A 51,474-nucleotide genomic window follows, 5' to 3' on the forward strand; every position below is an offset into this window, starting at 1 on the left:
AAGTGGAAACCGAATTTTGGAAGCAGAACCCGCCGCAAGCAATAATAGAAATCAAGGCAAATGCCTAGGAACAAAACTTGGGGCACTTCATTCATTTATTTATCCTTTCTTGCCCCAAAGGCTAAATCCACCTTTGTGAGGTGTTCTGTGTGCGCCTTTTTCAACTAGCTGCATTCTTCCAGTCTCCTGATGGTGGTGCCAGGTCAACCCGTTAGCAGAGCGATACTCTTGCGAGGCTTAGTTTGCCGGCCGCAGCGCTTTAGTTTTAAGCAGCCGGATCACCATCCACGTACCAGCCGTGGCGAAGATTCCTATCAGCACCGTCGCAAGAATATAGCGGGCAGGGGAATCCGCGTTCATGGGCCATGCGGGGAAGGCGATCAACCACAGCGGGGTTCTAGCGAGGACGTCTCCGCCCAAGGTCACGGAGACGATAGTGCAGACGATGCACAGTGCCAGGCCACTCATGATGCCCAGACGAATCACGATGAGAAGAGAGAATACCGAAATCACATATCCCACCCCAATGGCTAGGGGCAGTTGGACGGCCGTCGTCGAAGCTGAGCTGCCAGAAGCACTAAGTGCGAGCGAAGCGCCCACGCATACTGTGGATACTATCCCGAAAAGCCACCAGAGGAGCGCGCTGGAACAATGGCGGGATTCAATGTGGCTGAGTGGCCATACCGGCGCGAGTAATGGCCACACCACAACCGGTAACACACCCGCTCCTACAGGGAGAAGCAGAAAAATAAAGAAGCCCTGGACATAAGTCGGAGGGTAGAAAAGGACAAGAAATAGCAGTGCCAAGGCACTTAACGCCAAGCAGGCGATAACCGCTGGGCTGCACGCCGCTCGGTGGAGACCAACCAGCGCGCCTACCAAGCGGGGGCGGGCGGTGGCACGCGGTGCTGTGGCTGGGCGCCATGTGGCAGTGGTGCCGCTGGAGGCAGCGGTCGTCTGGCCGCGGCGAGGTAAAGCGAGACGGCGCAGGCGGCGCGGAGTGACGATGGCCGCATAGACGCCCACTGCTGCGAGAAGTAGCGTCAGAGCGAGGGCCGGCAGCGGACTTTCTTGCAGGAGTGGATCGCCTGGATCCAAGGGCACGGAATTTTGATGAATGTGCAATGAATGAAGCATTAGCCGCATGGGCCAAGCTGGTGGAAAAGCCCACCACGTAGGGCCTTCGACGACCTTGGAGGTCACGCTTGAAACCTGCCAGATAACGCTGAGTATTAGTGTCGCGCCAAGGCCATAGCGCCGCGAGCAGGCAGAAGCAAGACCAGCAATGCCAATAGCACCGAGGACGGAATACAGCCCGGCGAGTGCCACAAGGTGGTGCTGTTCGCGGCCTTGTGCGAACACTACTGCCCAGGACACCCCAAAGTTGAGGAGATGGAACGCGCCCAGGCTGGCGAGCACTACAACTAAGCGGGCAATGTGTTCGTAACGAGTAGTGAGGCGGCGCCACAAGGTGCCGCCGCCACGGGCAAGAACCTCACGGCGCTCTGTAACCGCGGCAAATACCGCAACGAGCGGCGCGTACATGCCGGTGACAAACATAGATTGCCAGCCGAGAACACCGGTAGCATCCTTAGCCGGGGAAGCGATAGCAGAAAAGACTATGGTCATTAGCGCAAGCGGTAAGGCGAGAAGAGGTAGCCACTGCACAGCGCTGCCACGGCTGCGCAGCAACTCTGCCGAAAGGTAGCGCTTAAACATCGGCCTCACCACCCAGGGAGGTGAGGCGGAAGAACTCGGACTCCAATTGGCCGCTGGGGGCAAGCTCCTGCAAGGACCCGGAATAGCGAATGGTGCCCTGAGACAAAATGGTGATGTCGTCGGCCAAATGAAGGACCTCGCCAAGCTGATGAGAGCTGACCACAACAGTGTGGCCGGCTGCTGCCAAGTCTCGCAGCAAAGTACGCAGCTCCACTATGCCCTGTGGATCAAGACCATTTTGAGGTTCATCCAGCAGCAAAATTTCCGGATCCCCTAATAAAGCCTGCGCCAATGCCAAGCGGGCCTTCATACCGGTGGAAAAGGATTTGGCTTTCTTAGAACCGACCTCGGCGAGTCCCGCAATGGCTAAAACACGCTCTACCTCAGACTCCGGCAGGCCTAGCAAGCGGGTATGTACGCGCAGGTTGGCAGCGGCGGAAAGATGCCCGTAGAAGGCGGGCCCGTTCACGGATGCCCCCACGTGGTCGAGTACTTCACGTGACCAAGGAGCACCAGCCACGCGTACTATTCCGGAATCTGCCGGCAGCAGGCCAAGGAAGATGGAAAAGAGGGTGGATTTTCCGGCCCCGTTGCGTCCAAGAAGGGCGTGGACTCGGCCAGGGGTGATACGAAAATCCACATCCCGCAGTACCGCGTGGGAGCCAAAGGATTTGCTGACGCGTTCAAAGGAGATCTCAAAACTCATACCGCCTAGTCTCGCGGCACAGCGCCGCAATCACCTCCGCCTAGGCTATGGACCTTAGCGCGAAGTTCTCCTACCACGGTAGGAGGCTTAGGCGATGCCAGCCTTTTGCGCCAAGAGCACTAGAGCTACGCGGTCGCGTGCAGCCAGTTTGGAAAGCAGAGAGGAAATATGTGTCTTGACAGTCGTATCCGCGATGACCATTTCACGGGCAATTTCCGCGTTGGTGGCACCGCGGGCGATGAGGGCTAGGACTTCTCGCTCGCGACGGGTGACAAGGCTTAAGCCCTGGCGCTCTTGCGCGCTCAGCTGCCCGCGCGCAATTGCGGCGCGGTAGGTCTGCAAGACTGGGCCGGTTACCTTAGCGGCTAGGACCGATTCGCCCTTGGCGACGTCGCGCACCGCTCCCACCAGTACATCCGGGTCGGCGTCTTTGAGGAGAAACCCATGCGCGCCAGCGGCGATAGATTGAGCCACCAAATCATCTTCATTAAACGTAGTGAGCATGATGATTCGGCAGTCAGGCACCCGAGAAAGGATGGCTTGAGCCGCGGCAATGCCGTCCATTCCGGGCATTCGGATATCTAGGATGGCGACGTCAATGCGGTGGCTTATCGCGGCGGTAACGGCTTCGTTGCCGGTGTGCGCGGTGGTAACGACCTCAATATCATCCTGAGCATTGAGGATCGTGGACAAAGCGGCGGCGAGCAGCGCTTGGTCATCGGCAAGCAGTACACGAATCTTAGACACGGTTTTCCCTCTGCAACGGAAGTTCGGCGAGCAGGGTGAATTTTGTGGCATCGCCCCAGCTCTCTAGCTTTCCACCCAATGCGTTGGCACGTTCTTCCACACCGATCAGGCCCACGCCGCTACCTGGGACTTCGCTGGGAGTCGGGGAGGGAGTGGAAGAAATTAGGGTGAGTCGGGCGACGTCGGCAAGCGCAAGCTCCACATCCACCTGGGTTCCTGGGCCCTGGTGGCGCAACGCGTTGGTCAAACCCTCAGAAATGATGCGCACCAACGCCAATTGCGTAAGTGCTGGAGCCTCGTAGGCCTCAGGTATATGCGCGTTAATGTCCAAGCCTGCCGCCCGGAAGCCATCGATAATGCCCTCGATGTGTTCTAGCTGCGTGGTGGGCTCCAGAGAGGTTGGTCCGGTGCTTCGCAGTGCAGTGACGATGCCGCGGACCTCTTCCAAAGCAGAATCCGCGCCATCACGAATACTGGCCAGCGCATCGTGGGCAGCCTCAGTGTTTGCACGAGCGGCAATGATCCCGGCGTTTGCCTGAACCTTGATCAACGTGAGGGAATGAGCGAGTACATCATGCAGCTCCCGTGCGATGAGCAGGCGTTCTTCTTCTTGGGCTTGGCGAAACCGCTCATGCGCTAGCCGCTCGCGCTGGCGTGCTAAATCGAAGTAGCGCGCAGCTATAAAATATGTGCTGCCTAGAACCGCCCAGTGCACGACCAACATGGCCAAGTAGCGGCGGTCCAGTTGGTAATGCAAAAAGAAAGACTCCGGATCTATGCGCCACATGAATGGCGAAATGAAGGAGCCAAGAATAGTGAGAGCCAGTACCGTGCGGGGAATGGCGCGGCGTGTGACATAGCGGGAGGTGGCATACACCGCCATGGGTGCAGTAAGCGCCCACGGGGTAATTCCCAGGTTAGTGGGAAGCTGGCTCATCCAAGCCATCGCCCAAGCTGCGAGAAGCACGATAAAGCCCGTGGCGCTGAGCACGGGACGGCTCCGCCAGACCCACATAAATGGCAGGAATAGCAACGATAGACCTGCCTGAATAATCTCAATTATGCTGGGATTCTTCGCGGCAGAAATGACATAAAATAGCGCAATGAGCACCGCCACCGCAGTGAGGATTTTATTTCCTAAACGCGCTTCCGCGACGGTGTCAGTGCTCATGATTGAAGATAGTAATACGGCCGGTGCTGCTACTTCTTCTTATCCTTCTTCTTGCCCTTCTTTGAGGTTTTCTTCGCCGTCTTCTGCTCGGACTTGCGCTCCAGCTTGGCTGCTACATCAGGCACATAGCGGAACTCTTCGCGGGCGGGGCGCTCGTAGGTCTCGCCATCAGATTCAGGGCGCTGCGGGATTTCAGGCATCTTGCGCTCGATCTTCTCGTAGGGAATGGTGCTGAGAAGGTGCGAGATGACATTGATACGCGAGCGCTTCTTGTCTTCCGATTCCACGGTGTACCACGGGGCGGTTGGGGTATCGGTGTGAATGAACATGGCATCCTTCGCGCGGGAATAGTCCTCCCAGCGGGTAATGGATTGCAGGTCCATAGGGGAGAGCTTCCAGCGGCGTAGCGGATCATTGCGGCGGGACTCAAAGCGCTTAATCTGCTCCTCATCGGAGACAGAGAACCAGTACTTGCGCAGCATGATGCCGTCTTCTACCAGCATCTGCTCAAAGGTAGGTGCCTGGTGGAGGAAGCGGACGTATTCCTGATCGGTGCAAAAGCCCATGACGCGTTCGACGCCGGCGCGGTTGTACCAGGAGCGGTCAAAGATGACAATTTCGCCCTTCGTTGGCAGCTTTTCCACATAGCGCTGGAAGTACCACTGGCCCTGCTCACGGGAGTTCGGGGCGGGCAGCGCCTCGACGCGGCACGTACGTGGGTTGAGGTACTGGGTGATGCGCTTGATAGCAGAGCCTTTGCCGGCGGCGTCGCGGCCTTCCATGATGATGACGACGCGGGCCCCGGTTTCAACGACCCACTGCTGCATGTCCACGAGTTCTGCCTGAAGGCGCTCGAGTTCCTTCTCGTAGGCCTTCTTGTTGAGTTTCTTAGGGGCTTTACTGCTCTTTGTGCTCATTGTCTCAGCTTAACCGCCGTTGATAGCAGGGGAGAAAACTGCACCGCCCTCGTTGGAGTGAGAATCTGGGCACAGTCTAAGAGCAGGTACAGCCTGGACCGCAGCCTGGTTCGCCGAAAAAAGTTGTATTGGAAATATGCCCCAAGCCCTCAATAGCAATGGTGACATTTTGACCATCTTGAATAAACTGCTGCGGCTCCCGTGCAAATCCAACGCCCTCTGGGGTACCGGTAACGATGACGTCTCCCGGATTGAGCGGGTAAAGCTGCGAGCAAAACTCGATCAGCTCAGCAACTGAAAAGATAAGGTCATCGGTGTTATCGCGCTGCCTTTCTTCGCCGCCCACGGTAGTAGTAAGTAAAGCACCAGAACCAGGTGCCCATTCCTCCGCGGTGGTGAGCCACGGGCCGAAGCCTGCGGTGCGATAGAAGGACTTACCGGCATGGAACTGGCTCGTCTGACGCTGGAAATCGCGCAGCGTGTAGTCATTCATGATGGCATAGCCGGCGACATAGTCGAGCGCCTCATTCCGGTTCACGCGGTGGGCGCGCTCGCCGATAATGACCGCCAGCTCGCCTTCATAATCCAGCTTCTGTGTGGCATATTCTGGAATGAGGACATCATCATAGGGGCCGGTGAGGGCATCGGCGAACTTGATGAACAAGGTGGGGTGTTCGGGGAATTCGCGTCCCATTTCGCGGATGTGTTTGGCGTAGTTAAGCCCGACGCAGATAATCTTGCCGGGATTCGGGACTACGGCCTCCAAGTCGGCGTGGTCGAAGACCACGGGTTCGCCGGAAAACTGTGCGGCTTTTCGCCAGTCCTCGCTGCGTAGCAGCTGGCCCACATCCTCATAATCCAATTCGACACCCACGTTATCGCCGTCGATGCGGATAGCGGAAGTGCCAAAGCCGGTGCGGAGGGTAGCCAGTTGCATGGCGACTATCCTACGCGCAGGATCTCATCCACCGCGTTCGCGCAGATAATGGGGATCTCCACCTTTTCCTGCTTTGCCCAAGGCTTGAGCACAAACGACGCCGGATCCATACGGCCTGGTGGGCGCCCAATGCCAATCGAAAGGCGCTTATAGTCCTTTGTCCCCAAGGACTTGGTGGTGGAGCGCAAACCATTATGGCCGTGGTCGCCGCCACCGTCACGGAGTTTAATGGTGCCAAAATCGAGTTCCAGTTCATCGTGGACGACGATGATATTGGCGGCGGAGAGATGAAAATATTGTGCTAGGGCTTTGATCGGCCCGCCGGAAAGGTTCATAAAAGACCGCGGCTTCGCACAAATAATTTTACGGCCACCTGTCATGCCCTCGGCGACCTCGGTATTGGTCTTCTTGTGCACCGAAAAGCTGCTCATGAGCTCGCCAGCGAGTTCTTCAGCTACAGCGAAGCCGATATTGTGGCGGGTTCCTGCGTACCTGGGGCCAGGGTTACCAAGGCCTACTACGAGAAGTGGAGTCACGCGCTCAATTGTCTCATACAGCGAAAGGAAAACGGCGAAACCGCCGCGAGGTGTATTTCTCACGGCGGTTTACGTACAGGAAGGGGAAGGGATTACTCCTCTTCAGAGTCAGAGGACTTTTCGTCCTCATCTGCGGACTCGGCACCAGCGTCAGCGCCGCCTTCCTCAGCAGCCTCGGCTGCTTCCTCGAGCTCCTCATCAACCTCAGGCAGGGAGATGGATACGATGACGGTGTCTTCTTCTGCCACCAAGGTGGTGTCTTCCGGCATGGTGACATCGGCAGCGGTGATAACCGCGCCGTCCTCGAGGCCCTCGATGGAAACCTCGAGCTCCTCCGGAATGTTCAGTACGTCTGCCTCAACCAGCAGTACGTCAGCATCCTGGATGTGCATAGTGCCTGGGGCCGGCTCGCCGGTCAAGGTAACCGGAACCTCAACCTCAACCTTCTCGCCACGCTTAATAGCAAGCAGGTCAACGTGGTCGATATCGAAGGTCAGGACGTTCTGATCAACGTGCTTAACCATGGTCAGGTACTGCTCACCGTCGATCTCCAGCTCCAAAACGGCGTTGACACCGTTGTTGCGGACGAGGGACTGGATGTCCAGCAGCGGAACTGCGAAGTGAACCGGCTCCTGGTGGGCACCGTAGATGACGCCTGGGACCTTCCAGTCGCGGCGCAGGCGGCGTGCGACACCCTTGCCAAACTCGGTACGTGCTTCAGCCTTGATTACTGGGCGCTGTGCCATGCTTCATTCTCCTTAGTCAAAGTAGTGCGGCGCGGCCAACGCGATAAAACGACGAAAGCCTGCCGATGGACGTCTTGGACGAGTCATCGCAGGCGTATATAAAAGCAACGTGCTCTAACTTCAATCGCGTCGATAACGGCTTCCTCATCCTGAGGTCGCCCTCGCCGAGACTGGGTTAGATTAGCACGCGTACCGTTAGCAAATCAAAAGCCGCCGAAGTAAATTCTCGGCGGCTAGTGATAGTAGATCATGTTTAGGCGCGGTCAAACAAGGTGGTGACAGAACCATTCTCGAAGATCTCGTGGATGGTCTGTGCCAAAAGCGGTGCGATGGACAGCACCGTGAGGTTAGACCAGCCCTCGGTGGACTGCGGCAGGGTATCGGTGGTGATAACTTCCTCCGCACCGCATTCAGACAGACGCTCGCGGGCGGGATCAGAAAAGACGCCGTGGGTGCAGGCAATGATGACCTTCTTGGCGCCGGCGTCCTTCAGCACGCGCACGGCGCCAGCAATGGTGCCGCCGGTATCAATCATGTCGTCGAGAAGCACGCAGTCCTTGCCCTCAACATCGCCTACTACGCGGTTGGATACCGTCTTATTGGCCTCGGTATTGGAGCGGGTCTTGTGCACGAAGGCCAGCGGGGCATCGCCCAAGTCATGGGCCCACTTTTCCGCAACCTTTACGCGGCCGGCATCCGGGGAGACAACCGTGATGTTATCGGTGGCGTACTTGGACTTGATGTAATCGGTCAGGATGGGCTGAGCATGCATGTGATCAACCGGGCCATCGAAGAAGCCCTGAATCTGATCGGTGTGCAGGTCCACGGAGACGATGCGGTCCGCGCCGGCTGCCTGCAGTAGGTCTGCCACTAGGCGAGCGGAAATCGGCTCGCGGCCCAAGTGCTTCTTATCCTGGCGTGCATATGGGTAGAAGGGCAGGATGGCAGTGATGCGCTTCGCGGAGCCGCGCTTGAGAGCGTCAATCATGATGAGCTGCTCCACCAGCCACTTATTGAGCGGCTGAGTGTGCGACTGCATTACGAAACAGTCTGCACCACGCACGGACTCTTCAAAGCGGATGAAGATTTCGCCGTTAGCGAAATCGCGGGCGGTAGTAGGAACCAGATCCGTCTTCAGCTCCTTAGCCACAGCCTCCGCCAGCTCTGGGTGTGCACGCCCAGAGAAGAGCTTCATGTTTTTGCTGCTACCAGTTACCTTGCCAGTCATGGGAGAATATGCCCCTTACTTTTCGTTGTCCTGCGCACGGGCTGCGGCCTCAGCCGCGGGAGTACCCGGACGCTTCTTTTGAACCCAGCCCTCGATGTTGCGCTGTTTGCCACCGGAGACTGCGAGTGCTCCCGCAGGAACATCGTCCTTAATTACTGTACCCGCACCGGAGTACGCGCCATCACCGACATTGACCGGAGCGATAAACATTGTGTCAGAACCGGTGCGCACGTGGCTGCCGATGGTGGTGTGGTGCTTGTTTACTCCGTCGTAGTTTACAAAGACGGAAGAGGCGCCAATATTGGACTGCTCGCCCACGGTGGCATCGCCGATATAGGTCAGGTGCGGCACCTTGGAGCCGCGACCAATTTGCGCATTCTTTGCCTCTACGAAGCCGCCGAGCTTTCCGTCCTCGCCCACCACGGTCTTCGGGCGGATATAGGTAAACGGGCCGACCTTAGCGTTGGTGCCGATGACAGAATCGCTGCCATGAGTGCGCACGACGGAAGCACCTTCGCCCACTTGCATATTGGTCAGGGTGGTATCGGGGCCAATCTCGGCATTATCGGCGATGCTGGTCGCTCCCCACAGCTGGGTGCCGGGGTGAATGATGACATCGGAGCCCACGGTGACATTGACACCAATCCAGGTGGTCTCCGGATCTACGATGGTGGCTCCGCCGCGCATCGCCTTTTCCACCATGCGTCGGTTGAGCTCGCGGCCGGCAGCGGCGAGCTGCACGCGGTCATTGACGCCCGCCAGTTCGGCCGGATCCGCTGCCACATGCGCGCCGACGCCGTGTCCAGCGGTGCGGGCGATCTCGAGCACATCGGTGATGTATAGCTCGCCTTGGGCGTTATTGGAGTCGAGCTTCTGGAGGGCGTCGGCAAGCACGCGGCCGTCAAAAGCGAAGACGCCGGAGTTGACCTCATCGACTCGGCGCTGCTCTTCGGAGGCGTCCTTTTGCTCGACAATGGCGGACACGCTGCCGTCCTCAGCGCGGATGATACGGCCGTAGCCGGTGGGATCCTCTAAGCGCATGGATAGCACCGTTACCGCATTGCCCTGCTCGGTGTGGGTAGCGCGCAGGCCCTCGATGGTCTCTGGGGTAAGTAGCGGTACGTCGCCATTAGTGACGATGATGGTGCCCTCAAACTCCGGAATCGGCTCCAAGCCGCAGGCCACTGCGTGGCCGGTGCCCAGCTGTTCTTCCTGTACTGCCTGCAGCACCTCGCAGTCCAGCTCCTGGGAGATGGCATCCACAGCGGGGGAGACCTGGTCGCGTTGGTGGCCTACCACCGTGACAATGCGTTCCGGATTAATCCCGGCCGCGGCATGCAGAGCGTGGCCGAGCAAGCTGCGCCCGCCAATCTCGTGCAAGGTCTTTTGCTTGGTGGATTTCATGCGGGTGCCGGCACCAGCCGCAAGGACGACTACGGCACACGGGGTTGTTGCTACCACGGGTTTTTGAGCTCCTGGGGGTCGAGTCTGATTCTTCTCCGGACTACATCCTATAGCCCGAGTGCGATTTATGTGTGAGAAACCTCTTTCAGGCTGCGGGCGCGCCACACCCCGAGAAAGCCGATGAGGGCGAGGAATAGCAGGGCCGCCTCTGGCCCGGCCAGCGCCACCACGGAGGAAATGCCACCGACGATGAGCAAGATGATGCCCATCATCGTATTAGCCGCACCTACGTACTGGGTGCGCTTATCGCCACCGGCCATATCCACCACGTAGGTCTTTCGCGCCACTCGAATGGCCGTGTGCGCCAGATTCACGGCGAAAAAGCCAATGGGCATGACCCAGGCATTGACCCCATCTGGGGCCCAATGTGAGCTGGCGACCAAGAGCACCAGCACGATGGAAGCCACGGCCGCTCCCACCGCCATGGTGTTTTTGGAGGACTTATCGGAATACACCCCGGAGATTCGCCCGCCCACCAGCGAGGCTAGCCCCGAGGCAAGCACGAATCCGTACAGCCCGGACAGGTTGGTGCTAAGCAGCACGATAAAAGAAGTTGAAAGCGCCGATACCAACAGCAGCGCGCGGACGATGACAAAGTTGCGAAATTGTCCGTCGCTAGTAAAAAGCTGCCAGGTATCTTTCCACCACTGCTTATCGATGCCCCCTTCGGTTTCCTCTGGCACCGGCTCATCCACGCCCGAAAATACCCACGCGGCGATGGCCCACGTGGCCGCGCCAACACCGAGGACCGTGCCCATCATGGGGATACTGAGCTCGCCCAAAAAGTAAAGGATAACGCCGGTCAGCAGGGTAGCGCCGCCTCCGAGTGCTGCCGCGCTGCCGGTTACTCGGCCACGCGCGCCTTTGGAAATCGTGCGCGCCTGTACGTCCTTGCCCGCAATCGAGCACAGTGCGCGGAAAAGCGAAAGCGCCGCTAGGGCCACCAGTGTTACTACTCCCAGTGCCGTCCCACGAAGGAAGAATGCTGCTAGCGCAATGACCGCGGCGGATATCGCTTGGCCCAGCGAACCGATAATCCACAGGCGCTTACGGGCCCTATGCGTAGTCACCCACGGGGTCAGCGCCGCCTGCGGCAGCATAGAACCAGATTCGCGAATAGGGGTGAGCAAACCGGTAAAGAACGCAGGCACGCCGGCTGCACTAAAAAGCGCTGGCAGCACCGTCTTGGCCGCCACAATCTGATCACCCAAATTTTGCAGGCCATTGGACCAGATGAAATACCGGGCATTGGATTGAGACATGAGAAATTCGATCTTTCAGAGAAACGAGTTGGTTAAATTAAAGCCATGTTGACACGCCGGAGACTAAAACACGGCCGCAGTCACGCCGAAATTCTACCCGTGGGGCAGGAGGCCTAAGAATCATGCATGATGTTGATCCCCTCATCAATTCCCTCTATCAAGCCTTTGACCTCCTTGGCGTGGTGCTAAACGGCATCATTGGTGGCACCATTGCCCGCCGCCGCGAATTCGACATCGTGGGTTTTGTATTCCTCGCCCTCTTTTCTGGGCTGGCCGGTGGCATGATTCGTGACATGCTCATCGCAGATGGGGCAGCGGCTGCGATTTCAGATCCGTGGTACCTCGGACTCGCCTGTGGAGGAGCCCTCGTTGCGTTTCTTATCGATCTTAAGGGCAAGGCATGGGAGCTTTTCCGCGAACATGGTGATGCCATCATCCTCGGCGTGTGGTCCACTACCGGTTGCGTCAAAGCACTCACGCACGGCATGCCACTTATTCCCTGCGTTTTCCTTGGCGTGCTTACCGCGGTGGGCGGCGGAATGGTTCGCGACGTAGCTTCTGGGCAAATCCCCTCTATCTTCGGCGGCAGCCCTCTTTATGCCGTGCCGTCCATCCTGACCGGCATCGTTATGGTGACCTTCGCCCACAACGGGCAATTTGCCCTCGGCATGATCATTTCCCCCATCGTCGGAAGCGGCATGGCCATCTTGTCTTATTGGCGCGGCTGGGTGTTGCCCCGCGCTGGTGTAGCCCCCGTTAATTACACCGCGGCCCAGGTGGCTGCGATTGCGAAGAAAGCCGAGCTCAAAGGCTTTCGACGCGGCAGGAAGAAAAACTAAAAAAGCTTCCCCACCAGGACTCGAACCTAGAATGACGGTACCAAAAACCGTAGTGTTGCCGATTACACCATGGGGAAACACAGCAAATTGCTGTAGGCATAGCGTACCTGACGCACCCGGGTAAATCACAAATTGCGGGGCGGGGGATAGGGTAGAAGGTATGGCTCGACAAAGGATGACCGGCCGAGAACGGCGCGAACAACTCATTTCCATCGGACGCACCGCATTTGCGGAACTAGGGTTTGAAGGGGCCAGTGTCGAAGAGATCGCGGCTCGCGCCGGGGTATCCAAGCCCGTTGTCTATGAGCACTTTGGGGGTAAGGAAGGCCTCTATGCAGTCGTCGTTGACCGCGAGATGTTGGCACTGGAAAAGGTCATTACTGATTCTTTGGAAAATGGCAGCTGGCGCGAGCGCATCGAGCAGGCCGTGATGGCCATCTTGACCTATGTTGAGGAAGAAACCGATGGATTCCTCATTCTGGTGCGCGATGCCAAGCCAGGCGATGAACGCAGTTTCTCCACGCTGTTAAATTCCGCGGTAGGCCAGGTGTCTTATATTTTGCGAGAAGCGTTTGAACACCGTGGTATCCAGCCGGATTTGGCGGATATTTATGGCCAAGCGCTGGTAGGAATGGTATCTACCACGGCGCAATGGTGGTTAGATGAGCGCAACCCGGGCAAGGAAGTCGTCGCCACGCATATTGTCAATCTATGCTGGAATGGTTTGTCCGGTATGGAACTAAAGCCCAAGCTAGGAGGCAAATAGATGGCGACCCCAATGCTGGCCGGCTTGCTCAAGGTAGCAGCCTCGGACCCCAAGCTTAAGGGCATGATTTCTCATGTGGGGGAAGACCTCCACATCACAGGTTTGGATCAGTCTCGGCCGTGGGCCTTGGGAACTTTGGCCCATCACGCCCCGGTGCTGGTGGTGACCGCCACCAGCCGCGAGGCGGAAGACCTTAGCGCAGAGCTTACGGCGATGCTGGGGGAAAAGGTGGCCATGTTTCCGGCATGGGAGACACTGCCGCACGAGCGTTTGAGCCCTGGCGTCGACATCATCGGCCGCCGCGCCCAGGTTTTGCACAACTTGGACAATGTGCAGGTCATCGTCACCGCTGCCCGCGGGCTGTCCCAGCCTATCCTCAAGGAAGTGGAAGGTCGTGCTCCCATTCACATCGAAGAAGACCATGAGTATGACTTCGATGAGGTGGTCCGTGAGCTTGAGTTCCGCGCCTATAAACACGTAGACATGGTGGCCAAGCGCGGCGAGTACGCCACTCGAGGTGGCATTATCGATATTTTCCCCACCACGCTGGACTATCCGGTCCGCGTTGAGTTCTGGGGCGATGAGATTACCGATATTCGCCAATTTTCCGTAGCTGACCAGCGCACCATCCCGGAAATCGAGGTCGGCCGCGTAGATATTTTCCCTGCCCGCGAGCTTCCTATTACGGATGCTATTGCTCAGCGTGCGGCCGACCTTGCCGTCAAGCACCCCGGTAATCCCGCCTTGGTGGAGCTTTTGACCAAGGTGAGCGAGCACATTCCGGCCGAAGGCATGGAGGCGCTTTTGCCCGTGCTTTCCGACGCCCCCATGATCACCCTCCCCGAATTCCTCCGCCCCACCACTCACGTGGTGATGGTTGGCCCGGAGAAGATTCGCCGCCGCGTCGCGGATTTAGAAAAGACCGATGCTGAATTCCTGGCCGCTGGCTGGGAAGCCGCGGCCATGGGTGCTGATGGCCCATTGGCCACCGAAGGACTCGATACCGAGGCCTCGAGCTACCGCTCCTATGAATCGCTCGAGGTTTCCATCGGCGAGTCCGACCTGCCGCTGTGGACTTTCTCCCCACCGGGAATGCTTGCCGCCCCAGAAGAGGAGACCCTCCCACTCGAATTCGAGCCAGGGCCCACCCCGCGCGGCAATATCGAAGAAATCGATGCCATGATGGCCCAACTCCTCGCGCATACCAACGCCGGGGGCCGTGCGGCCTTCATCGCTCCGGCACAGGGCGCTATCAAGCGCATGGTGGATCGCTTCGCGGAAAAGGGCATCCGCACTAAGGTTGCTACCCCTGGCTGGGAGCCCACCGCCGGAGAAGTCACCCTCTATCAGGCGCTAAGCCATGCTGGATTGGTGTTCCCCAAGGTGAAAAAGCCCAAGGACGCCGAGGCCCTCCCGTTGGTCGTTGTCACCGAAACCGATCTGACCGGCAACCGCGTAGGCGATATCGCCGAAGCGAAGCGGCGCCCCGCCAAGCGCCGCAATAAGGTCGATCCGCTTGCCCTAAAACAGGGCGATTTTGTGGTGCACGAAACCCACGGCATTGGCAAATTCTTAAAGATGGCCGAACGCACCATCCAGTCCGGCGAGGAGACCAGCCGCCGCGAATATATCGTGCTCGAATACGCACCCTCGAAACGTGGCCAGCCCGCCGACCAGCTCTGGGTCCCCATGGACTCTCTGGATTTGCTGAGCAAGTACACCGGCGGCGAATCGCCCCACCTGTCTAAGATGGGCGGCTCCGATTGGAAGAACACCAAGAAGAAGGCGCGCGCCGCAGTACGCGAAATTGCGGGCGAACTCGTTGAGCTTTATGCCAAGCGACAAGCAGCACCCGGCCACCAATTCGCCCCTGACAATCCGTGGCAGGCGGAGATGGAGGATAATTTCCCCTTCGTCGAAACCGAAGACCAGATGCTTGCAATCGACGCCGTCAAACAAGACATGGAATCTACGGTGCCGATGGACCGCGTCGTCGTCGGCGATGTGGGCTATGGCAAGACCGAGGTGGCCATCCGCGCTGCTTTCAAGGCCGTACAAGACGGCATGCAGGTGGCCGTTTTGGTGCCTACCACGCTGTTGGCGCAGCAGCACTTTGATACTTTCAGCGAGCGCATGACCGGCTTCCCTGTCAAGATCGAGGTGCTCTCGCGCTTTACCTCGAAGAAAGAAGCCAAAGACATCTTTAAGGGATTGGCCGATGGCAGCGTCGATATCGTCGTTGGCACGCATCGCCTCCTGCAGACCGGTGTGCACTGGAAGAACCTTGGTCTCATCGTCGTAGACGAGGAGCAGCGCTTTGGTGTGGAGCACAAGGAACATATCAAGGCTCTTAAAGCCAGCGTGGACGTGCTCACCATGTCCGCTACACCTATTCCGCGCACCTTGGAGATGTCCATGGCGGGCATTCGCGAGATGTCTACCATCCTTACCCCGCCGGAAGACCGCCACCCCGTGCTGACCTACGTCGGTGCCTATGAAGACAAGCAGGTCGCCGCGGCCATCCGCCGCGAGCTGCTGCGCGATGGTCAAACCTTCTTCATCCACAATAAGGTCTCTGATATTGAAAAGAAGGCCCGCGAGCTGCGTGACTTGGTACCTGAGGCTCGCGTCGTCGTCGCGCACGGCCAGATGAACGAGGAAGTGCTGGAGCAGACCGTCCAAGGCTTCTGGGACCGCGAATATGATGTCCTTGTGTGTACCACCATCGTGGAAACCGGCCTGGACATTGCTAATGCCAATACCCTCATTGTGGAAAACGCCCACCATATGGGCCTGTCCCAGCTACACCAGTTGCGTGGGCGCGTGGGTCGTTCCCGTGAGCGCGGCTATGCCTACTTCCTGTATCCGAAGGGCGCTACGCTTACGGAAACCTCTTATGACCGCCTAGCCACCATCGCCCAGAACAACGACCTTGGTGCAGGCATGGCAGTAGCCATGAAGGATTTGGAGATGCGTGGTGCCGGTAACGTGCTCGGTGCCCAGCAGTCCGGCCACATTGCCGGCGTTGGCTTCGACCTTTACGTCCGCCTTGTTGGCGAGGCGGTAGAAACCTTCAAATCTCTCGCTCGCGGCGAAGCTCCTACCGTGACGGATGAGGGGCCAAAAGAAATCCGTATCGATCTCCCCGTGGACGCGCATATCCCGGAGGCTTATATCGATTCCGAGCGCCTGCGCCTAGAGGTCTACCGCAAGCTTGCAGCCTCGCAAGATGACGATGATCTCAAGGCCGTTATTGAGGAAATGGAAGACCGCTTTGGCCCGCTGCCACAGGAGGTCTTACGCTTACTGTCCGTCGCCCGCCTGCGTCACCAAGCGCGCCGCGCCGGGGTATCGGATATTACTGTGCAGGGCACTCGTATCAAGTTCCACCCAGTGGAGCTGCCGGATTCCAAGCAGGTGCGCCTCAAGCGTTTGTATCCAGGATCCAGCTTCCGCGCGGCGGCGAAGGCCATCAACGTGCCATTCCCCAAGGCGGGGCGCAATGTCACCTCGCCCAAGCTGCGCGACACGGAGCTTATTCAGTGGGCGGCGGACTTTTTGAGCGCGCTTTTCGATGTCGAATCGATCACCGTCACCGGCGAGAAATCCGCCGCAGGTAGCGTCATCAGCGTAGGGGAATAGCCACTACACCGTCGACTAGGAGCGCGCCGACGAGGACGTCGGCGCCCTTGTCGGCGCGCTTAGGAAAAATCGAGCCCGATGTCTAGCACGCGTACCGAGTGGGTAAGCGCGCCCACCGCAATATAGTCCACGCCGGAGGTTCCGTACTCGTCGGCTTGGTCGAGGGTTAATCCGCCGGAGGCCTCCAGGGCCGTGGATGGGCTGCGCGCGTCGCGGCGGTGGACGGCGGTGAGGACATCGGCAAGCGCGAAGTTATCCAGCAGCACCATATCCGGGTGCAGCGGGAGCACCTCTTCGAGCTGGTCCAAGGTATCGACCTCGACCTCGCAGGCAATGTCAGGGGTATGCTCGCGCACGCGGCGCAGGGCCGTTGCCACGCTGCCACCCACGGCGAGCACATGATTGTCCTTAATCATGGCGGCGTCGCCCAAGCCCATGCGGTGGTTCGCCCCGCCGCCGGCGCGCACGGCGTATTTCTGCAGCGCGCGCAGGCCAGGCAGGGTCTTGCGGGTATCGCGCACCTGGGCTTGCTTAACGCTATTCGGGGTCCCTGTGTCCGCTGCTGCTGCGATGGCATCGACCCAACGCCGGGTCTGCGTAGCGATGCCGCTTACGTGCGAGACCATATTGAGCATGGTGCGCTCAGCGGCCAGCACGAGGAGGGTAGGCGCCTGCACCGTGGCGATGACCTGGCCTGGGGCAACGCGGTCGCCGTCGGTGGAGTGGAGGGTGATGGTAGCGGCTGGGGCATCGGCAAGCGCGGAGCCCGCGGTATCCACGCCCCACTGGGCTAAGCGCTGGGCGGTGGCCTCAAGGACCTCTTCGATAAGGCCCAAGCCTGCGATGGTGCCGGCCTCGCGCGCGGTGAACTCCGCCGTGCAGCGGGCTTCACCCGGCACCGTGGCAAGCGAGGTGTAATCCGGCCCAAAGGCGAAATCCTCCTCCAGGGCCGTGGCAATGAGCGCGGAGCAGTCCGGCAGCAGCAGGCGCTCCATCTACTCGCCCCCGCCGGGGTTGCCAATGGAAATCATGGCCTCGAGGGACTTGCGTGCCGCATTCGCGATATCTTCAGGCACAGTGACCTCATCGGTCTCTTCTACCAGGCAGCGCTCAAGGGCCGCTGGGGTGATCATCTTCATGTACTTGCACTCGGCGTGGTCATTGACGGCCTGAAAATCGATGTCCGGCGCGGCCTGGCGCAGCTGGTGGAGCATGCCGGTCTCGGTAGCAACAAGCACCTTATTCTGCGGCTGCTTCTGGGACTGGGTGATCATCTGCCCGGTAGAAAGCATGTGCACGCGATCTTGTGCCACCAAGCCTTCGTTGGCCAGGTACAACGCGGAATTGGAGCACCCGCACTCCGGGTGGATATACAGGTCCGCGTCCGGGTTATTTTGGGTCTGTTGGGTTAGCTGCTGGGCGCTAATGCCGGCGTGTACGTGGCATTCGCCGGCCCAAATGCGGATATTTTCCCGGCCGGTCTTGCGTTTTACGTAGGCACCCAAGAACTGGTCGGGGCAGAAGAGGATTTCTTTATCCGCCGGCAGTGAGTTGACCACATCGACGGCATTGGAGGACGTACAGCAGACATCGGTGAGCGCCTTGACCTCTGCGGTGGTGTTGACGTAGCTGACTACCAGGGCATCGGGGTGCTCGGCCTTCCACTCGCGCAGCTCCTCGGCCGTGATGGAATCCGCCAGGGAACACCCCGCGCGCTCATCGGGGATGAGGACCTTCTTATGTGGCGACAGGATCTTGGCGGATTCCGCCATGAAGTGCACGCCGCAAAAGACGTTGATATCTGCATCGGTTTCCGCCGCCTTGCGGGACAGCGCCAGGGAATCGCCGGTGTGGTGGGCAACGTCTTGAATCTCCGGGATCTGGTAATTATGCGCCAGAATCACCGCATTGCGTTGCTCCGCTAACTCTTTGATCCGCTCCGCCCAGGCCTTTCCTGCCGCGGGGTCCGAACCGGTATGAGTAGCAGATGGCATGACGCTAGCATTGGTTTGAGTCACAAGTGCTCCAAAGAAGTGATAGTCACAGGAATTAGTGGGGTGTTATAACCGTACTAAACTGTCTGTGCGCAAGACCACTTGCGATGGCGGGGTGAGGGTATCGACCTGGCCCGGCTGGCGGGGCAGGTGATTAGAGCTCCAGCGATCCTTGGGCGAGGCCGACCGCGGCGACGGTGGCGGCCACCAGCACCACGATGACGATTGACCACTCAAATCCATTAAAAAGCTTCTCGCGGCGCGATAGGCGGGTGAGCACGTACGGGATAATTCCCGGCACGACGGCGAGGGCGCCAAAGAGAATATAAACCGGGTCGGCGGCATAAATGAGCCACAGCGAGTACACGAAGGCCACCAGCGCGATGCCAAAGTGGCGCCGGTTTTCGCGTCTGGGAATATCCGGCCCAGAGAGATCGAACCGCGTTCCGGCGTGCGGGTGGGTCACACCCTTGCCCCGTATCGCTAGCAGCAGCAGATACAGCGAAGAGAAGATATAGGGCAGGAGGTACATGATGGTGGCGAGCTGCACCATCGCGGCATAAGAAGCCTCGTTGACGTAGAAGACGACGATGAAGATCTGGATGGCAGAGGTGGAAATCAGCTGGGCTACCCACGGGGCGCCGGCCACATTGATGGTGCCGATACGGCGGGGGATAAGGCCATCGATGGCCATCATGACGATGGGCTCAGCGCACAGCATTTGCCAGGAAACGTAGGCGCCGAGGACCGAGAGGCACAGGCCGATGGAAATCAGCGCGCCGCCCCAAGGGCCGACGACCTCTGTGAGCACCGAGGCCATGGAATTATCCGGCAGCGCGGCCAACTCCTCCTTCGTCATTACGCCAAAGCTCAACGTGGAAACCGAGACCAAGAGCGCCAGCACGGAGACGAAGCCAATGACGGTGGCGCGGCCAACATCGGTGCGCTTAGCGGCCTGCTTGGAATAGACGGAGGCGCCCTCAACACCGATAAAGACCCAGACTGTAAAGAGCATGATGCCTTGGACCTGCTCAAAGACGCTGGCCTCGGAAGCGCGTCCCCAGAAATCCACGGTGAATTTATCCCAGCTGAACCCGAGGAAAGCAATGAGCACCACGAAGGCCAGGATGGGCACGATCTTGGCAATCGTGGTGATGAGGTTCATGAAGGCGGCCTGCTTGATGCCGCGGGCGAGTACCGCGAAAATTCCCCACGACAAAAGGGAGACGGCGATGGCGGAGGACCAGTAATGGTCGGCGTCGAAAAGCGGCAGGTAATGGCCCAGCGTATTGAAAAAGAGGGTGGCATACCCCACCTGCGCCATAACGGAGCCCAGCCAGTAACCCCAGCCCGAGGTAAAACCAATAAAATCGCCGAGGCCGGCGCGCACATAGGAATAGACGCCAGAATCAAGGTGCGGCTTGCGGCGGGCCAAAATCTGGAACACAAAAGCCACGGAGAGCATGCCGACGCCCGCTACCAGCCAGCCAATGAGCATCGCGCCTGGGCCGGCAACGGAGGCAATGTTTTGCGGCAGCGAGAAAATACCCGCGCCAACGGTGGAACCGATAATGAGCGCGACGAGGGTCCACAACGTCACGGAGTGGGATTTATTCTGGCTGGAGGTCATTGGCCTAAAATACCTTGAATAGCCCCATAATGGGAACTCGGGCTAGACTTTGTGCACATGACTGTGCTGTTGCTCGATGAACGTTGGCCCACGATGATCCCCATGCAAGCACACGGGAAGCTACGCGGCCCCGTTTACTTCACCGGTGAAGTTCCCGTTTCCGTGCGGTGGAATTTTTCCGATCTCCTCGTAGGGGAAGATTCCATCGGAACCTTAGTCAGCACCGACGAATGTGATCCTGAAACCCGCGCTCGCATAGCTACTGGGGAGTCGGTCATTCGGGCCGAATCCCTCGCGGATCCTGTCATGCAGGCGCGCCAGACTATGGCCACTGCGCGGCGCATTGGTGAATGGGAGCGTGAACAAACCCATGCCTCCCTTTTGCCCTACCTTGAGGAAGAGTCCGCCGAATTCGCCGCGGCCGTGCGCAATCGTGAGCCGGAAAGCGAGATTCTCAAGGAGCTGGGCGATATCTTCCTGCAGATACTTTTCCATGCGGAAATCTCTGCCTTTTCGCTTGACGACGTCGCCCAGAGCTTCGTCACCAAAATGCGCGCCCGCGCCCCTTACCTTTTTGATGGCACGGCTGAGATAGTCGATGTTGACACGCAAGAGCGGCTGTGGCGCGCCGGCAAGGAGATGTAGGATAGCTTCCCATGAAGAGGCTGCTGCAGATATTCGGGGGCTGCGGGGTAGCCGTAGTCGTGATCATCGCGCTAGTAGCATGGCTATTGACTGGGCACGGTACTTCTCAGCAGCCCGTACCTGAAAACATCCCGCCCGTTGAAGGTAAAGAGGTCGCGCACATTGACGTCAATGCGCCCGGACGCACCGCAGATAAACTCACCTACTGGGCCTCTGACTTAGCTGATCGCACTGGCATCCCGCCGGCCGCCCTGCGTGCCTATGGCAATGCTGAGCTCATTGCTCAGCAAAAGTGGCCCAATTGCCACCTGCGTTGGAATACCCTTGCCGGCTTGGGCTATGTAGAAACACGCCACGGTACCTATAACGGCAATTGGTTTAAGCACTCCAAGCTTGACGACGCCGGCTACCCCCAACCCCCCATCAACGGCATCGCCCTCGATGGCCTGAACAACACGGCCCACACCCCAGACACCGATAACGGCGAAATCGATGGAGACTCCGAATACGATCGCGCCGTAGGCCCAATGCAATTTATCCCCACCACGTGGGAAGCGGTGGGCGCTGATGCCAATGGTGATGGGAAGGCTGATCCCAACCAAATCGATGACGCCGCTGTTGGGGCGGCCGGACTTTTGTGCTTCGGTGACAGAGATCTCTCTAATCCAGATCAATGGAAGGAAGCAATCCTAAATTACAATCAGTCCAGCGACTATTTACATAAGGTTGCGCACGCCGCCAATGCTTACTCAGTTCCACAAAGTGCCAAGTAGTGTCACACGGCAACGTTTTCTGCAACAATTGAGAACGTGGCTGGGCCGGCTGGTCCAGAGCGAACATTTTGATGAGGAGTGAAGAACAGCATGGCTGATATCATCCACACTTTCGCCCGCGAGATTCTCGATTCCCGTGGCAACCCAACCGTTGAGGCAGAGGTATTCCTTGACGATGGCGCCCGCGGCGTAGCAGGCGTTCCTTCCGGTGCCTCTACCGGCGTGCACGAGGCCCATGAGCTGCGCGACGGCGGCGAGCGCTACCTGGGCAAGGGTGTTTTGAAGGCTGTTGAGAATATCAATGAGAAGATTTCCGATGAGATTGCTGGCTTCGAAGCTGACGATCAGCGCCTCATTGACCAAGCATTGATTAGGCTGGACGGTACCGATAACAAGTCTGAGCTGGGCGCTAACGCTATCCTGGGCGTTTCCATCGCCGTAGCCAAGGCCGCCGCAGAGTCCGCTGCACTGCCGCTGTACCGCTACATCGGTGGCCCCAATGCTCACGTACTGCCAGTGCCGATGATGAATATCCTCAACGGTGGCGCACACGCTGACTCCGGCGTTGACGTCCAGGAATTCATGATCGCCCCGATTGGTGCTGAGTCCTTCGCTGAAGCTCTGCGCATGGGTGCCGAGGTCTACCACGCACTGAAGGCAGTGCTGAAGGACAAGGGCCTATCTACTGGTCTGGGTGATGAGGGTGGCTTCGCTCCTTCCGTTGATTCCACCAAGGCTGCTCTGGACGTCATCGTTGACGCCATTAAGAAGGCTGGCTACGAGCCGGGCAAGGACGTAGCCCTCGCGCTCGATGTTGCTTCCTCCGAGTTCTTCAAGGATGGTAACTACCACTTTGAAGGCGGCGAGCATACCGCCGAAGAAATGTCCAAGGTTTATGAGGAACTCATCGATGAGTACCCGATTGTCTCCATCGAGGATCCGCTGCAAGAAGACGATTGGGACGGCTACACCGCTCTTACCGCCGCTATTGGCGAAAAGGTACAGATTGTTGGCGATGACTTCTTCGTTACTAACCCTGCCCGTCTGCAGGAAGGTATTGAGAAGAAGGCTGCCAACGCACTGCTGGTGAAGGTAAACCAGATCGGTACCCTGACCGAGACCTTCGATGCTGTCGAGCTGGCTCACCGCAATGGTTACCGCACCATGATGTCCCACCGCTCCGGTGAAACCGAGGACACCACCATCGCTGATCTGGCTGTCGCACTGAATTGTGGTCAGATCAAGACCGGTGCTCCAGCCCGCTCCGAGCGCGTAGCTAAGTACAACCAGCTGCTGCGCATCGAGCAGGAGCTGGGCGACGGCGCAGTCTACGCTGGCCGCTCCGCATTCCCACGCTTTAAGGCTTAATCGCCTCCTTGTGTAGCGCCCTCGTATTACCGCGGGGGCGCTTTCGCATGTCCAGATATTGTTGCCAAGTTTGCTTCCAGTTCACGGTGCGCGGTGCCAAAGGTCCTTGGGCGCGGTCAACCTCGAAGGTGCCGTCCGAAAAGAGCCAGACGATGTCCCCAGTGATCGGATCCATGATGTACTGCGCTCTTCCATCGGTCTTCACGTTGTGGTGGTGCTGACACAGCGTTGCCAAATTATCGACGCTCGTCGGTCCGCCGTCGGCATACTCCACTCGATGATCGAGCTGGCAATAATGCGCTGGCATTGAGCACCCCGGCCAGCGACATGTGGCATCGCGACCGTGGACCCATGTTCTGATTTGTTCGGTGGGAACGTAAGAAGAAGTTTCTTGCGGGCACAGCTCACGAGTCATGGAGTAACTATTTAATTGCTCCGTAAGCACGCACCACCCCGCCGAAGGGATATACACCCGAGATGCATCATCGCCAGATGCATAAGTATTAATTACTACCTTTGTCTGGGTTCGGTTAAAGATTAACGCCTCCAAAGCCTCTGGTTTGGTGATGTTTTTCTTTCGCGCTGCTTTGTCGATATGGCGGGATATAGCGCTGGCGGTGGCTTTATCCGTTTTTAATGTGATGGTGGCTTGGCCTTTGGAATAGGAGATGGAAACGGATCGCTCGATTTCCTTTTCAATATCTGGCATGAGTATCCCGTCGATATAGTCACGCAAGAACCTCCGGATTTCGGATTCTGTGGGGACATGCTGAGCAGGTTCCTTTGGGGTAAGGAAGTCCGCGAGGGCGGCATCGACTAGTTGGATGCTTTCTGCGTCGTCGCCAAGCGGGGCAAGTTCGGCATCAATTACGTGCAGCCGCGGGAGGTCTAGGATCCAATGTTCGGTTTGCACCGCTGTGGTCAATGGCAATTCCTGCATGCGTAGGTGGGAGCGGAGCGCGGATAGAACTCGCCAGTAACTCAGACCCACACGCTTAGATAGAGCGGCGGTGGTGCATTCGACATCGTCCTCTAATCGTGGAAGCACAGATTGGTACAACTGCCAAGATTGAATGCGCTGGAGCAAGGCCAGGAGGCAGACGGTGTCGTCGAGGTTATTGGTGGAAAAATAGGCCTTCTTTGACGGTGTGTCGGTAGCTGTCACAAAATAGTCCCCCTGAAATAAATCGCACACCTAATCGAATTTACGTCCCTTAGTCTAAAACACTCATTCGAGTCCTGCAAGGCCAAAAGCGAAATTGTGTGCGAAATTGCAGGGGAGGGCTAGAGGCTGAAGATAGCGTCAGCGACTGCTTCGAGTTCTTTATCGGTGTATTTATCACCGCATGTTGCCAGAGAGCCAACACTGGCCATGTATAGGCTGAATAGCCTGTCTTCAGGAGGGGCATCGGCTGATATATCAAGCGCTTCGTAGGCGGGGGCGTATTTCTGATCAAACTCTTCGGGCTTGGCGGCAAGCTCCGCAAGTGCGCCTTCGCCATGGGTTAGCAAATACTTGGCGTCGTCCAGGATCTGATCATTGTTGCAAGCAACAGCACCCGCCTTCTTCAGGGTCGTGGCATTGACCTCGTAGCTGGTGGGGCCTTCTTCGGCCTCGGAAGCTCCGGAGGCGAACACATTCAAATAGTAGTCCGGAATCGTCCCATGCTCTTTGATGTGGTAGATGAAGCCGCTCTTGGTATTGAGATCGTAGCTTCTGCTTGTGGTGGTGGGAACCTCGCTGCTGGTAGTGCTGTTGGGCGTGGAGGATTTAGTCTGGGCGGTAGATTCTTCCTCTTGGTCGGAAATGCTGCAGGCGCTCAGTAGAGTGCCGACGGCTACTAGTAGAAGAAGGCGCTTGAGGGGCATGACTATTCCTTAAGTGAGGGGAATATGATTCGAGCCTTTAGCTCGTGTGCATGGACGCCGCGACCTTTTCCAGTTCTTCATCGCTGAACTCATCGCCACAGGACATAACAGCCCCCAGCGGGGTCATCGCTGCGGCCATATACTTGTCATTATCAGGTGCGTCATCGGGGATGTCGAGGGCCTCAAAAACGTCACCATATTTTTCATCGGGTCCGCCTGCTGACGTTACAGCTTTACCTAGCTTGTCCGTATCGCCTTGGAAGAAGTCCTTTGCGATTTGCAGCAGTTCGTCATTCTTACAGGTAACTTCGCCGGCCTTCTTGACGGACGCTGCGTTGGCTTCAAAGCTCTCCGGCTTATCGTTCCCGTCTAGCTCCTTAGCATCGTGGTCGATGTAATCATCTGGCAGGGTCTTATATTCCTTAAGGTAGTCGGCCATGCCGTCTTGGGTGCTTAGATCGTAACCGTCGCCGTAGACGGGATATTCACCATCTTGGGCGGAGGGGCTGCAGCTGGCGAGGAATAGGCTTGCGGTAAGGACAGGTAAGAGGCGCTTGAGGGACATAAAAATTCCTTACTGGGAGGGAGAATTTCTTTTAGTGTACCCAAAATGCGCGTGCCAAGTCTCTGTTACAGGAGTGACGACGCTAGGATTGGAAACCTATGGCACGCGAAAGAAAGATGCAGCGAAACCGGAGCCGCACTAGGGTTCCGGTAGCCTCGCGTGCTGCAGATGTCCGTAAAGCTCAACGCGCACAACTAAAGCAGAAGCAAAAACCAGACCGGATGAGTATTGCCGGAGTAGGCGTGATCGTGGCTATCGTGCTGGTTGTATTGCTGGTTATCGCTGTTCCCCTGCGCAATTACTATCATGGCCGGTCCGAAATTGCCCGCTTGAATGAGTCAATCGCTGCCAAGCAAGATGAAAAAGCTGCTTTGCTGGAAAAGATTGATAAATTTAAATCCGATGAGTACATCAAGCAGGAGGCGCGGCGCCGATTCGGGGTTGTTGATGAGGGCGAAACTGCCTATCGCATCATTGACCCGCAGATTAAGCCGGAAGACCAGCTCACCACAGACGGTCAGAAGGAAGAAGATTCCCGCGACTGGTATGAGGTCTTGTGGGATTCCGTGGCTGAACCCCCTAAAGAAGAAGCGCCATCCGAGCAGGTAAATCATCTTCCGATTGAGCCGGCACCGGAAGAGAAAGCGGATGTGCGATAATTGTCCGCATGACCGTCACTGATGCAGACATCGCTGTAGTAACTGAGCAATTGGGCCGCACTCCGCGCGGAGTGCTGGAGGTTTCTTATCGCACGCCAGATGGCCAGCCTGCGGTGATTAAGACAGCACCCAAGCTTGCCGACGGCACTCCATTCCCCACCCTCTATTACCTCACTGACCCACGGCTTACGGCCGAAGCTTCGCGCTTGGAAGTTGCCCACGTCATGAAGTGGATGGAATCCCGACTGCGTGAGGATGAGGACTTGGCTGCTGATTACCAGCGTGCACATGAATACTTTTTGTCCAAGCGCAATGACATCGAAGATCTCGGCACCGATTTCTCCGGTGGAGGTATGCCGGATCGCGTGAAGTGCCTGCACGTGCTCATTGCCTACGCCCTGGCTGAGGGGCCGCAGCATTTCCGGTTGGGAACTGAAGCGGTAGCTATGGCCGCCGACCATGGCAAGCTTCGAGGAAGTGCCATCCCCCAGGATTGGCCCACGGTAGAAGATTTGGGAATTGACCTAGCGCAGTTCGATTTTTCTAACGCGGAATAGGAGGAATGCTATGACTCGCGTTGCTGCGATTGATTGCGGAACAAATTCGATTCGTCTGCTCATCTCTGAAGTTCAAGATGATGGCAAAGTCCGCGATATTACTCGTACGATGGAAATCATCCGTCTGGGAGAGGGCGTGGATGCCACAGGTGAAATCGCCCCTGCGGCTCTTGACCGTGCACGCGTGGCACTGGAGGGCTACGTTCGCCAAATGAAGTTTGAAAAGGTCTCCCGGGTGCGGATGGTCGCTACCTCTGCTACTCGCGATGCCAAGAATCAGCAGGAATTCTTCGATATGACCGCTGATCTGCTCGGCCAAATCCAGCCAGGTGCTCAGGCAGAAGTTGTTTCGGGTGAGGAAGAGGCCCTGTTGTCCTTTAATGGCGCTGTGGCCGATTTAGAGCCGGACCGCGGTCCATTTTGCGTGATTGATCTGGGCGGCGGCTCGACTGAGTTCGTTGTAGGAACGGCGGATGGCGAAATCTTGGGCACTCATTCGGCGCGCATGGGGTGCGTCAGGCTGACCGAGCGCATCATGCGCACCGATCCACCTACCGAATCGGAGATCGAGATCGCTTCGGAGTACGTCGGTGAGCGAACAGCCGAGGTCGAGGACATAGTACCTATTTCTAAGGCTCGTACCATCGTCGGCTGTGCGGGCACTTTCACCACACTGTCCGCACTGGCGCAAGGCCTCGAGCGTTACGATGCCGATGCCATTCACGGCTCTGAGCTCCGTTTCGGTGCCCTGCGCGTGCTCTTGCAGCAGCTTATTGCCCTGCCTTCCGACGTCCGCGCCCTCAACCCCGTCATTCACCCCGGCCGTGCCGATGTCATCGGCGGTGGGGCAGTAGCCGTGGAAGGTATCATGCAACTAATCGAGCGAAATTGCGCTGCGCGTAGTTTCTTCATTAGTGAAAAGGACATTCTCGACGGCATTATTGCAGGTCTCGCTGCAGAGGGTACCCCTCGTTAACTCTTGCGGGGGAAGGTAGCCTAAAATATTCCTTGCCTTGCCCCCATAGCCCAATCGGCAGAGGCAGTCGACTTAAAATCGATTCAGTGTGGGTTCGAGTCCCACTGGGGGCACCGTGTGAAGTCTCGAGACATCGTTCCTATGGTGTCTCGAGATTTTGTTTTGGTAAGTCTCCACAGCCTTTATGCGGAAACTGTTCGCAAAACTTTTAGCTACATGGAAAGACTGCGGAACTTTATAGGGCGGTATCTCGTTGAACAGGATGAGATAGCTAAATTGCACCTCTCTTAGAAAGGACAACCGTGCGTTCAAGCAATCCGGTAATGAGTTCTCTGACCGAAAATAGTACCCGCCAAAATTCTGGATACGGGGACGAAGCTGCTCGTCCAATGACCGTGGATGACGTCGTCACCAAGACAGGCATCACCCTCGGCGTCATCATCGTCGCCGCAGCCATCAATTTTGGGCTGGGAATGGTAAATCCAGGTATTGCCATGGCTTTGACTCTGGTCGGTGGCATCGGTGGCTTCATTACTGTGCTGGTTGCTTCTTTTGGCAAGAAGTGGGGTTCTGCTGCGGTCACACTGATTTACGCCGTATTTGAGGGACTATTCGTTGGTGGCTTCTCCTTCATGTTTGCCAATGTGAACTTCCAAGGTGAAGGCGGAATGGCAATCATCGGCCAGGCAATAGTTGGAACCATTGGTGTATTCATCGGCATGTTGATCGTGTACAAGACCGGTGCAGTTAAGGTGACCCCGAAATTCACCAAGATCCTCTTCGGCTTGGTCGCCGGAGTTGCTGTCATGGCGTTGGTTAACTTCTTGGGCGCAATCTTCTTCGACTTCAACCCTTTGCGTGATGGCGGCCCGATTGCCATTATCTTTTCACTTGTTTGCATCGTTCTTGGTGCGCTGTCCTTCCTGACTGACTTTGATCAGGCTGACCGTATGATCCGTGCCGGCGCTCCCGCTAGCAATGCTTGGGGCGTAGCTCTCGGCCTCGCTGTGACCTTGGTCTGGCTCTACACTGAGATTCTTCGTCTCTTGAGCTATTTCCAGCGAGACTAATCAGCTTTTCACGTAGGCCCGCACTGAGATGCGGGCCTTTTTGCTGCCATAAAACGCTTACAAGCGTGTAATTAGTGGGGTAGTTCGGGGGATAAAGTGAGGGTTTAGGCTTTATTTGGTCTAGAAGGGTGGTCTCAGGAGTAGTACAGCTAATAAGCAGGAAACTTCGCCTTTTAGGCGTTATGGATGTGACATATGGGGCGAATAATTTTTTTAAATCGCCGTTAACCTTCTTGGTTGCGTAGAAAATTCGTGGAGTTCCGTGCATGCTGTGTACCGGAACAGGAAAACGAAGTGAAGAGTTCTCTTCTTCACTATCTTGTTCCTCTCGTCAGAAAGTGAGTGCGCGAAGGATTGTTGTGAAGCGTCAGGTAACCGTAGCAACGTTGATGGTCAGTAGCTCCGTTGTGCTGGGTAGCTGCGTTGCGGACATCGGTACGAGGAGCGCGTCAGAGGAAACCACGAATGTGGACGAAACTGGCGGCATTAGTTCGGCCGACGGTGCAGGGGGAACCAACGGGGACCTGGGGGATGACGCGGACAGCAATCGGGGGGAATCGGCACGCACCGACGGTGAGAAAAATGTGAAAGGCGCCGGCCAATCGGGGGAGGCCGGCGCCACGGGGTCGGGGGAATCTTCCGGCGTCCTACCGCCACTGGGGGAATTCGACCCGACTCAGCCAGGGTTCCAAGTGTTCGATCCATGTGTAGAGATTTCGGAAGCCAAATTGCAAGAGCTTGGGCTGGAACGCTATGAGGACCCGGATATTGCGGAGTCTGGTCATAAGGGGTGTAGCTACAAAGCAATTTCTGAGGAGACAGTTCTTTCCATCAGTTCTACTTACGAACCATTTGATGATTCGAAAGTAAATCCAAATTTGGTGGTAGAAACTACAGATAGCGAATTGTCTGGAGTTGTAATTCAGCGGGGAGAAATTTTCCCGGAGCTCGCGTGCAGTGCAACGCTATCTACTGTGCGAGGAGTGGTTACGGTTTCAGCGAATAGCTTTGGAAACACCGAAAGTAGCGCTTGCGAAAAAGCTGGAAAAGTGACGAAAGATTTAATTTAACTGAAATTCGGGGGAATAAATGAAAATTAATGTTGCTAATGTAAGCAGAAATATAAATCAAATTGAGCGGTTGAATCAAGGCATTGCTGGCAACAATATTGCTGCTGAAAGCCCTCTAACCGGCAGCTTTTCTTCGGTGACTGGAATCGATCATGTTGGTGCAATTCATGAGCGAGTTTTGAGTTCGGATCCTGGATCTGCTCGGAATTCCATTTCCAGCTTTGTTAAACAGCTTGATTGGCTTTCTGATTCTTTGGGGAGGGAAGCACGTGGCTTTCAGGCGCAGGAGGACGCGAATAGCAGGGGAATGGAGATTGCGGATGCGGGTGGGGACATAGGCATTGAGTCTATGCCGATTATGAACCAGCCGGAGCCAGGGTACAGTCCCTTCGGGTTTTCTATGCCGGTGGTGAATGTGGGTACAGACATCGTGAAGCTTGCGACGGACCTGATGTCGACACAGATTTGGAATGTGTCGGAGGCAAATGCGCGGTGGAGCTCATTGGCGTCGGAAGTCGACGATATTGTCAGCGGGTTAGAAGAAGCAGCCGGGTCTTTGGAAAGCGAGAATGATAGCGAGGCTACGTCGAGGGCTGCGGCGAAGATTCGGGAGGTGGCGGCGTCGGGAAGCCATTTTGTGGCAAATGCAAAGGTCATGGGGGAGAAGCTAACCGGATTCCATGCCAAGCTCATGGGGATGCAGCCGGCGGCGATGGCTATGGCTATGGAAGTGATGGCAATCCCAGAACCGGTGGAGCGTGAAATTGCGGAAAAGGCCGCATTGGCCATGCTGCAACCAGACCTGCAGCGGTTCGCCATAGAGGCCATGCCTTACCAGCATGCATTGATGGAGCAATCGCCGGCGTCGGGAGGCGGAGGCGTCGATGCGGGACTCGTCGGAGTAGAAGGTGATGGTCAGCGCTACACTACCGAAGCAGTGGTGTGGCCGAAAAAGATTGCTGAGGCGATTGCGCGAGGCGATTTGGGCCCCGGAAACTTTGACGTTGTCAATGGAAACGTGAACGGGTTGGATGCTGTGGGGATGAGCCCGCAGGAAATCAGCGATTTTCACCAGCAGATGCATACTAGTGGCAGAAATGCGCTGGAAGGGCTGGGGCTGGGAGAACAAGTAACCATTGGGGGCAACGAAGTATCCACCCAAGGGGCATCGATGCCGGGGGCTGTCGCAGCGAATGGGGTGATGGGGCAGGTTCCTAGTGGCACAGCACATCCCGTTGGTGCTGGAGTGAGTACGGGGGCGCTCAACGGTAGCGGCCCGGTTGCGCCACCAGCTAATGCGCATTCCGCGAGCGGGAGTATGGCACCGATGATGGCATCCGGAAGGCCTGCAGATGCCGGTCGCGGTGCTCTTGGTAAGCAACAGCCACTGCGTGGTGGGTTCGGAGCCGGCCCGGGAATCTTAAGCAGTAGCGCCGATATAAGGCATGCCGGAAGAGGTGCGCAACTGGGCCAAAGCCTTGGACGCGGAACTGGCGCGGCAATTTCCTACGCTGGAGTTGGTTCGCGCGCAGGTCTTGGCGCCAGTACAGGAACCGTAGGAGGACCCGGTATGCGTGCCGGTGCGGGCGGCAGCCTTGGTATTGGAACCGGAAGCGGCGAAAACAGCGCGGCAACGCGCGGGGGCAATGCCGGTCGTTCTACTGGCGGGGCGCGGGCTTATGGCCCGATGATGGGGATGCGCGGTAAGGATAGTGAGAAAAAGCGCGTAAAGTCCGTGACTACGCAGGTCGAAAGGGACCCCAATAAACGCGACCTATTAGGCGAGCCGCCCGCTGTAGTGCCCGGCGTAATCGGGGACTGGGTGCGGGAAGTAAACGTGGAAAAATAACATGAAAAAGGGCCGAGGAAACCCTCGGCCCTTCCGTCTTTTTACTGCTGCGGCAGCTCGGTGGCGGTACCATTCAGGTGCGGCTGTGCTGGCTCCTCAGGGACACCGGACTCAACTACAGGCTGCTGCTCTTGAACAACGGACTCAGGTGCGGAAGAGCTGGTGTCAGCGTCCTTTTGCATTGGGGCCTCACCAGTGAAGGTAGAAGCATTTTCTACCTTGGAATCAGAGTCCTGCTGGTTGGGTGGGTGGCAAGCAGCGAGGGAGAGGCCGGCGGTGAAGACGAGACCAGCGGCAGCGTAACGGGAGAACTTCTTCATGGGGATATGCTCTTTCTCCAAAGTGGTAATTGGCTTAAAGTTTAGGACTCGCGCGGAGTAGCGGCCTTAGCAGAATCATACGGCGCAGCGGATTCGATGGTGACGGAAATGGTCTTGCCATTCGGAGCGGTGTACTCGCGGGTCTCACCTTCCTGCGCGCCGAGGATGGCAGCGCCCAGTGGCGACTGCTCCGAATAGGTTTCCAAATCCTTGTTGTCAGAAGCAGCGGCGCGGGTACCGATGAGGAAGGTCTCCTTATCGTCCTTGTTGCCGTTGTAGTAAACGTGAACTACGGAACCAGTGTGGGCTACACCCTCCTGAACAGCACCGCGCTCGGTGGTGGCATTCGCGAGGACCTCAGAGATCTGCTTGATGCGGGCCTCTTCCTGGTCCTGCATTTCACGAGCAGCATCGTAACCGGCGTTCTCCTTGAGGTCGCCTTCCTCACGGCGCTCGTTGATCTCAGCCGCGACTACTGGGCGATGATCGATAAGCTCCTGCAGCTCGGCCTCGAGCTTCGCCTTGGTTTCTGGGGTGATGTACTGCTTTTGCTGCTCAGCCATTCTGCAACCTTCCGTAGATAGGAATTGTGGTCAAAGCCCCTAGTTGTCCCTGGGGCCATAAGTAAAAGTGGAACTAGGCAAATGCCCAGTTCTAGGCGCTACAAATCCTAGCACACGCGGCTAGCGGCTTTCCGCGTAGTCAGGGTTATCCATATCCAAGTATTCGGGGATATTGCCAGAGCAACCATAAGCGCCGCCAGCGACGGCGCGGGCGTTGGTCGGGACGTCAACAGCGATACGCTGGGTTTCATTTCCGCCAGCGGGAACAGGAAACTCGCGTCGGCCTACTTCGGACTTGGAATAATCAAAGGCTTGGACAATGCAATAAGCCTCTTCATCGGTGTGGTTACGGGTGACGTCGACCCAGACGCGGGTGGTGTCATCGCTCAAAACCTCTTGGGTCACGATGGAAACCTGCGCGTTCACGCGCTCCTTTTGTTGAAAGTACCGGAAGCCAAAGAAGATGAGCGCGATAAAAATGGCGATAAAGATCAGCACCAGCGCCTTATTAGTCCAGCTACCTGAGTTCTTTTCAGAAGGCCCCCGAGAGCCATAGCGGGCGGCTGAGCGAGATTTTCCGGCGGAAGTCATGCTTCCCACTCTAGCCGAGGACCACTGTTTTCCAATTATCTACTAGGATAATCATCTGTTCAAAGAACCTAGATTTATAAGGGGATGGATTTTCAGTGAGCGATTTTCGCCTACTAGCTATCCACGCGCACCCGGACGATGAGTCTTCCAAGGGGGCTGCAACCACCGCGCGCTATGCCGCAGAAGGCAACGAGGTTTTGGTGCTGACCTGTACCGGCGGCGAGCGCGGCGATGTGATTAACCCCGCCATGGACCGCCCTGGGATCAAGGAACATATGGGCGAGGTTCGTCGGGAAGAAATGGCTAAAGCTGCGCGTGCGCTAGGCGTGCACCATCGCTGGCTGGGCTACGTCGACTCCGGTTTGCCGGATCCGGTTGAAGGCAAGTCTATGGAAGAGCTGCTACCGGAGGGCTGCTTTGCGTTGCAGGGAGACGACACCGTTGCGCAGGAATTTGTCCAGGTGATCCGCGAGTTTCGCCCACACGTCATCATCACCTATGACGAAAATGGCGGGTATCCGCACCCAGATCATTTGATGGTGCATCGGGCCTCGATGATTGCGTGGGAAAAGGCCGGCGATGCCGAGTATCACCCAGAGTTGGGTGAGGCGTGGACGCCGCTAAAGCTGTACTACTCGCATGGCTTCGTCTATCAGCGCATGAAGATATTCCATGATTTGCTCTTGGAGGAGGGCAAAACTAGCCCCTATGGGCCGATGCTGGCGCGCTGGGACACCGCGTTTGGAGATATCATGGCGCGTGTAACGACCCAGGTGGAATGCGCAGACTATTTCAGCAATCGCGAGGAGGCTCTGCGTGCGCATGCCACGCAGATTGATCCGGCTGGTGCTTTCTTGGCGACGTCAGTGGAGGTACAGCAACGCCTGTGGCCCACCGAGGAGTTTGAGCTGGCGAAAACCCGCGTTTCTACCTCCTTGCCAGAAAACAACCTTTTTGCAGGCATCGAAGAAAAAGAGGAGGCTTAAGACATGAGCGTGTATGGCTCCTTCGTTCTAGCCGCAAATGATGCATTTGTACTTGCTCAAGGCACCCAGGGCGCCGAAGGCGGTCCAATGGGTCCTGAATTTGGCAAAGCTTCGCCCATCGGCTTGCTGATCTTGGCCCTAATGGGAGTTGCAGTGTTAATCGCGGGATGGAATTTTCACCGCCGTTACTCACGCTTCCGCCGCCGCATGATGTTTGCGGAAGACCACGGTATCGATCCATTTGATGAGGAAGCCGTGGATGAGGCGATGAAAGAAGCTGGCATTTACGATAACCGCAAAAGGTCCATTTTCTAGGCGGATAGACTAATGAGCGTGAGTTCTCTCAAACAGCTGGCTTACCCGGCTTATGAAGCGCGTCTGGCGCGCCTTATTAAAGGCAAGCCGCAGCCCAAACACATTGCCATCATGGCCGATGGCAATCGCCGGTGGGCGCGCGAGGCTGGTTTTACCGATATCAGTCACGGTCACCGCCAAGGCGCGAAGAAAATTGGAGAGATGATCTCATGGTGCAGCGATACCGATATCGAAGTAGTCACCATCTATTTGCTGTCCACGGAGAATCTAAAGCGCAGCGAACAAGAAGTAGAGCTGCTCTTTGACATCATCTCGGATGTGGTTACGCACCTATCCCACAGCGATGTCGGTTGCCAAGTCCGCCTTGTCGGCCACCTTGATCTGCTCCCAGATGATATTCGCCAGCGCATGGTGGCGGCGGCAGCGGAAACTAAGGACAATACCGGAGTCATCGTCAATGTGGCAGTGGGATATGGCGGACGCCAAGAAATCGTAGACGCAGTGCAGAACTTGGTGCGCGCGGAAGCCGAGAAAGGAACCTCTGCTGCGGAGATGGCGGATCGCGTCACCGCAGAATCTATTGGTGAGCACCTGTACACTAAGGGGCTTCCGGACCCAGACTTGGTTATCCGTACCTCTGGTGAACAACGACTTTCGGGCTTTCTCCTATGGCAGGCCGCGTACTCGGAGATCTGGTTTACAGATACCTACTGGCCGGCATTCCGCAAGGTGGATTTTCTCCGTGCCCTGCGGGACTATTCCCAACGTTCGCGCCGCTTTGGTAAATAAGCGCTAGAGCTTGCGCATCCGCACTTGTTCCACCAAGTGATGCGAGCCCTTTTTGAGTACGAGGGAGGCTCGTATGCGGGTGGGCAGGATATTTTCTACGAGGTTGGGCAGGTTGATGGACTGCCAAATTTCACGGGCTTGGGCGCGCGCTTCCTCATCGTCCATATCTGCAAAGGCAGAGAAGTGGGCATTAGGTTCGCGGAAAGCGGTGTGGCGCAGGGTGAGGAAGCGATTAATATACCACTGCTCGATATCATCGGTGCGGGCATCAACGTAGACTGAAAAGTCAAAGAGATCCGCCACGGTGAGCGTAGGGCTTGTTTGCAACACATTGAGACCCTCTAGGATCAGGATGTCAGGTTGATGGACTTCCTGGTATTTTCCGTCAACGATGTCATAGCTGATATGCGAATACAGTGGAGCCTTGACCAGTGGCTTTCCTGATTTTACGTCGGTGACAAAGCGGAGCAATGCGCGCCGGTCATAGGATTCCGGAAATCCCTTGCGCTGCATGAGACCGCGTTCTTTTAAGGTCTTGGTGGGGAAGAGGAAGCCGTCGGTAGTAACTAGTGCGACCTCGGGGTGAGAATCCCAACGCTGCAGAAGCACCTGTAGGAGACGGGCAGTGGTGGATTTTCCTACCGCTACCGAACCTGCCACGCCGATGACAAACGGAACGTGCGTTGGAGGATTTCCTAAGAAGGATTCAGTAGCTGAGGTGAGCTGCTGGCGCGCTGTGACCTGCATGTGGATAAGGCGGGAGAGAGGGAGGTAGACATCAGCCACCTCATCTAGGTCAATGCGGTCTCCTAGGCCGCGAAGTTTTTCAACCTCGGTCTCCGTGAGCACCTGGGGCATGGATTTACGCAAACCACGCCAGGTCTCGCGGTCAAAATCTAGGTAGGGACTCGAATCCAATGTGCGCGCCATGGCTCTATTGTCGCACTTGCCTAATCCATGGGTAAAAGTATGCCCCCTTCGGGTGCTGGGCACGATAAGATATGCAGCAGCCCATACCGCTTGATATTGAGAAGGGGACCACACTTTATGGCTTCTTTTACCTCTGACCTCCGCGACCTTGACCCGGACGTATTCGGCGCTATCCAGGGAGAGATTTCCCGTCAGCGCGAAACTCTGGAAATGATCGCTTCTGAGAACTTTGTGCCTCGCGCCGTGCTCCAGGCGCAGGGCTCCGTGCTCACCAATAAGTACGCTGAAGGCTACCCAGGCCGCCGCTACTACGGAGGCTGCGAGCATGTCGACGTCGTGGAGGACCTGGCTCGTAACCGCGCGAAGGAGCTTTTTGGCGCGGAATTCGCCAATGTTCAGCCACACTCCGGTGCGCAGGCGAACGCTGCGGTGCTGTCCACCATTGCTGAGCCAGGAGACAAGATTTTGGGCTTGTCCCTCGCTCACGGCGGTCACCTGACTCACGGCATGAAGTTGAACTTCTCCGGCAAGCTTTATGATGTTGCCGCCTACGAGGTGGACCCAGAGACCATGCGCGTGGACATGGATAAGCTGCGGGAGCAAGCGCTGAAAGAGAAGCCAAAGGTTATTATTGGTGGCTGGTCTGCTTACCCGCGCACCATGGATTTTGCGGCCTTCCGTGAAATTGCTGATGAGGTCGGCGCTTACCTATGGGTAGATATGGCTCACTTCGCTGGCCTCGTGGCCGCCGGCCTGCACCCGAGCCCGGTGCCGCACGCTGATATCGTGTCCACCACCGTGCACAAAACCCTGGGTGGCCCACGCTCCGGCATGATTTTGGCCAAGCAGGAGTATGCCAAGAAGATCAATTCCAACGTCTTCCCAGGGCAGCAGGGCGGACCGCTGATGCACGTAGTCGCTGCGAAGGCCATTGCCATGAAGATTGCCGCGACCGAGGAGTTTAAGGAGCGCCAGGAGCGCACCTTGGAGGGTGCTCGCATTCTGGCGGAACGCCTTACCGCGGAGGATGCAAAGGCGGCTGGCGTGGACGTACTCACCGGCGGCACCGACGTGCACTTGGTCTTGGCTGACCTGCGAAATTCCGAGTTGGATGGCCAGCAGGCAGAGGATCTGCTGCATGAAGTAGGCATCACTGTTAACCGCAATGCCGTCCCGAATGACCCTCGTCCGCCGATGGTCACCTCTGGCCTCCGCATTGGTACCTCTGCGCTGGCGACCCGCGGTTTGGATGCTGCGGCCTTTACCGAGGTCGCAGATATCATCGGCACCGCCTTGGTGCAGGGCAAGAACGCCGATGTGGAAGCCCTCCGCGCACGCGTGGACAAGATTGCCCAGCACTACCCGCTGTATGAGGGCCTCGAGGACTGGAAGCTGGTCTAGTCCTTTACCTCATGCCCACGGGCCTGCGCCATGGTGGCGCGGGCCTGCTGGAGCCATTCTGGTTGCTCTTGGAGGAGCTGATTGATTTCCGCTGTGGTTAGCGGCTTATCCATATCGTTTTTCTTGAGCGCGGTAACGGAGATGCCCAGCTTATGGGCGACTTCCGGGCGGGGGTGAGGACCCTCGCGACGCAAGGTTTGCAGCCACTCGGGCGGGTTATGCTGCAATTCGCGCAGCTCTTCGTGGCTAATGGCACTATTTTGAAACTCGTCCGGCGCAGCGGGCAGGTAGATGCCAAGCTTCTTCGCTGCGGTCTGGGCACGCATGGCGGTGCCGGATGGTTGCTTATGTTCTTCAGTCACGTAATTACCGTAGCACTTTCAGTAGACTGTCCTCTATGCTGCGCTTAGCTTTTGCCACCGGTACGGAGCCTGGAAAGTGGTTCCGCCGATTCGAAGAAAATACTGCTCATGGTGGTTTATACACCGTTGATGCAGACGATGCGCTAGCTCCGCTGCTAGGCGGAGAGGTGGATGTGGCCCTCGCGCGTCTGCCGGATGCCCGCGTGGATGACTCCTTTCATGTGGTGCGCCTTTATAAAGAGGCTCCAGGAATTGCGGTTCCGAAGGACTCGGTCTATGCCGAAGTAGGCGAGGAACTCACGCTTGCCGACGTCGCAGATGAACACCTCAACTACCGCCTCGCCGATTCCGGGCTCGTTGATGTCCCCGCGGTCCGCGATGCCCTCCAAGTGGTGGCAGCCAATGTGGGAATCGCGATTGCACCGCGCCCCCTGCTCAAGGTGCTCAGCAAGAAACAGGTGGTGCCACTCGGGCTAAAGGATGAGTCCGTACCGGTGACGGAGATTGCGCTGGTATGGCGCAAGGAGGATGACGGAGAGGCAATTCAGGACTTCGTGGGCGTCGCCAAGGGCCGCACCGCACGGTCCTCACGGCAGGAGAAACCGAAGCGAAGCGCCAGGGAAAAGGCGAGGGCTAAGCAAGCGCGAAGAAACGTTAACAATTCGTTACAAAATAAAAAGAAGGCTTTTAAGCAGCGCAAACGGAGGTAGTACTTTAGTATTTGCTGTCTGCTTCCTGTCCGTGTGGGTGGCGCCCGCTGGGTGGTGTCATTACGGTGGGTTTCGTTCGTCATGAAGGGCGATTTAATAAAAATTAGAATTAACTTACTTTCTTGATGAAAGGATGATGCAGAAATGCAGAAGATGACTCGTCGTATCGTAGGTGGCTTTGCTGCCGCAACCCTGTCCGTTGCTCTCGTAGCTTGCTCCGATGCCGAGGATGCAGCTAACGACGCTAAGGACACCGCCGGTTCCGTAGCAGCTGATGCTTCCGACGCTGCTGGCTCCGCCGTTGATGAAGCTACCTCCGAAAAGGATAAGGACGCGGAATCCTCCGAGTCTGAGGATGCGGATGGTTCCGAGTCTGAGGATGCTGATTCCAAGGACGGCGACACCAAGACCGTCTCCACCGCCAATGGCGACCAGGAGGTTCCGGCAGCTCTGGCGTCTGCCATCGAGGAGAAGAAGGCTGAGTGGGGCGACGTACAGAGCGTAGAGTCCTCCGATAAGGGTTCTTTGGCAACCTTCGATGGCGGCAATCTGCTGGCTATGGCTAAGGATGGCGATGAGGCTCAGCCAATCGTCGGCAAGATCGCTGAAACCTGGAAGGAGCAGGGCGGTCTGGACGCAGAGGTAGGCCTGCCTAAGGCTGCCGAGGAGAAGGCTACTGAGGGCAAGGGCTGGACCCAGCAGTTCGACAATGGCGTTATCTCCTGGGTCCAGGATGAGAGCGGCAAGTTCACCTCTTCCGTAGAGAAGTAAAAAGCTCTTTTTGAGGTAATCCCTTCGCAGCATCTGCTGCGGAGGGATTTTTCGTTTTCTTAAAGTTCATCTTGCACCCATGTAATTTCAACCTTCGGTGCCTACGTTGGGTGGCAACCCCGGAATTTGGGGCTATACGGAAGAAGTTTGATCTACCGCATTTCAAGGGAGAACCCTGCCACCATGACTCGTCCCTCTGTACTTTCTACTCCGCTTGCCACAACCGATAACACCGTCGCTACCAAGACTTATGTAGTGGATACCTCGGTCTTGCTTTCTGACCCTTGGGCTCTGCGCAAATTCGCAGAGCACGATGTGGTCCTTCCCGTTGTGGTTATTTCTGAACTGGAAGGAAAACGTCATCACCCAGAGCTTGGCTGGTTCGCCCGCCAAGCTCTTCGCTTTTTGGAGGAACTGCGCGCTACCTATGAGGCGCTAGACCAGCCTGTCCCCGTGAACGTAGATGGCGGCACCCTGCGCGTGGAATTGAACCATCAAGACCAATCCTTGTTGCCCTCTGCCTTCCGTGGCCCAGAGGGGGACCACCGTATCTTGGCCTGCGCCCTCAACCTTGCACACGAAGGTAAAGATACCGTGCTAGTCACCAAGGACGTGCCACTGCGCGTGAAAGCCGGCGCAGTGGGTGTACAGGCGGATGAGTACCACGCCCAGGATGTGGTTCTGACCGGCTATACCGGAATGGCAACCGTGCAAACCAGCTCGGATGTCATCGACGCCCTCTACCGTGATGGGGAAGTCATGCTAGACGGCATTCACACTGAAAAGGGCACTGCCGTGGAGGAGCTACCAGTCCATTGCGGACTTACCCTAGTAGCGGGAGCGCAGTCCGCGCTGGGGCGCATCACCGCGGAAGGTGTGGTGGAGCTCGTGCGCGGCGATAGCAATGCCTTCGGCCTGCAAGGACGCTCCGCGGAGCAGCGCATAGCTTTGGACTTGCTGATGGATCCAAATATCGGAATCGTCTCCATTGGCGGACGCGCCGGCACTGGTAAATCGGCACTCGCCCTGTGCGCCGGATTGGAAGCTGTACTCGAGCGCGGCGAACACCGCCGTATCGTAGTCTTCCGCCCGATGTATGCGGTAGGTGGGCAGTCGTTGGGATACCTTCCGGGCACCGAATCGGACAAGATGAACCCATGGGCGCAGGCAGTCTATGACACCTTGGAAGGCTTGGTGTCTGAAAACGTCATGGAAGAAATCCATGAGCGCGGCCTGATTGAGGTCTTGCCCTTGACGCATATTCGCGGCCGCTCCCTGCATGATGCCTTCGTCATTGTGGACGAGGCACAGTCCTTGGAGCGCAATGTCTTGCTCACCGTGCTCTCTCGGCTGGGCAAGGGCTCGCGGGTGGTGCTCACCCATGACGTAGCGCAGCGCGATAACCTGCGCGTGGGCCGTCACGATGGCGTCCAGGCAGTGATTGAAAAGCTCAAGGGGCACGAGCTTTTTGCGCATATTACGCTGCAGCGCTCTGAGCGTTCCGCCATTGCAGAGCTCGTCACCGACCTGCTGGAAGGCGGCGATTAGGCCAGGCATGTTCGCGTATGGCGATCGTGATGTGTACAGCGTGGCGAAGCTGGGCATTGCCCAGTAATAATGTTGCATATGAGCGAGAACGCCAAGCAGACGTCTTCGGACGAAAAGAAGAAAGATTTCCGCATCCGCCCCTTTACCGCGGCGGACTATCCCCAGATGCGAGAGATCTATGAACAGGGACTCAATACTGGGCACGCCACCTACGAGACCCGATCCCTGACCTTTGAAGAATTCAAAGCCGGCAAAATCATGCCCTCGGTGCATGTGGCTGTTGAAGCCGATGATGATTCGAAGGTCTTGGGATGGGTGTCTGCGGCGCCGGTATCTACCCGCACCGTCTTCCACGGAGTAGTGGAGGATTCTATTTACTTGGGCTCCGAGGCGCAGGGCCGCGGCATCGGCGGCGCACTTTTGGATCGCTTGATTGAGGTATGTAAGGACCTGCACAAGTGGGCTATCCACTCGTGGATCTTCCCTGAAAACGCCGGTTCTGCGGGGCTGCATAAGTCCCGTGGATTCGTGAAGGTGGGCACTTACTCTCACATGGCGAAGATGACCTACGGCGAGCTTGCGGGCCAGTGGCGAGATACCGATGTGTACGAGCTGCTTTTGCCCAAGCCGGAGGAAAAGAAGCGTTAGCTTTTCCCAGCGCACAGGAATAAAGTTAAGAGAGTATTCGTACGCTATCTCTCTAAGGCTTTTAAATGTCTGTGCGTACTCGTGCCCTTGCTTTGTCCACCGTTGCGGCTATGACGGCAGGGGCGCTTTCTGTTCCTACAACGGGAGCCGTGTCCTATCCCTCCGCAGGCTCGGTGCCTGTTGCCCAGTTGGACATCAACCAGGTTGATGGTGGTGTGGCCTATGTGTTTGCCACTCCTGAGCTACAGTCCCATATCGAGACGGTGACCCGCCAGTTGCATGAGTTGCGCGCCAAGTCCTGGGATGCCAATCTTCCGTTTGCTGGTGCTAGGCTTCGCGACGTCGCACCGGACCGCACCGCATATATCAACGGCATATCCTGGAGCAGGGGATTGGAACACTCCGCGATGCAGCGCGCTGCGGAGGAAAACTACGATTTTGATCATCGCCGTGGAGACGGGGAGGAGCCGTGGACGGTAAAGTCCGGCGCCTTTTTCGCAGAAAACCTCACCACTTCACCGATGGAACGCGCCATTGCTAACTGGTCTACTGATGGCGGTTCTGGCAGCGAGTGGAATCAGCTCATTCGCTCTAACGGTTCCTATTCTGACGGTGCGGGGCATATTTACAGCTTGCTTAACCCAGCCAACCACTATTTTGCCCAGGCACAGGTTGGCAGCACGACGGCCGGCCATTATTCCGAGCACGCGGTGTCGGGCGCCCCAGAGCGCCTCGAAGGACGGCACGCATTTCCCATTGCGGTACCGGAAGCCGCACTGGCAAGCGCGGCTATATGTTTTAGCGGCGGTACCCATGTGGGCGATTCCGGCAGCATTGGTCTCAGCATTGCGGGATGGGACGGTGCCCGGTTAGGGGGTGCCGGGGTCATCGCTAACCTCGTCCGATCCGGAGGTTCATGCGGTGCATCCTGACGGCACATATGAGGCTTTGCAGGAAGGCACGGCTGAGGTGCGTATTACTCCATACCTGCTGCGCAACGGCGAAACTCGCCCGGCCGGGGAAGCACTGAACCAGACGGTAGCGGTCACTAAGAGGCCAGCGATAAGCGGCAGTGGCGGAGGATCGAGCGCCGGCGCGGCAATCGGCATCATTGCCGCCATCGTTGCCATTTTGGGAATTGGGTCCCAAGTTCTGCGGCAGATGGGTTTCTGGCAATAAAAACACCCCGCCAAGGGCGGGGTGTGGGGGCCGCTACATCGTAGGAACGTCCCAGGGGCCGAACCAGCGCTGCGCCGATGAGCGCATGTTATCGCTCAAGCGGCTAAAGCGCGGGATCGGGATACCGTGTGCGCGGGCTAAGGAAACTAGATAGTCCCTAGTGCGCCATACCTCGATGGGGTTGGCATGAACATCCAACGCCGCCTGCAGGCCGCCAGGAGCATAGCCGAGGGCGGATTCAATGGGGGCGTTGGCAAGCGGGAGTGCATCGCGCAAGGCATGCAGTTCTTGGCTTGTAGCCTCAGTTTCTGCAGGTGTGCGCGACATTAGTCAATGGTTTCCTTCAGTCGCTCCTCGCGCAGAGGCAGGAGGAGAAGGAGCGCGACGATGACCAACGGAACCATCAGAGCGATAACCGGGGTCAGGCCGTCATTATAGGAATTGAGGATTGCTTCCTCGATTGGCTTGGGGAAGGACGCGACCAAATCTGGGGTGAGGCTATTGGCACCGCCGTCGGCATTGCCAAACTTTTCTGCATAGGCGGCGCCCTCAGGGCCCATCTTTTGGAAGGCTTCTGGCATGCGGGTGGCCATCTCATCCTTCATATTGTGGATGAACATGGAGCCAACCAGGGAAGCACCCAGTGCGGAACCGATTTGGCGGAAGAAGTTATTCGCCGCGGTAGCGGTACCCACCTGGGACAGTGGGAAGGAGTTCTGGACGATGAGCACGAGGACCTGGATAACCATGCCCAGGCCGATGCCGAAGACCAAGAACTCGCAGCCCAGCTGCTTCAGGGAAGTCTCTACGGTCAGGTGAGACATCCAGAACAATGCACCAGCGGTAATGGCTAGGCCGATGATGGGGTAGACCTTGTAGTGGCCGGTGCGGGCAATGATGAAGCCCACGCCAGTGGAGGTGCCGATAAGGCCCACCATCATCGGAATCATCATCAGACCCGCCTTGGTTGGGGTCAGGGTGTGCACCATCTGCAAGTAAGTAGGCATGTAGCCCAGAACACCGAACATTGCCAGACCCAGCACCACGCCGGACAAGGTGGTAAGGGCCATGTTGCGGTTTTTGAACAGGCGAACTGGAATGAGCGGTTCCTTGGCGCGCAGCTCCACCAGGATGGTGATGATGGCGCCAATGATGGTGATGGCACCCAAGGTGAGGATCATCGACGAGCCCCACTCGTACTCGGTGCCGCCCCAGGTGGTCATGAGGATAAGGGACGCGGTGGTAATAGCGATGAAGGTTGCGCCGAGCCAGTCGAAGCGCTTCATGTCGGCTTCACCGACGCGCAGGTGCAGCACCAAGGTGCAGACGATGATGGCGAGGATGCCCAGTGGGATGTTCATCCACATGCCCCAGCGCCAACCAGGGCCATCGGTGAACCAGCCGCCGAGAACGGGGCCGAGGACGGAAGACAGGCCAAAGACGCCGCCCATGATGCCCATGAACTTGCCGCGCTCACGGGAAGAGGTGACCTCGGCGATGATGGATTGCGAAGAGATCATCATGAATCCAGCGCCAAAGCCTTGCACGGCGCGGGCGATAATCAGCAGCGACATGGAGTTGGCAAAGCCACCGAGGGTGGATCCCACGACGAAGGTGGCGATACCCCCAATGTAGAGCCACTTGCGGCCCAACATGTCACCCAGCTTGCCGGAGATAGGCATGGCGATGGTCATGGTGACAAGGAAGGCGGAGATGACCCAACTCATGTGGTCGACGCCGCCGAGCTCACCAACGATGGTTGGAAGAGCAGAAGAGAAAATCATTTGGCCCAAGGAGCTCATCAGCATGGTGAGCATTAGGGCCGAGAAAATAAGCCCGAGGTTATCGGCGCGGGACTGGCCCTGGGAAGGGGCTTTAGCAGCCGTATCTACCATCGCATTCCTTTCATAAAGTCTGTTATTAGCGTGAGGGAAGTATCGAGACGCGCGCCGAGGTCTAGGCTGCAATCTGCATCCGGGGATGCCATCGCCAACCAGAGTGCCTCACGGACGAGGCCGGCGATGAGCATCGCCTCGGTGCTAGAAGAGCAGTTGTCAAGGACGCGAAGCTCCGGTTCTTTGTTAAGGCGCTCTTCAATGAGATCGATGAGCTCAATGGATTTTGCTCGCTTCCGGCTTATTGCCGCCGCAGCTGCATCTGGATCATTGGAGATGCGTTTGCGGCGATCCCGGATAGTCGGGTTGATGTGGTGGCCTTCCATATGCCGTCTGACCAACTGAAGGACGAGGTCTACCATGCTGGTCGTTGGCTCATTAAGGAAGAGTTCCCGCATCTCTTCCGTAAACTCGGTGCTTGGAGCGCCCAAAACGGCGGATTCCTTGGAATCGAAGTAATTGAAGAAGGTGCGCCGAGAAATACCGGCTACTTCGCAGATCCGCTCAATGGTGACTGCGCTAAAGGACTGTTCATCCACCAGTTTTGTGGCGGCATCCTCTATGCGCAGGCGCGTCTCGAGACGTTTCTGCTCGCGTAGTGATAGTTCTTCTTGCACGCCATGCAACGTTACACTCGGTGCAAACTTGCACCAAGTGCAAAAAGGGTGATTTTAGAGGTGCATCCTTCTTTATGTGAGATGTGCCATTGCTCTTGCCGACGTCCCCCTTACCCCAGGCATGCGAAACCCCGCCCGGGTCCTGCCCGGGCGGGGTAGCGGTGCGGCGGATACTTAGAAGTTATCGCGGTCGCGGTTAGTCATGCTCAGCACATCGAGGTGCTTATCCAGCTCTTCCTCGGTGAGGTTTTCGCCATCGACAAAGCCCAAATCAATGACGGCCTGGCGAACAGTGATCTTCTCATGCAAGGCATGCTTGGCGGCCTTGGCCGCGTTCTCGTAACCAATAGCAGAGTTGAGCGGGGTCACGATGGAAGTGGAAGACTCCGCAAAGTGCTTCATGCGCTCCTCGTTGGCCTCGATGTGATCGATGCACTTATCGGCGAAGACGCGGGAGGCATTGGACAGCAGGCGAGCAGACTCGAGCACGTTGCGTGCCATCATCGGGATGAAGACATTGAGCTCGAAGTGGCCCTGGGCACCGCCGAAGGCGACTGCGGCGTCATTGCCCACCACCTGGCCGGCTACCATGGTGACGGCCTCCGGAATGACCGGGTTGACCTTACCCGGCATGATGGAAGAACCTGGCTGCAGGTCCTTCAGGTGAATCTCTGCCAGGCCGGTCAGTGGGCCAGAACCCATCATGCGGAGGTCATTAGCAATCTTATTAAGGGACACAGCAACCGCGCGCATGGCGCCGGAGAACTCCACCAAGCCATCGCGTGCGGCCTGTGCCTCAAAGTGGTTCTCTGCTTCCTTTAGTTCCGCAACACCGGTGAGCTTCTTGAGCTCTTCGGTGACCTTAGCGCCAAAGTCCGCAGAGGTATTCAGGCCGGTGCCGGTGGCGGTACCGCCGATGGCCAGCTCGCCCAAGCGTGGCAGGGTGGCCTCGATCCGCTCGATGCCCAGCTCAATCTGGCGGGCGTAGCCACCGAATTCTTGACCGAGGGTAACCGGGGTGGCGTCCATCAAGTGGGTACGGCCCGCCTTGACCACGTCGGCGAATTCCTTGGCCTTCTTGCTCAGGGACTCGTGCAGAACCTTCAAGCCCGGAATGAGGTCATTAACGGCGGCCTCAGTAGCGGCAACGTGGGTGGCGGTGGGGAAAGTGTCATTAGAGGACTGGCCCATATTCACGTGGTCATTCGGGTGAATCTCCACGCCATTCTGGTGTGCCAAGGAGGCGATAACCTCATTGGTATTCATATTGGACGAGGTGCCCGAACCAGTCTGGAAAACGTCGATAGGGAAAGCATCATTGTGCTTGCCCTCGGCGATTTCAGTAGCGGCGGCGATAATGGCATCGGCCTTGTCCGCGTCCAACTTGCCGGAATCCTTATTTACCTGAGCACAAGCTGCCTTAAGGAGGCCAAGTGCGCGAATCTGCGCATTTTCGAGGCCGCGGCCGGAAATAGGGAAGTTGTCCACTGCGCGCTGGGTCTGTGCTCGCCACAGGGCATCTGCAGGAACCTTTACTTCGCCCATGGTGTCATGTTCGATGCGGTATTCAGTCATGTGAAGATCACCTCAGTTAATTGGGTAGTGTGTGCTTTCCAGTATGGCGGAGATCTACCAGGAGGGCCGCCTTCGGGGGTGCCCCCTAGTTTTTGGTCGGGGTGGTGTAATCCACTACGGAATATTCCTGCAGCTTGGATAGCTTATGGATGGAGTCGATGTAGCGGATGGTGCCGGACTTGGAACGCATAACCAGTGAGCGGGTAGTAGCGCCGGAATTGCGGTAGGAAACACCGCGCAGCATGTCACCATTGGTCACGCCGGTGGCAGCGAAGTAGCAGTTTTCGGAGGAGACCAAGTCAGTGGTTTTAAGGACGCGGTCCAAATCGTGGCCTGCTGCGCGGGCCTTTTCTGCTTCCTCTTCATCCTTTGGCCACAGCTTGCCCTGGATTTCGCCGCCCATGCAGCGCATAGCGCAGGCGGTGATGATGCCTTCTGGGGTGCCGCCGATGCCCATCATCATGTCGATGGAATTGGAATCCTGGCAGGTGGCGATGGCGCCTGCAACGTCGCCATCCATAATGAGGCGCACCTTTGCGCCGGCGGCGCGAATTTCAGAGATGAGCTGCTCGTGGCGCGGGCGGTCAAGGACCACGACGGTCAGATCTTCCGGGCGGATATTCTTCGCCTTGGCCACGGAGTTGATGTTCCACTCCACTGACTCGTTGATGTCGATAGCGCCGACTGCTTCTGGGCCAACAGCAATCTTTTCCATGTAGAAGACTGCGGAAGGGTCATACATGGTTCCGCGCTCTGCGGCCGCGATGACGGAGATAGCGTTGGGGCGGCCTTCTGCCATCAAACGAGTTCCGTCAACGGGGTCCACGGCGATATCCATGGCGGCGCCCTCGCCGGTGCCTACCTCTTCGCCGTTAAATAGCATAGGGGCCTCATCCTTTTCGCCCTCACCAATGACAACGACGCCGTTCATTGCAACGGAGTTGATGAGCTTACGCATGGCGTCGACCGCCGCGCCATCGCCCTCATTCTTCTGGCCGCGGCCTACCCAACGGCCGGATGCGAGCGCTGCTGCCTCAGTGACACGGACCAGTTCCATCGCCAGGTTGCGGTCAGGAAGATAAGACGTATTTTCGGACATGTGTAGTGGTTGCCTTCCATAGTTTTCTCATCGAGGGGTGTTCCCCTTGATGCTCTACCTTTCCATTCTCGCACTTTTTTGCTCTAATGGGTCTGATTTTGCGCCCCATTTGTGGGGGATTCATCAAACTTTCGAGGGAGAAGGGGCCGTGTGGCTTTTTGGAAGCACACCGTGCGATACTAAGGCGCGTGGCTGCAGAAGAAAGACCAAAGATTTTTGAAGGCGCGAAGGATATCTCCCTGTCCCTCGCCGTCGTGGTGATCATGATGCTGCTGGCCGTTGGAGCGACCGGCCTATGCTCGATCAATTCCGAAACTCAACAGGGAGCGGTGCAGGAAGTGGATGAACAAACCTTCCTTGAAACCCAAGCTCGCGCAGGAATTGGCGCTATTCGCAATCCTGATATGCCAGAGGGCTGGGAGGCTAATGCTGCCCGCCGCGTTGATATGGGAGGAGAAAACGCCACCGTGGTCAGCTGGGTGACCGCTGACCAAGGGTTTGTGGAGTCTACTCAGACACAGGTGGCGGCCGATGATGCGGGTAAGGAATACGACGCCAACTACCGCGGCATCGAATCTGCCCGTGAGGTCAAAGGGCACCAAGTGCGGGTACTAGAAAGTGATGACGACTCCGTGCGCCGCCTGTGGGTGACAGATTTGGGCGACGCCCGCCTCATTATCTCCGGTGCCGCAGACGATAGCGATTTTGAGGCTGCTACCGCTGCGTTTATCGACGCCGCACCTATAGCCGAAAAATAACCTCGCCCAATCCTTCTGCCGCAGCGGTGGCGCTAAGACCGTCGCCGGCCTGGGCAATGACCTCTGCGAGGGATTTTTCATCTAAGCCGCTGAGGCGCGTCTTTCCCACAAAAACATCGATGCGCTCACGCTGGGAACGCTGCGGATAAATAGCGATTTCGCGTACCTTATCGCCTGTAAAGCGCAGCACCACGGATTGGGAAAAATAGCTTACCTCGTCATCATCGCGGGTATGCGCTGGACCAAAGAATTCCTCTACGAATTCCCGGGAGTCTCCCGCCATGATGGAACCGGCGGCCGCAGACTTCGACACAAAATCCACCCGCTCACCTGGATACCCATAAATCTGCACTACTCGTCTCCTTCTGCGTCTGCTGCTTCGGCCCTCTCGAGCGCTGCTTCAACGCGCTTTGCCGCGCCGTCGAGATGTGCCTCGCACGTACGGGCAAGGGCTTCGCCGCGTTCCCAATACTTCAGTGACTCATCCAAACCCATCTGCCCGAGCTCTAAGATCTTTACAGTTTCAATGAGTTCATCTCGGGCTTGCTCATAACTCAATTCTTCTACTGGGGTAAAAGCATCCTGGCCTGGCTGACCGGTGCCAATGGTGTCATCTGACATAATTTTCTCCTCGTTTGGTGGTTAATCGGCGGCCTGGGAGGCCATAGAAACAGCGGTAATAGATCCATCGCCCACGCGGATGCGCAGTTGCGCGCCGGGAGGGGATTGCTCATAAGAGGTGACAACTTCGGGGCCGGAGCCATCTTTGGGTACCACTTGGACGATGGAATACCCGCGGGCGAGAGTAGCTGAAGGTCCCAAAGCTGAAACGCGAGCACGCAGCGACTCCACGTGGCGGGTCTCGCGTTCTACCATGACCTCAATTTCCCGGCGCATGGTGGCACGAGTCCGCTCTATTTCCTCGCGGCGCGTACGAATGGGGGTCATGGGGTCTGCCATGACGGGCCGGGAACGAATATTGTCCAGACCGCGTCGCTCCCTTTCCACCCAGCCGCGCAAGGCGGCAGCCATCCGGGAGCGTGCCTCTGCGATAACGGCACGCTCCTCGGCCACGGAGGGGACGACGCGCTTTGCGGCGTCGGTAGGCGTGGCAGCGCGCAGATCCGCGACGTTATCGAGCACCGGGCTATCCGGCTCATGGCCGATGGCGGAGACCACCGGAGTGCCAGCAGCCGCGACCGCGCGTTGCAGCGCTTCTTCTGAGAAGGGAAGCAGGTCTTCTACAGAGCCACCACCGCGGGCGATGATGATGACGTCTACCTCTGGATCCGCATCTAGCTGCTGGAGGGCATCGATAACCTCTGGAACGGTATTCGCACCTTGAACCGCGGTATTGAGAACTCGGAATTGTACCGCTGGCCAGCGATCATGAGCTACCGCCATCACATCTCGCTCCGCGGCCGAACCGCGGCCGGTAATCAGCCCGATTTTGTGCGGTAGGTAAGGTAGTGGCCGCTTGCGAGCAGGATCAAAAAGTCCCTCTGTCGAAAGCTGCTGGCGCAATTTCTCAATGCGCGCGAGTAGATCACCTATGCCCACATGACGAATCTCCGTGGTCCACAGTGAAAAAGAACCGCGGCCGGCATAAAAAGCCGGCTTGCCATGGACAATGACGCGGTCGCCGTCTTTTAGCGGTGCTGACAATGACTGCAACATTGATGATGGGCAGGTCAGCTGCACGGACTTTTCCTGCTGTACATCACGCAGCGTGAGATAGGACAGCTTCCAGGTGGGTTTGAAATTAATTTGGGTTAATTGACCCTCTACCCACAGGTAGCCCAGGCGCTCGATCCAGCCCTTGACTTGGTCGTTGACTTTACCAACGGGCCAGGGAGTATCCGGAGTATTTGCCGGTTGATTCACACAGCCTCCCTTTCTTCAGTCTGCCGTATTCTTCCGCCTAGTTTAGGGGCCAGCGCAGATGATTGCCCCGCTCGGGGTAGCCGGAATGGTGGCGGTGAGCCCCACTATTGTTTTGGGTGCTGTTTCGATACTCTGGGAGCCATGACTGAAGGTAAAAATGTTCTCCTCGCGGCGCCGCGCGGATACTGCGCAGGCGTAGATCGCGCGGTTGAAACCGTAGAAAAGGCGCTGGAAAAGTACGGCGCGCCCATTTATGTACGCAAGCAAATCGTGCACAATCGCTACGTCGTAGAGTCTTTGGCAGAACGCGGCGTCATCTTTGTTGACGAGGCCTCTGAGGCCCCAGAAGGTGCCCACCTAGTCTTTTCCGCCCATGGTATTTCCCCGGCCGTTCGGGCAGAGGCAACGCAGCGCAAGCAACTAACGTTGGACGCCACGTGCCCATTGGTAACCAAGGTGCATAAGGAAGCCCAGCGCTTCCAGCGCGATGGCTATCACATCCTCTTGGTTGGCCACGAAGGACATGAGGAAGTGGAAGGAACCGCCGGCGAAGCACCGGAGGTTACCCACCTTGTGGATGGCGTCGAGGGCGTTGCTAAGCTGCCGGATTTCCTGCAGGACGAGAAGCTTATTTGGCTGTCCCAAACCACGCTCTCGGTGGATGAGACGATCACCATCGTCAATAAACTGCGCGAGCGTTTCCCGCATCTGGAAAATCCGCCTTCAGACGATATTTGCTACGCCACCCAAAACCGCCAAGAATCCGTCAAAGCCATTGCCCCCAAGTGCGACCTGATGATTGTGGTGGGGTCTAAAAACTCCTCTAAC

54 protein-coding genes, 1 tRNA gene and 1 pseudogene are annotated in these 51,474 nt (G+C 57.4%); 25 read left to right on the plus strand and 31 right to left on the minus strand.

The features are described from left to right. Nucleotides 1–99 precede the first annotated feature (99 nt). The 12 genes and pseudogenes from WMQ00_RS12045 to WMQ00_RS11420 all read right to left on the minus strand — a co-directional run. Nucleotides 100–219: pseudogene (locus tag WMQ00_RS12045) on the minus strand (HNH endonuclease); the annotation flags it as partial. Between the two features lie 18 nt (nt 220–237). Next, nucleotides 238–1,719: a hypothetical protein gene (locus WMQ00_RS11370; protein WP_284835682.1), complete on the minus strand. Its 1,482-nt coding sequence runs from the start codon at nt 1,717–1,719 to the stop codon at nt 238–240. Beyond that, on the minus strand, nt 1,712–2,425 hold the full coding sequence (locus WMQ00_RS11375; RefSeq protein ID WP_023021926.1) for an ATP-binding cassette domain-containing protein: 714 nt from the start codon (nt 2,423–2,425) through the stop codon (nt 1,712–1,714). Before WMQ00_RS11375 ends, WMQ00_RS11370 begins: the two co-directional genes overlap by 8 nt. 87 nt (nt 2,426–2,512) lie before the next feature. Continuing rightward, nucleotides 2,513–3,172: a response regulator gene (locus WMQ00_RS11380; protein WP_023021925.1), complete on the minus strand. Its 660-nt coding sequence runs from the start codon at nt 3,170–3,172 to the stop codon at nt 2,513–2,515. Continuing rightward, the gene (locus WMQ00_RS11385) at nt 3,165–4,343 is read right to left on the minus strand and encodes a sensor histidine kinase (protein ID WP_340441052.1); all 1,179 of its coding nucleotides are present in this window, start codon (nt 4,341–4,343) and stop codon (nt 3,165–3,167) included. The genes WMQ00_RS11380 and WMQ00_RS11385 overlap by 8 nt, the downstream gene beginning before the upstream one ends. 29 nt (nt 4,344–4,372) lie before the next feature. Then, a complete protein-coding gene (gene ppk2 / locus WMQ00_RS11390; protein WP_086588148.1) occupies nt 4,373–5,260 on the minus strand; it encodes a polyphosphate kinase 2 in 888 nt (295 codons plus the stop codon). A 76-nt stretch (nt 5,261–5,336) separates the two neighbouring features. Continuing rightward, nucleotides 5,337–6,197: a fumarylacetoacetate hydrolase family protein gene (locus tag WMQ00_RS11395; RefSeq protein WP_284835684.1), complete on the minus strand. Its 861-nt coding sequence runs from the start codon at nt 6,195–6,197 to the stop codon at nt 5,337–5,339. Between the two features lie 5 nt (nt 6,198–6,202). After that, a complete protein-coding gene (gene pth / locus WMQ00_RS11400; RefSeq protein WP_340441053.1) occupies nt 6,203–6,733 on the minus strand; it encodes an aminoacyl-tRNA hydrolase in 531 nt (176 codons plus the stop codon). Nucleotides 6,734–6,825: 92 nt separating this feature from the next. After that, the gene (locus WMQ00_RS11405) at nt 6,826–7,479 is read right to left on the minus strand and encodes a 50S ribosomal protein L25/general stress protein Ctc (RefSeq protein WP_023021920.1); all 654 of its coding nucleotides are present in this window, start codon (nt 7,477–7,479) and stop codon (nt 6,826–6,828) included. 253 nt (nt 7,480–7,732) lie between these two features. Beyond that, complete coding sequence (locus WMQ00_RS11410; protein ID WP_005323655.1) at nt 7,733–8,707, minus strand: ribose-phosphate diphosphokinase; 975 nt, start codon at nt 8,705–8,707, stop codon at nt 7,733–7,735. A 15-nt stretch (nt 8,708–8,722) separates the two neighbouring features. Beyond that, nucleotides 8,723–10,168 carry a bifunctional UDP-N-acetylglucosamine diphosphorylase/glucosamine-1-phosphate N-acetyltransferase GlmU gene (gene glmU / locus WMQ00_RS11415; RefSeq protein WP_023021919.1) on the minus strand — a complete coding sequence of 482 codons (1,446 nt, stop codon included), beginning with the start codon at nt 10,166–10,168 and terminating at the stop codon, nt 8,723–8,725. 68 nt (nt 10,169–10,236) lie between these two features. Next, nucleotides 10,237–11,433 (minus strand): MFS transporter, encoded by a 1,197-nt coding sequence (locus WMQ00_RS11420; RefSeq protein WP_308767371.1) that lies wholly within the window; start codon nt 11,431–11,433, stop codon nt 10,237–10,239. Between the two features lie 122 nt (nt 11,434–11,555). On the opposite strand from WMQ00_RS11420, the gene WMQ00_RS11425 reads away from it, so the two are divergent. The 3 genes from WMQ00_RS11425 to mfd all read left to right on the plus strand — a co-directional run bounded on the left by WMQ00_RS11425 (nt 11,556) and on the right by mfd (nt 16,680). After that, entirely contained in the window at nt 11,556–12,272 is a 717-nt protein-coding gene (locus WMQ00_RS11425; protein WP_023021917.1) for a trimeric intracellular cation channel family protein, read from the plus strand. Nucleotides 12,273–12,432: 160 nt separating this feature from the next. Then, entirely contained in the window at nt 12,433–13,038 is a 606-nt protein-coding gene (locus tag WMQ00_RS11430; RefSeq protein ID WP_200287858.1) for a TetR/AcrR family transcriptional regulator, read from the plus strand. Then, a complete protein-coding gene (gene mfd / locus WMQ00_RS11435; RefSeq protein ID WP_340441054.1) occupies nt 13,039–16,680 on the plus strand; it encodes a transcription-repair coupling factor in 3,642 nt (1,213 codons plus the stop codon). Between the two features lie 59 nt (nt 16,681–16,739). Here mfd and nadC read toward each other — a convergent pair whose 3' ends face one another. From nadC to WMQ00_RS11450, 3 genes are all read right to left on the minus strand, one after another. Beyond that, nucleotides 16,740–17,675: a carboxylating nicotinate-nucleotide diphosphorylase gene (nadC, locus tag WMQ00_RS11440; protein WP_340441055.1), complete on the minus strand. Its 936-nt coding sequence runs from the start codon at nt 17,673–17,675 to the stop codon at nt 16,740–16,742. After that, nucleotides 17,676–18,698 carry a quinolinate synthase NadA gene (nadA, locus tag WMQ00_RS11445; protein ID WP_445293070.1) on the minus strand — a complete coding sequence of 341 codons (1,023 nt, stop codon included), beginning with the start codon at nt 18,696–18,698 and terminating at the stop codon, nt 17,676–17,678. A 130-nt stretch (nt 18,699–18,828) separates the two neighbouring features. Beyond that, the gene (locus tag WMQ00_RS11450) at nt 18,829–20,304 is read right to left on the minus strand and encodes an amino acid permease (protein WP_023021912.1); all 1,476 of its coding nucleotides are present in this window, start codon (nt 20,302–20,304) and stop codon (nt 18,829–18,831) included. 57 nt (nt 20,305–20,361) lie between these two features. Between WMQ00_RS11450 and WMQ00_RS11455 the strand changes: the two genes are divergently transcribed. The 3 genes from WMQ00_RS11455 (at nt 20,362) to eno (ending at nt 23,090) form a co-directional block, all read left to right on the plus strand. Then, a complete protein-coding gene (locus tag WMQ00_RS11455) occupies nt 20,362–20,949 on the plus strand; it encodes a MazG nucleotide pyrophosphohydrolase domain-containing protein (RefSeq protein WP_248099067.1) in 588 nt (195 codons plus the stop codon). An 11-nt stretch (nt 20,950–20,960) separates the two neighbouring features. Next, the gene (locus tag WMQ00_RS11460) at nt 20,961–21,722 is read left to right on the plus strand and encodes a lytic transglycosylase domain-containing protein (protein ID WP_049361510.1); all 762 of its coding nucleotides are present in this window, start codon (nt 20,961–20,963) and stop codon (nt 21,720–21,722) included. Between the two features lie 90 nt (nt 21,723–21,812). Further along, nucleotides 21,813–23,090 (plus strand): phosphopyruvate hydratase, encoded by a 1,278-nt coding sequence (eno, locus tag WMQ00_RS11465; protein WP_200287850.1) that lies wholly within the window; start codon nt 21,813–21,815, stop codon nt 23,088–23,090. On the opposite strand, the gene WMQ00_RS11470 is transcribed toward eno, so the two are convergent. The 3 genes from WMQ00_RS11470 to WMQ00_RS11480 form a co-directional block, all read right to left on the minus strand. Beyond that, nucleotides 23,080–24,255, minus strand: coding sequence for an HNH endonuclease signature motif containing protein (locus WMQ00_RS11470; protein WP_340441056.1), 1,176 nt, complete (start codon nt 24,253–24,255; stop codon nt 23,080–23,082). The genes eno and WMQ00_RS11470 overlap by 11 nt on opposite strands. A 119-nt stretch (nt 24,256–24,374) precedes the next feature. Next, nucleotides 24,375–24,959 (minus strand): hypothetical protein, encoded by a 585-nt coding sequence (locus WMQ00_RS11475; RefSeq protein WP_200287846.1) that lies wholly within the window; start codon nt 24,957–24,959, stop codon nt 24,375–24,377. 37 nt (nt 24,960–24,996) lie between these two features. Next, nucleotides 24,997–25,524: a ribonuclease gene (locus tag WMQ00_RS11480; RefSeq protein WP_086588135.1), complete on the minus strand. Its 528-nt coding sequence runs from the start codon at nt 25,522–25,524 to the stop codon at nt 24,997–24,999. A 221-nt stretch (nt 25,525–25,745) separates the two neighbouring features. Between WMQ00_RS11480 and WMQ00_RS11485 the strand changes: the two genes are divergently transcribed. From WMQ00_RS11485 to WMQ00_RS11515, 7 genes are all read left to right on the plus strand, one after another. Next, nucleotides 25,746–26,183 (plus strand): FtsB family cell division protein, encoded by a 438-nt coding sequence (locus WMQ00_RS11485; RefSeq protein WP_259824430.1) that lies wholly within the window; start codon nt 25,746–25,748, stop codon nt 26,181–26,183. A gap of 8 nt (nt 26,184–26,191) precedes the next feature. Then, nucleotides 26,192–26,740 (plus strand): DUF501 domain-containing protein, encoded by a 549-nt coding sequence (locus WMQ00_RS11490; protein ID WP_259824428.1) that lies wholly within the window; start codon nt 26,192–26,194, stop codon nt 26,738–26,740. A gap of 10 nt (nt 26,741–26,750) precedes the next feature. After that, the gene (locus WMQ00_RS11495) at nt 26,751–27,716 is read left to right on the plus strand and encodes a Ppx/GppA phosphatase family protein (protein ID WP_239205316.1); all 966 of its coding nucleotides are present in this window, start codon (nt 26,751–26,753) and stop codon (nt 27,714–27,716) included. Between the two features lie 39 nt (nt 27,717–27,755). Then, a tRNA-Leu gene (locus WMQ00_RS11500) sits at nt 27,756–27,829 on the plus strand. A 189-nt stretch (nt 27,830–28,018) separates the two neighbouring features. Then, nucleotides 28,019–28,786, plus strand: a complete 768-nt coding sequence (locus WMQ00_RS11505; RefSeq protein ID WP_023021902.1) for a Bax inhibitor-1/YccA family protein — start codon at nt 28,019–28,021, stop codon at nt 28,784–28,786. Nucleotides 28,787–29,145: 359 nt separating this feature from the next. Then, the gene (locus WMQ00_RS11510; RefSeq protein ID WP_023021901.1) at nt 29,146–29,856 is read left to right on the plus strand and encodes a DUF3558 family protein; all 711 of its coding nucleotides are present in this window, start codon (nt 29,146–29,148) and stop codon (nt 29,854–29,856) included. Nucleotides 29,857–29,875: 19 nt separating this feature from the next. Next, complete coding sequence (locus WMQ00_RS11515; protein ID WP_340441057.1) at nt 29,876–31,705, plus strand: hypothetical protein; 1,830 nt, start codon at nt 29,876–29,878, stop codon at nt 31,703–31,705. 41 nt (nt 31,706–31,746) lie between these two features. Here WMQ00_RS11515 and WMQ00_RS11520 read toward each other — a convergent pair whose 3' ends face one another. The 3 genes from WMQ00_RS11520 to WMQ00_RS11530 form a co-directional block, all read right to left on the minus strand. Then, nucleotides 31,747–32,025, minus strand: a complete 279-nt coding sequence (locus WMQ00_RS11520) for a hypothetical protein (RefSeq protein ID WP_023021899.1) — start codon at nt 32,023–32,025, stop codon at nt 31,747–31,749. 41 nt (nt 32,026–32,066) lie between these two features. After that, a complete protein-coding gene (gene greA / locus WMQ00_RS11525) occupies nt 32,067–32,588 on the minus strand; it encodes a transcription elongation factor GreA (RefSeq protein WP_200287834.1) in 522 nt (173 codons plus the stop codon). A gap of 120 nt (nt 32,589–32,708) precedes the next feature. Beyond that, on the minus strand, nt 32,709–33,179 hold the full coding sequence (locus tag WMQ00_RS11530; protein ID WP_023021897.1) for a DUF4307 domain-containing protein: 471 nt from the start codon (nt 33,177–33,179) through the stop codon (nt 32,709–32,711). A gap of 95 nt (nt 33,180–33,274) precedes the next feature. On the opposite strand from WMQ00_RS11530, the gene mca reads away from it, so the two are divergent. Genes mca through WMQ00_RS11545 form a run of 3 tightly spaced genes read left to right on the plus strand, consistent with a single transcriptional unit; the run spans nt 33,275 to nt 35,269 of the window. Next, nucleotides 33,275–34,165: a mycothiol conjugate amidase Mca gene (gene mca, locus WMQ00_RS11535; RefSeq protein ID WP_239205318.1), complete on the plus strand. Its 891-nt coding sequence runs from the start codon at nt 33,275–33,277 to the stop codon at nt 34,163–34,165. A gap of 3 nt (nt 34,166–34,168) precedes the next feature. Then, nucleotides 34,169–34,480 carry a hypothetical protein gene (locus WMQ00_RS11540; RefSeq protein ID WP_248099049.1) on the plus strand — a complete coding sequence of 104 codons (312 nt, stop codon included), beginning with the start codon at nt 34,169–34,171 and terminating at the stop codon, nt 34,478–34,480. 12 nt (nt 34,481–34,492) lie between these two features. Next, nucleotides 34,493–35,269, plus strand: coding sequence for an isoprenyl transferase (locus WMQ00_RS11545; protein WP_086588129.1), 777 nt, complete (start codon nt 34,493–34,495; stop codon nt 35,267–35,269). A 3-nt stretch (nt 35,270–35,272) separates the two neighbouring features. On the opposite strand, the gene coaA is transcribed toward WMQ00_RS11545, so the two are convergent. Further along, complete coding sequence (gene coaA / locus WMQ00_RS11550; protein ID WP_023021893.1) at nt 35,273–36,199, minus strand: type I pantothenate kinase; 927 nt, start codon at nt 36,197–36,199, stop codon at nt 35,273–35,275. 117 nt (nt 36,200–36,316) lie between these two features. Between coaA and glyA the strand changes: the two genes are divergently transcribed. Continuing rightward, nucleotides 36,317–37,600 (plus strand): serine hydroxymethyltransferase, encoded by a 1,284-nt coding sequence (gene glyA / locus WMQ00_RS11555; RefSeq protein ID WP_248099047.1) that lies wholly within the window; start codon nt 36,317–36,319, stop codon nt 37,598–37,600. Here glyA and WMQ00_RS11560 read toward each other — a convergent pair. Beyond that, nucleotides 37,597–37,926, minus strand: a complete 330-nt coding sequence (locus tag WMQ00_RS11560; protein ID WP_023021891.1) for a DUF5997 family protein — start codon at nt 37,924–37,926, stop codon at nt 37,597–37,599. The two genes, glyA and WMQ00_RS11560, sit on opposite strands and share 4 nt — an antisense overlap. A gap of 71 nt (nt 37,927–37,997) precedes the next feature. On the opposite strand from WMQ00_RS11560, the gene WMQ00_RS11565 reads away from it, so the two are divergent. The 6 genes from WMQ00_RS11565 (at nt 37,998) to WMQ00_RS11590 (ending at nt 42,818) form a co-directional block, all read left to right on the plus strand. Then, on the plus strand, nt 37,998–38,672 hold the full coding sequence (locus tag WMQ00_RS11565) for a LysR family transcriptional regulator substrate-binding protein (protein ID WP_023021890.1): 675 nt from the start codon (nt 37,998–38,000) through the stop codon (nt 38,670–38,672). Between the two features lie 144 nt (nt 38,673–38,816). Further along, complete coding sequence (locus WMQ00_RS11570) at nt 38,817–39,443, plus strand: LGFP repeat-containing protein (protein ID WP_340441058.1); 627 nt, start codon at nt 38,817–38,819, stop codon at nt 39,441–39,443. A 183-nt stretch (nt 39,444–39,626) separates the two neighbouring features. Continuing rightward, on the plus strand, nt 39,627–40,991 hold the full coding sequence (locus WMQ00_RS11575) for a PhoH family protein (RefSeq protein WP_200287831.1): 1,365 nt from the start codon (nt 39,627–39,629) through the stop codon (nt 40,989–40,991). 69 nt (nt 40,992–41,060) lie between these two features. Then, nucleotides 41,061–41,639, plus strand: coding sequence for a GNAT family N-acetyltransferase (locus WMQ00_RS11580; RefSeq protein WP_200287829.1), 579 nt, complete (start codon nt 41,061–41,063; stop codon nt 41,637–41,639). Nucleotides 41,640–41,704: 65 nt separating this feature from the next. After that, entirely contained in the window at nt 41,705–42,571 is an 867-nt protein-coding gene (locus WMQ00_RS11585; protein ID WP_340441059.1) for a hypothetical protein, read from the plus strand. Next, nucleotides 42,561–42,818, plus strand: a complete 258-nt coding sequence (locus WMQ00_RS11590) for a hypothetical protein (RefSeq protein WP_234288109.1) — start codon at nt 42,561–42,563, stop codon at nt 42,816–42,818. Before WMQ00_RS11585 ends, WMQ00_RS11590 begins: the two co-directional genes overlap by 11 nt. 33 nt (nt 42,819–42,851) lie before the next feature. Here WMQ00_RS11590 and WMQ00_RS11595 read toward each other — a convergent pair whose 3' ends face one another. The 5 genes from WMQ00_RS11595 to glpX form a co-directional block, all read right to left on the minus strand. Then, entirely contained in the window at nt 42,852–43,145 is a 294-nt protein-coding gene (locus WMQ00_RS11595) for a DUF2316 family protein (RefSeq protein WP_200287827.1), read from the minus strand. Further along, the gene (locus tag WMQ00_RS11600; protein ID WP_023021884.1) at nt 43,145–44,713 is read right to left on the minus strand and encodes an MDR family MFS transporter; all 1,569 of its coding nucleotides are present in this window, start codon (nt 44,711–44,713) and stop codon (nt 43,145–43,147) included. The genes WMQ00_RS11595 and WMQ00_RS11600 overlap by 1 nt, the downstream gene beginning before the upstream one ends. Continuing rightward, on the minus strand, nt 44,707–45,330 hold the full coding sequence (locus WMQ00_RS11605; RefSeq protein WP_086588121.1) for a TetR/AcrR family transcriptional regulator: 624 nt from the start codon (nt 45,328–45,330) through the stop codon (nt 44,707–44,709). The genes WMQ00_RS11600 and WMQ00_RS11605 overlap by 7 nt, the downstream gene beginning before the upstream one ends. A gap of 174 nt (nt 45,331–45,504) precedes the next feature. Then, nucleotides 45,505–46,905: a class II fumarate hydratase gene (locus tag WMQ00_RS11610; protein ID WP_340441060.1), complete on the minus strand. Its 1,401-nt coding sequence runs from the start codon at nt 46,903–46,905 to the stop codon at nt 45,505–45,507. An 85-nt stretch (nt 46,906–46,990) separates the two neighbouring features. Beyond that, nucleotides 46,991–48,004: a class II fructose-bisphosphatase gene (gene glpX / locus WMQ00_RS11615; protein WP_023021881.1), complete on the minus strand. Its 1,014-nt coding sequence runs from the start codon at nt 48,002–48,004 to the stop codon at nt 46,991–46,993. A 188-nt stretch (nt 48,005–48,192) separates the two neighbouring features. Between glpX and WMQ00_RS11620 the strand changes: the two genes are divergently transcribed. After that, on the plus strand, nt 48,193–48,762 hold the full coding sequence (locus WMQ00_RS11620) for a DUF4245 domain-containing protein (RefSeq protein WP_034656435.1): 570 nt from the start codon (nt 48,193–48,195) through the stop codon (nt 48,760–48,762). Here WMQ00_RS11620 and WMQ00_RS11625 read toward each other — a convergent pair. The 3 genes from WMQ00_RS11625 to xseA are packed head-to-tail and all read right to left on the minus strand — an operon-like array spanning nt 48,746 to nt 50,646. Next, nucleotides 48,746–49,114, minus strand: a complete 369-nt coding sequence (locus WMQ00_RS11625; protein WP_340441061.1) for a hypothetical protein — start codon at nt 49,112–49,114, stop codon at nt 48,746–48,748. The two genes, WMQ00_RS11620 and WMQ00_RS11625, sit on opposite strands and share 17 nt — an antisense overlap. Then, nucleotides 49,114–49,383, minus strand: a complete 270-nt coding sequence (locus tag WMQ00_RS11630) for an exodeoxyribonuclease VII small subunit (protein WP_340440246.1) — start codon at nt 49,381–49,383, stop codon at nt 49,114–49,116. Before WMQ00_RS11630 ends, WMQ00_RS11625 begins: the two co-directional genes overlap by 1 nt. Before the next feature lie 21 nt (nt 49,384–49,404). Further along, nucleotides 49,405–50,646: an exodeoxyribonuclease VII large subunit gene (xseA, locus tag WMQ00_RS11635; protein WP_301732723.1), complete on the minus strand. Its 1,242-nt coding sequence runs from the start codon at nt 50,644–50,646 to the stop codon at nt 49,405–49,407. Between the two features lie 141 nt (nt 50,647–50,787). Between xseA and ispH the strand changes: the two genes are divergently transcribed. Further along, on the plus strand, nt 50,788–51,474 hold a 687-nt coding region (gene ispH / locus WMQ00_RS11640; RefSeq protein ID WP_340441062.1), incomplete at its 3' end, for a 4-hydroxy-3-methylbut-2-enyl diphosphate reductase.

The sequence above is a fragment of the Corynebacterium sp. KPL2825 genome (assembly GCF_037908445.1).
GTDB lineage: Bacteria > Actinomycetota > Actinomycetes > Mycobacteriales > Mycobacteriaceae > Corynebacterium > Corynebacterium kefirresidentii.

Bases quoted from the DNA above. Each gene is read 5' to 3' on its own strand.
- WMQ00_RS11370 (WP_284835682.1), bottom strand. From the start codon at position 1,719: ATGTTTAAGCGCTACCTTTCGGCAGAGTTGCTGCGCAGCCGTGGCAGC.
- WMQ00_RS11375 (WP_023021926.1), bottom strand. From the start codon at position 2,425: ATGAGTTTTGAGATCTCCTTTGAACGCGTCAGCAAATCCTTTGGCTCC.
- WMQ00_RS11385 (WP_340441052.1), bottom strand. From the start codon at position 4,343: ATGAGCACTGACACCGTCGCGGAAGCGCGTTTAGGAAATAAAATCCTC.
- ppk2 (WP_086588148.1), bottom strand. From the start codon at position 5,260: ATGAGCACAAAGAGCAGTAAAGCCCCTAAGAAACTCAACAAGAAGGCC.
- WMQ00_RS11395 (WP_284835684.1), bottom strand. From the start codon at position 6,197: ATGCAACTGGCTACCCTCCGCACCGGCTTTGGCACTTCCGCTATCCGC.
- WMQ00_RS11405 (WP_023021920.1), bottom strand. From the start codon at position 7,479: ATGGCACAGCGCCCAGTAATCAAGGCTGAAGCACGTACCGAGTTTGGC.
- WMQ00_RS11410 (WP_005323655.1), bottom strand. From the start codon at position 8,707: ATGACTGGCAAGGTAACTGGTAGCAGCAAAAACATGAAGCTCTTCTCT.
- WMQ00_RS11420 (WP_308767371.1), bottom strand. From the start codon at position 11,433: ATGTCTCAATCCAATGCCCGGTATTTCATCTGGTCCAATGGCCTGCAA.
- WMQ00_RS11425 (WP_023021917.1), top strand. From the start codon at position 11,556: ATGCATGATGTTGATCCCCTCATCAATTCCCTCTATCAAGCCTTTGAC.
- WMQ00_RS11430 (WP_200287858.1), top strand. From the start codon at position 12,433: ATGGCTCGACAAAGGATGACCGGCCGAGAACGGCGCGAACAACTCATT.
- mfd (WP_340441054.1), top strand. From the start codon at position 13,039: ATGGCGACCCCAATGCTGGCCGGCTTGCTCAAGGTAGCAGCCTCGGAC.
- nadC (WP_340441055.1), bottom strand. From the start codon at position 17,675: ATGGAGCGCCTGCTGCTGCCGGACTGCTCCGCGCTCATTGCCACGGCC.
- WMQ00_RS11450 (WP_023021912.1), bottom strand. From the start codon at position 20,304: ATGACCTCCAGCCAGAATAAATCCCACTCCGTGACGTTGTGGACCCTC.
- WMQ00_RS11455 (WP_248099067.1), top strand. From the start codon at position 20,362: ATGACTGTGCTGTTGCTCGATGAACGTTGGCCCACGATGATCCCCATG.
- WMQ00_RS11460 (WP_049361510.1), top strand. From the start codon at position 20,961: ATGAAGAGGCTGCTGCAGATATTCGGGGGCTGCGGGGTAGCCGTAGTC.
- eno (WP_200287850.1), top strand. From the start codon at position 21,813: ATGGCTGATATCATCCACACTTTCGCCCGCGAGATTCTCGATTCCCGT.
- WMQ00_RS11475 (WP_200287846.1), bottom strand. From the start codon at position 24,959: ATGCCCCTCAAGCGCCTTCTTCTACTAGTAGCCGTCGGCACTCTACTG.
- WMQ00_RS11480 (WP_086588135.1), bottom strand. From the start codon at position 25,524: ATGTCCCTCAAGCGCCTCTTACCTGTCCTTACCGCAAGCCTATTCCTC.
- WMQ00_RS11485 (WP_259824430.1), top strand. From the start codon at position 25,746: ATGAGTATTGCCGGAGTAGGCGTGATCGTGGCTATCGTGCTGGTTGTA.
- WMQ00_RS11490 (WP_259824428.1), top strand. From the start codon at position 26,192: ATGACCGTCACTGATGCAGACATCGCTGTAGTAACTGAGCAATTGGGC.
- WMQ00_RS11495 (WP_239205316.1), top strand. From the start codon at position 26,751: ATGACTCGCGTTGCTGCGATTGATTGCGGAACAAATTCGATTCGTCTG.
- WMQ00_RS11515 (WP_340441057.1), top strand. From the start codon at position 29,876: ATGAAAATTAATGTTGCTAATGTAAGCAGAAATATAAATCAAATTGAG.
- WMQ00_RS11520 (WP_023021899.1), bottom strand. From the start codon at position 32,025: ATGAAGAAGTTCTCCCGTTACGCTGCCGCTGGTCTCGTCTTCACCGCC.
- greA (WP_200287834.1), bottom strand. From the start codon at position 32,588: ATGGCTGAGCAGCAAAAGCAGTACATCACCCCAGAAACCAAGGCGAAG.
- WMQ00_RS11530 (WP_023021897.1), bottom strand. From the start codon at position 33,179: ATGACTTCCGCCGGAAAATCTCGCTCAGCCGCCCGCTATGGCTCTCGG.
- WMQ00_RS11540 (WP_248099049.1), top strand. From the start codon at position 34,169: ATGAGCGTGTATGGCTCCTTCGTTCTAGCCGCAAATGATGCATTTGTA.
- WMQ00_RS11545 (WP_086588129.1), top strand. From the start codon at position 34,493: ATGAGCGTGAGTTCTCTCAAACAGCTGGCTTACCCGGCTTATGAAGCG.
- coaA (WP_023021893.1), bottom strand. From the start codon at position 36,199: ATGGCGCGCACATTGGATTCGAGTCCCTACCTAGATTTTGACCGCGAG.
- glyA (WP_248099047.1), top strand. From the start codon at position 36,317: ATGGCTTCTTTTACCTCTGACCTCCGCGACCTTGACCCGGACGTATTC.
- WMQ00_RS11560 (WP_023021891.1), bottom strand. From the start codon at position 37,926: ATGCGTGCCCAGACCGCAGCGAAGAAGCTTGGCATCTACCTGCCCGCT.
- WMQ00_RS11565 (WP_023021890.1), top strand. From the start codon at position 37,998: ATGCTGCGCTTAGCTTTTGCCACCGGTACGGAGCCTGGAAAGTGGTTC.
- WMQ00_RS11570 (WP_340441058.1), top strand. From the start codon at position 38,817: ATGCAGAAGATGACTCGTCGTATCGTAGGTGGCTTTGCTGCCGCAACC.
- WMQ00_RS11575 (WP_200287831.1), top strand. From the start codon at position 39,627: ATGACTCGTCCCTCTGTACTTTCTACTCCGCTTGCCACAACCGATAAC.
- WMQ00_RS11580 (WP_200287829.1), top strand. From the start codon at position 41,061: ATGTTGCATATGAGCGAGAACGCCAAGCAGACGTCTTCGGACGAAAAG.
- WMQ00_RS11585 (WP_340441059.1), top strand. From the start codon at position 41,705: ATGTCTGTGCGTACTCGTGCCCTTGCTTTGTCCACCGTTGCGGCTATG.
- WMQ00_RS11595 (WP_200287827.1), bottom strand. From the start codon at position 43,145: ATGTCGCGCACACCTGCAGAAACTGAGGCTACAAGCCAAGAACTGCAT.
- WMQ00_RS11600 (WP_023021884.1), bottom strand. From the start codon at position 44,713: ATGGTAGATACGGCTGCTAAAGCCCCTTCCCAGGGCCAGTCCCGCGCC.
- WMQ00_RS11610 (WP_340441060.1), bottom strand. From the start codon at position 46,905: ATGACTGAATACCGCATCGAACATGACACCATGGGCGAAGTAAAGGTT.
- glpX (WP_023021881.1), bottom strand. From the start codon at position 48,004: ATGTCCGAAAATACGTCTTATCTTCCTGACCGCAACCTGGCGATGGAA.
- WMQ00_RS11630 (WP_340440246.1), bottom strand. From the start codon at position 49,383: ATGTCAGATGACACCATTGGCACCGGTCAGCCAGGCCAGGATGCTTTT.